Below are 56,862 nucleotides of genomic sequence, written 5' to 3'. Positions count from 1 at the left end.
GGGGGCGGCGAAGATGCCGTCGCCGTGGCACCGGCTCGGCCTGATGGTCTGGCGCTTCGGCGGCCGCTTCTACAACTTCCGCGGCTTGCGCGCTTTCAAGAGCAAGTTCGAACCGCACTGGGAGCCGCGTTATCTCGCGGCCTCGGGCTCGGTCGGCGTGTTCGTCACGCTGGCGGATCTGTCATTGCTGGCTGGAGGTCGGCGCTCATGAGTTTGAAGAAGGGAATCGCGCGGGCGGCAGCCGCCTGCGCGGGAATGATGCTGGCCGGCGCCGCGTGCGCCACGCAGCCGGCCGCCGTGAAAGCCGAAACCGTGTCGGGCGGCCGTTATGGGCCCGTTACCGTGACCAAACCGAGCGGGCCGCTGCGCGGATTCGTCGTGCTGTTCTCGCGTGAGGCCGGCTGGAATGCCGCCGATCAGCAGGCGGCCGACGCGCTCGCGAAAGCCGGTGCGATGACGGTCGGCGTCGATACCGAGCGCTACGCGATGAATCTCGCCGCGAAGCAGGAGACCTGCCACCACCTCGACGGCGACGCCGAGGCGGTCAGCCATCAGCTCGAACGTCTCGCGCAGTCGTCGCGTTATTTCACGCCGATCGTCGCGGGCGTGGGCCAGGGCGGCGCGATCGCGAAGCAGATCCTGTCGATGGCGCCGGAGAACACGATCGCCGGCGTCGTGTCGGTCGCCCCGGCCGCGAAGCTCGATCCGCGCTTCAAGCCGTGCCCGCCCGATCCGACGATCGTGCGCCGCGCGATGCCGGGCTTCGTCGAAACGGCGGCCGCGGGCGACAACACGAAGCTGGTCTCGCTCGTCACGTCGCACCTGCGCGACAGCGGCAGCGGCGATGAACTCGACGTGTCGGATCTGCCGCTCGTCGAGCTGCCGGCCAAGGGCGGCAGCGACCGGCTGGCGATCGTGATCTCGGGCGACGGCGGCTGGCGCGATCTCGACAAGACGATCGCCGAGGCGCTGCAGCGCGACGGCGTGTCGGTGGTCGGCATCGACAGCCTGCGTTATTTCTGGAGCGAGAAGCCGCCCGCGCAAGTGAGCCGCGATCTCGCACGCGTGATGCGCACGTACATGGCGCGCTGGCATGCAAGCCGCGTGGCGCTGGTCGGCTACTCGTTCGGCGCCGACGTGATGCCGTTCGCGTACAACCGGCTGCCGGCCGACCTGCGCGACAAGGTCGCGGTGATGTCGCTGCTCGGCTTTGCGCCGTCCGCCGATTTCCAGATCCGCGTGACGGGCTGGCTCGGAATGCCCGCGAGCGACAAGGCGCTGAAGGTCGCGCCGGAAATCGCGAAGGTGCCGCCGCAGCTCGTGCAGTGCTTCTACGGCGCGGAAGAGAAGGACACGATGTGCCCGGCGCTCGCGAACACGGGCGCCGACGTGATCAAGACGCAGGGCGATCACCACTTCGGCCGCGACTACATCGCGCTCGAGAAGAAGATTCTCGGCGGGTTCGGCAAGCCGGTGGCGGCGCGCTGAACGCTGGCGCCCGCGTTGCCGCGGGCACCGGCCGGAATCCTGCCGGTTCATCGTACGGGCGGCCAGCGTGCCGCCCGTTTCATTTTCCGGCCGCTGCCGCCGTCGCCGCTGTCGCCGCCGTGTCGTGCGGCGGCGTGGCCGTTCTCGCGTCGCGTTGATAGAAGCCCGGGAACCGGTCGAGTTGCCGCCGTGCGGCCGCGATTTCGGTGTCGTCGGCGAGCACCGCGCTCGAAAACCCCGTGCGTTCCATCAGCAGCAACTGGTCGACCAGCACCTCGCCGGTCGCGCGCAGGTCGCCGGCGAAGCCGAAGCGCTTGCGCAGCAGGTACGCCTGGCTGTACGCGCGTCCGTCCGTGAACGACGGAAACTGCAGGTCGATGCGGGCGGCTTGCGCGATTTGCGCGGCGAGCGGCGCCAGTTCCTCGTCGTTGCCGATCGTCAGCGTCGCGTCGTCGTGCGGCTGCGTGTCGTCGGCGTGGTCGGCCGGCGTCAGCAGGCGGATGCGTGCGTGTGCGATGGAGGTTTCCTGGTTCATGCGTGCTCCGCCCGGTGGCGCGCGTCGTTCGCGGCGGCCTTGAAGGGTTCCGCGCCGATGCGGCGCACGGTGTCGATGAATCGTTCGCTGCGGCCGTTCGTGTCGATCCGCGCGTCGAGGTACGCGCCGACGATCGCATCGACGACATCGACGATCTCGTCCGCCGAGAACGACGGGCCGATCACCTTGCCCGGCCGCGCTGGGCCGCTCGCGGCGGAGCCGTCCGACCCGCCGAGCGTCACCTGGTACCACTCCGCGCCGTCCTTGTCGACGCCAAGGATGCCGAGGTGGCCGCTGTGATGATGGCCGCACGAATTGATGCAGCCGCTGATGTGCAGGTCGAGGTCGCCGATGTCGTGCAGCAGGTCGAGATCCTGGAAGCGCTCGGTGATCGCGTCGGCGATCGGGATCGAGCGCGCGTTCGCGAGCGCGCAGAAATCGCCGCCCGGGCACGCGATCATGTCGGTCAGCAGCCCGACGTTCGCGCTTGCCAGCCCGATCGCGCGGGCGTTTTCCCACAGCAGGAACAGGTCGTCGACATGCACCCACGGCAGCACGACGTTCTGCGTGTGCGTGACGCGCGCCTCGCCGGCCGAGAAGCGGTCGGCGAGATCGGCGAGCGCGTCGAGCTGGTCCGGCGAGGCGTCGCCCGGGGCCTGCAGGCGGCGCTTGAACGACAACGTGACGATGCGCAGTGCCGGATCGCGATGCGCGGCGACATTGCGGGCGAGCCAGCGCGCGAACGCCGGATGACGGGCCGCCTGTGCGGATACGCGTGCCTGCGCGCCGGCGAGGTCGAGCGTGCGGGACTTGAGCCGCGGCGGGACGAACGACGCGGCCACGCGATCGAATTCGGCCTGCGGGATCGTGTGCGGGCCGCCGTCGAGGACGACGATCTGGCGGAACTCTTCCTCGACGTCGTCGATGTAGCGCTGCCCCTCGGTCTTCACGAGGATCTTGATGCGTGCCTTGTACTTGTTGTCGCGGCGCCCGTAGCGGTTGTACACGCGGACGATCGCCTCGATGTAGTTCATCACGTGTTGCCACGGCAGGAACGCGCGCAGCAGCGTCGCGATCATCGGCGTGCGGCCCATTCCGCCGCCGACACTGACGCGAAAGCCGAGTTCGCCCGCGTCGTCGCGCACGAGCTGCAACCCGACGTCGTGCCAGTCGGTTGCCGCGCGGTCTTCGGTCGCACCGGTGATCGCGATCTTGAACTTGCGCGGCAGGAACGCGAATTCGGGATGCAGCGTCGTCCACTGGCGCATCACTTCGGCGAACGGGCGCGGATCGGCGATCTCGTCCGGCGCGACGCCCGCGCGCTCGTCGCACGAGATGTTGCGGATGCAGTTGCCGCTCGTCTGGATGCCGTGCATGTCGACGGTCGCGAGCAGGTCCATCACGTCGGCCGCCTTCGCGAGCGGAATCCAGTTGAACTGCACGTTGGTGCGTGTCGTGAAGTGCGCGCTGCGGGTCGGCAGGCGCAACGTGCCGAGCAGCGCCTGCGCGTCGCATGCGGCGCGGTAGGTGGCGTCGTCGGGCACGTCGTAGTCGCGCGCGATTCGCGCCAGCACGCGAAGCTGCGCGCTCGACAGCTCGCCGTACGGCACGGCGACGCGCAGCATCGGCGCGTGGCGTTGCACATACCAGCCGTTCTGCAGCCGCAGCGGCCGGAACGCGTCTTCGCTCAGCGTGCCGTGCTGCCAGCGCTCGAGCTGGTCGCGGAACTGGGCGGCGCGGCTGTGCACGAGCGCCCGGTCGAAATCGGTATATCGGTACATGACGTGATACGCGAGAAGCGCCGCGGCGCGGATTGCGCGCGGCTCGGACAGGCGTTGCGACGGATGTCAGGCAACGGGAGACAGCGTAGGGAACGCGGTGCGGCGGGACAAGCAGCAGAACGGGACGAAAAAGGCGCAGCAGATGGCGGGCGACACGCAGGCGCCGGCGCGGGAGACCGGGCATGCGGCCATGCCCGCGGCGCGATCAAACGCTGGCGTCGACGACGAGCGCCGGATCGAGCGCGCGGATGCGCTGGTCGATGAAGTAGCCGCCGCCTTCCTGATAGCGCAGGAACAAGCGGCCGCACGAGCGGCAGCGGCTGACGCTGCAGCGGTTGTACGGGAAATGGCGCAGGGCGATCGGTGCGTCGTCCGACGCGTAGCGCGTGCCGGCCGGGTGATGCTCCGCATAGGTCGGCTCGGCGTCGCCGGGCGGCACGAGCGTGGCGATTTCGGTCAGTTGCGCATCCTGCAGCGACAGCGGCAGGGTCGTCCATCCGGCGAGCGACGTCTTCGTGCACGTGCACGATTGCGTGACGTGCGCCGCTTCGGCCGTCAGTTTCAACAGGGCGGCGTGATCGAGGTAAGGCAGTTGGCTCATGGGAGATCGTGAAGGTGCGGCGGGATCCGCAATGTAACCCGCGCGCGGATTGCCTGCATGGCCGCGACGTGGGCGGCACGCACCGCGCGTACCGTAACGATCAACCTGCCTTGCGGACCGGCGGCTGCGCGACCAGTTCGCCGAGCACGCGGATCGCACGCTCGATGTCGCGGCTCCACGGATGACCGAAGTTCACGCGCACGCAGCGCTCGAAGCCGTGCGCGGCCGAAAACAGCGGTCCCGGCGCGACGCTGATGCCGCGAGCGATCGCCTGGCGGTGCAACTCCATCGCGTCGATCGCGTCGGGAAACGCGAGCCACAGGAAGTATCCGCCGTCGGGCCGCACCCATTCGACGCCGGGCGGCAGCCAGCGCCGCAACGCGTCGTCCATCCGGTCGAGTTGAGCGTGCAGCGCGCCGCGCAGCTTGCGCAGGTGGCGGTCGTAGCCGCCGTGCTCGAGATAGTTCGCGATGCCGGCCTGCGCGGGAATGCTGGCCGACAGCGTCGTCATCAGCTTGAGCCGCTGCACCTTCTCGGCGAAGCGGCCGGCGGCGGCCCAGCCGATCCGGTAGCCGGGCGCGAGGGTCTTCGAGAACGAGCTGCAGTGCATCACCAGGCCGTGTCGATCGAACGCGCGCGCGGGCAGCGGATAGTCGGGGCCGAAATGCAGCTCGCCGTACACGTCGTCCTCGATCAGCGGCACCTCGCGCGCCGCGAGCAGGGCGACGAGCGCACGCTTCTTTTCGGCGGACAGCGTGACGCCGGTCGGATTCTGGAAATTGGTCATGAACCAGCACGCGCGGATGGCGTGCCGGTCGAGCGCGTTTGCCAGCGCATCGAGATCGAGGCCCGTATGCGGATCGACGGGAATCTCGACCGCGCGCAGGTCGAGCCGTTCGATCGCCTGCAGCGCCGCATAGAAACCGGGCGCTTCGACCGCCACGACGTCGCCGGGCCGCGTCACGGCCATCAGGCACAGGTTCAGCGCCTCGAGCGCGCCGTTCGTGACGACGATCTCGTCGATCGGCTGCGAGATGCCGGTGGCGAGATAGCGGCGCGCGATCTGCTGGCGCAGCGCCTCGTTGCCGGGCGGCAGGTCGACGACCGTGCTCCACGGGCTCACGAGCCGCGTGGCCTGCGCGAGCGACTTCGCCAGGCGCGGCAGCGGAAACAGCTGCGGCGCGGGGAACGCGGAACCGAGCGGCACGATGCCGGGCTGCGTGGCCGCGTCGAGGACGGAGAACACGAGGCTGCTGATGTCGACCTTGCGCGTGGCGCCGGCGCGGCTCGCGCGGCGCTTCGCGGCGGGGTTCGCCGCCGGCGTGGCGCCCGGCGCGACGTAATAGCCCGAGCGTTCGCGTGCACGGATCAAGCCCCACTGTTCGAGCAGGTAATACGCGCGAAACACCGTCGACTGGCTCACGCCGTGCTGCGCGATGATCTGCCGCAGCGACGGCAGGCGCGTGCCGACGGCAAGGTTGCCGTTGCGGATGTCGTCGGCGATCGTATGGGCGAGGGTTTCGTAGCGTTTCATCGGCGTGGGCGGGGCGCGCCGTCGCCGCGCGCGGGCCGGAGTGGCGCCGCGCCGGCGGGCGCGGGTCATTGTCCGACGGGCGGCCCGAAAAGGAAAGCGCGGGGCACCGGCCGCGCGTTCCGGCAGTGTCAGGCCGCGTTCGGCGCCGCATTTCGCCCGTTCGCACGGCCGCGCAGCGGCGGCAGCGGCTCGACCTTGCCGACGATGAACAGGTACGACAGCGCGCCGACCACGCACAGCGCGCCGGCTGCCGCGAGCGGCACGACGAACGAGCCCTTGGTGATCGACAGCATCACGCCCGTGAAGGTCGTGATGAAGATTCCCGCGAGATTGCCCGCGAAGTTCTGGATGCCGCCGATCGACGCGACGTGCGCGGGCGTCGGCGCGATTTCGCCGACGAGCGTCCACACGTTGGCGCCGGCGAACGACAGGCTGGCATACGCGAGGGCGAACAGTCCGAGGCACGCCCACGTGTTTTCGACGAGCGCGGACAGGGCGATCGACGACGATAGCAGCATCCCGAGCACGAGGCAGGTCTTGCGCGCGGCGGTGGCGCTCCAGCCGCGGCGAAACAGGCTGTCCGACACGTAGCCGCCGAGCCAGCCGCCGGGAATCGCGAGCAGCGCGGGCAGCATGCCCCACGTGCCGAGCGATGCGAGCGAGAAGCCGCGCGACTGCAGCAGGTAGCTCGGGAACCACGTGATGAAGAAGTAGATCGCGAAGTTCAGGCAGAACAGGCCGATCATCATCCCCCACACGGTGCGATAGCGGAACAGGTCGAGCCACGATACGGTCGGGCCATCGGTTGCGGCCGCAACGGCCGGTGCGCCGCGTTGCGCGAGCAGCGCATCGACGGCATCGGGTGCGATCGCGCGGTAGCGTTCGGGGTCGCGATAGACGAACCACCAGGCGAGTGCCCACACGATGCCGATGCCGCCCGTGATCACGAACGACCCGCGCCAGCCGACGATCGAGATCAGCCACGCGACGAGCGGCAGCGACAGCGCGGAGCCGACACGCGAGCCGCTGTCGAAGATGCTGCTCGCGAGCCCGCGCTCGCTGCGCGGGAACCAGTTGAACGCGACCTTCGCGAACGACGGGATCGCGGCCGCTTCGCCGACGCCGAGCATCAGCCGTACGCCCACGAGTTGCGCGAGGCCGCGCGCGGCGCCCGTCGCGACGGTGAACACCGACCACCAGCCGACGGCCAGCGCGAGGCTCACGCGCACGCCGACCTTGTCGATGAACCAGCCGGCCGGCAGTTGAAGGAACGCATAGGTCCAGAAGAACGCGCTCAGCACGAGCCCCATGCCGACCGCGTCGAGGCCGAGGTCGGCGCGGATGCTGGGCGCGGCGATCGCGAGGTTCGCGCGGTCGATGAAGTTGATGACGTTGGCCAGGAAGCACATCAGGATCATGGCCCATCGGATGCGTGGCATGCGGTGTCTCCGTGCGGAATGTCGTGACGGGCGGCCGGCGATCCGCTGCGCCGGCTGCCTCGATGGGCGGATTACCGCGACGCGTGCGGCGTGCGGTCGAACTTCGCGAGCGCTTCCCACAGGCCGTTCAGGTAGACCGCGCCGAGCGCCCGGTCGTACAGGCCGTAGCCGGGCTTGCCCGTTTCGCCCCAGATCATGCGGCCGTGGTCGGGGCGCACGTAGCCGGTGAAGCCGGTGTCGTGATACGCCTTCACGATCGCGGCGATGTCGAGCGAGCCGCAGCGCGACAGGTGCGCGGTTTCCTCGAAATCGCCGTTCGCGTCGACCTTCACGTTGCGGATGTGTGCGAAGTGGATGCGGCCCATCGCGCCGAACTCACGCACCAGCGCCTCGACGTCGTTCTGCGGGCCCGCGCCGAGCGAACCCGAGCACAGCGTCAGCCCGTTCGCGGGCGTGTCGACGATGCGCAGGATCCGCGCGAGATCGTCGCGGTGCTTCACGATGCGCGGCAGCCCGAAGATCGGGCGCGGCGGATCGTCCGGGTGGATCGCCATCTTCACGCCAGCTTCCTCGGCAACAGGGATGATCGCCTTCAGGAAGTACTCGAGGTTCGCCCACAGCGCGGCTTCGTCGACGTCGCGATAGTCGGCGAGCAGGGCCTGCAGCTGTTCGGGCCGGTAGCTCGAATCCCAGCCGGGCAGCGCGATGCCGTCGTTCGGATCGATCCGGTCGACCGCGTCGGTGCTGAATGCGAGGCAGGTCGAGCCGTCGGCGAGCGTCTTCGACAGCTCGGTGCGCGTCCAGTCGAACACGGGCATGAAGTTGTAGCAGACGACGCGGATGCCGGCCGCGCCGAGATGGCGGATCGTCTGCCGGTAGTGGTCGATCAGACGATCGCGCCCCGGCTTGCCGAGCTTGATGTCCTCGTGCACGGGCACCGATTCGACGACTTCGAACCGCAGGCCGGCGCGCTCGATCGTTGCTTTCAGCGTTTCGATCTTGTGCGCGGGCCAGACTTCGCCCACCGGTTCGTCGTAGATCGCGGACACGATATGCGTGACGCCCGGGATCTGGCGGATGTATTGCAGCGAGACCGGATCGGACTCGCCGTACCAACGGAAAGACATCTTCACTGGAGCGGCTCCTGGCTGGCGGTTCATGCACGGACGACCGGGCCGCAGCGTGCGGCCCGGTGCCGGTGAGCGGATTATGATTGGTATACCAGTTAGGCGGGATAGTGGTTTACCAGTTGTGAGGTTATCGCATGGATGACAGACAGCATCCGCGATTGCGCGGCAGGAAGGGCCGACAAGCCGAATCAGGTGCGGGTTGAAATTGGTGTACCATTTTGAGGATCCGGTGCCGCGACGGCGCCGGCCAGCCTGTTGCGAGCCTTTCGATGACCGATCTTTCCAGCCTGCCCGCCAGCCGCGACACCGATGCCGCGGACCGCTCCTATATCGGTCTTGCGCGGCAGATTCACGCGATGGTGGCCGCCGGCGCGTTCGAAGCCGGCGCGCGGTTGCCGTCGGAGCGCAGTCTGGCCGACCAGTTCGGCGTGAGTCGCACGCAGGTGCGCGAGGCGATCATCGCGCTCGAGGTGCAGGGGATCGTCGAAGTGCGGATCGGCTCCGGCATCTACGTGTCCGCGGCCGACGCCGCACGGCCGGTGACGTTCGAGGTGCCGCGCGGCCCGGGGCCGATCGAGACGCTGCGCGCGCGCGGGCTGATCGAAGCGGAAGTCGCGGCGCTCGCGGCGACCGAACGCAAGGACGCCGATCTCGACCGCCTGTTTCTCTCGCTGACGACGATGCGCGAGCAGATGGCCGACAAGGCCGCGTACGACGCGGCCGACCGCCAGTTTCATCTGCGGATTGCGGAGTCGACCGGCAATACGGTGCTGCTGCACATGGTCACGGCGATGTGGGACTGCGCGCGCAGCGATCCGCTGTGGGACAAGATCGAGGAGCACTTTCACTCGACCGCGCTGCGCGAGGCGTCGCAGGAGGATCACCAGCGGATCTTCGCGGCGATCATGGCGCGAGACGCGACAGGTGCGCGCGACGCGATGCGTGCACACCTGTCGCGCGTGATCGCGGAGTTCACGCAGGCCTGGCGCTGACGCGGGTTTCAGCGGCGCGACGCGGGCCGCTGTAGCCGCGCCGCATGCCGCATGCCGCATGTCGCCGCCGTCGCCGGTGCCGGCGAACATGCGCGCCGCGTACGGCTTCTTCCAATTGCGCGACCGTCCGATTTATGGTCTCGTTGCGGGATATCGCATCGACTCGAAAAAGGACAGTCGAATGCAGCCGGGCGATTCACGCGGGGTCCGATTGATCAGGGGAATCGGTGCACGCAAGCGTGCACGCGGCGCCGTGCGCAGCCTGCTCATCATATTGACGATAGGCTTTCTGGCACCCGTCGTGCCGGCGTTCTCCGCCTCTCCCGAAACCGTCAACGACAACGTGCTGCGCGTGCTCGCGTGGCCCGGCTATGCGGACAGCGACATCGTCGGCGCGTTCGAGGCGCAGTTTCGCGCGCGCGTCGAAGTGACGTTCGTCGACTCCGACGAAGCGTTGTGGTCGCGGATGCACAGCGCGTCGCCGCCGCCGTACGACGTGCTGGCCGCGAATACGGCCGAGATCCAGCGTTATGCGCGCGAACGCCTGCTCGCGCCGATCGACCTGCAGCGCATTCCGAACCGGCGGCGCCAGTTGCCTAACTTCCAGCAGGTCGCGACGATCGGCGGGCTCGTGCAGGACGGCACGACCTACGCGATCCCGTTCACGTATTCGTCGATGGGGCTGATCTACGACCGCAAGCAGGTGCCGGCCGCGCCGCGCTCGATGCGCGAGCTGTGGAATCCGCGCTACCGCGGCAAGGTGCTCGACTTCAACAGCGCGCAGCACAATTTCTCGTTCGCCGCGCTCGCGCTCGGCTATTCCGATCCGTTCCGGCTGTCGTCCGCGCAGACGCTCGCGGTCGCGCGCAAGCTGATCGACCTGCGCCGCAACCTGCTGACGTATTACACGCTGCCCGAGGAGGCGACCGCGCTGTTCGTCCAGCATCGCGCGGCACTGATGTTCGGCAACTACGGCACGCAGCAGGTCGAACTGCTGCGGCGCGCGGGCGCGGACGTCGGCTACGTGATCCCGGAAGAAGGCGCGCTCGCGTGGCTCGACTGCTGGGCCGTCACGCGCGGCGCGCAACGCCCCGGGCTGGCATTCGCGTGGATCAACTACATGCTCGAACCGGCGATCGGCGCGCTGCTGACCGAGCGCCAGGGGCTCGCGAATACGCTCGAGCCGCCGTCGGGGCTCGACACCGGGCACCAGCATCTCGTGTGGCTCCAGCCCGTCGAGAACATCGCCCGCCGCGAATCGTTGTGGAGCCGTATCGTGTCGGGCGACCGGCCGGAGCGGTTCGGAAAATGATCCGGCTCGGGCTCGTGTCGAAGCTGTCGGTGCTGTTCGCCTGCATCGGCGTGATCGCGTCCGGCACGACCGGCTACTACGCGTATCGCGCCAATCGCGCGATGCTCGTGCAGGAAGCGCAGCACAGCCTGCTGATGTCGACGCAACTGCTCGGGCAACGCTTCACGACCGCGCTGGCGGATGTTGCCGACGACGCGCTCGTGCTCGCGCAGTTGCCGTCGTCCGCGTTCGTCGCGGGTGACGACAAGCCGGACATCGCACGCCGCACGCGGCTCGAGCAGGTGTACCGGAGCTTCATGACAAATCATCCGGAGTACCTGCAGATCCGCCTGATCGCGAGCGGGCATTTCGGGATCGAACGTATCCGTGTCGTTCGCGATGCGAGCGGCATCGTCGTGCTGCCCGAAAGCGCCTTCCAGGAGAAAGGGCAGTTTTCCTACGTATTCGACACGCTCGCGATGGCGCCCGGTCACATCTACCTGTCACCGATCGTGATCAATCACGAGACGGGATCGCACGAGGCCGAGGGGCTGCCGATCCTGCGCGTGGGGACACCGGTGGTCGACATGTCCGGCCGCACGGTCGGCGCGCTCGTCGTCGACGTCGAATTGTCGCGCGTGTTCGACCGGCTCGAGCGCGACCTGCCGGAAGACTATGCGGTCTATCTCGCGAACGAGTGGGGTGATTTTCTCGTGCATCCCGATCCGGCGCAGACGTTCGGTTTCGACCGCGGCCGGCGCGTGCTGATGCAGGACCGTTTCACCGCCACCCGCGCGTTGTTCGACCACGCGCAAACGAACGTGACGCTCAATGGACTCGCGCAGCCCGACGAGGCGCCGGGCCAGATGTTCGCGTTCGCGCGCACGCCGTTCGGGCACGACGAGGGCAACCGCTTCGTCGTGCTCGGCATGGCGCGCCCGCTCGCGGACGTGCTGGCGCCGGCCGGCGTGCTCGGCGAGCGGATCGTCCGGATGGTGCTCGTGTCGAGCCTGCTGGCGGCGATCCTCGCGATCCTGTTCGCGCGTGCGATCACGCGGCCGCTGCAGACGCTGGCGCGTGCCGCGACCCACGTGTTCGACGATTCGGCCGCCGAGCGGCTGCCGACCGCGCGCGCCGACGAGATCGGCGTACTCGCGCGCTGTTTCGACAGCATGCGCGTCGAGATCCGCACGCAGGTCGCGATGCTGCGTGCGAAGCAGCAGGAACTCGCGCACCTCGCTGGCCACGACCCGCTGACCGCGCTGCCGAACCGTTTGCTGTTCATGGAGCATCTCGAAGCTGCGATCCGGCATGCGGCGGCGGCCCGCGAAGGGCTGGCGGTGATGTTCGTCGATCTCGACCGCTTCAAGCAGATCAACGACCAGCACGGGCACTCGGCCGGCGATCGCACGCTCGTCGCGGTCGCGAAGCGGCTGAGCCGCGCGCTGCGCAGCGGCGACATGGTCGCGCGGCTCGGCGGCGACGAATTCATCGTGCTGATCGCGGACGTGCGTTCGCCGGCGGTGATCGGCGACGTCGCGGCGCGCATCCAGATCGTGATGGCCGAGGAGCTGGAGTTCGGCGATCGGCGCGTGGCGGTCGGTGCAAGCATCGGTGTCAGCGAGTATCCGGCCGACGGCGCGTCGGCCGAGGAACTGCTCGTCAAGGCCGATGCGGCGATGTACGCGGCGAAGGCGTGCCCGCAGTGCGTGTGCGTGCGCTATCAGGATCTGGTCCGAGGCGGCGTCGCGACGGACGCAGGCGACCGGGTCGCATCGGGCGGCAGCCGCTGACGATCGGGCGGCGAAACTGGCGCTGCAAACGCGACGAGCCCGTCAGGGACGGGCTCGTCGCATGGCCGCACTGCGCGCGATGCGCGCGGCGGCAGGCTTAGTGGCCGAAGTAGACCGAGTCGTGCGCGCTTTGCGGCTTCACGGCTGGTGCGCCGCCCTGGACGGTCGCGGCCGGCTGTGCGCCGTAACCGCTGTTGTCGGCGCCGCGCACGCGGGCCTGGGCGGCCTGGATGTCGGCCGGGTAGTACGGGCTCGACAGGCCCGGCTTGTAGCCGGCTTGTTCGAGCTGGACCAGTTCGTTGCGCACCTGGGCGCGGGTCACGGTGCTTTGGGCGAATGCGCCGAACGAAGCGGACAGGGCGACAGCGGCAACGACTGCGGAAACGAGCGATTTCATGATGACCTCCGATGTTTATTGGCTTTCCGCGTTCGACACCATGTCGTAAGCGGTTGATTACATCGTAGGCGCCGGTCGATCTAGGGTAAACGTGAGTTTCAGCGAAAGATCGTTGCAGGCGAGGCAATAATTCCGCGACAAATATCTTCCGTCCCCATTGTGTATTGCCGGGTGTGCAACGGAAAGGCGACCGGGGCGCGGCGTGGATGGCGCGTACGGGCGGGCGCCCGGCGGCAGCGGGAAGCGGGAACGGTGCGGGCAGGCTGCGGGGCGGCCGGCTCAGACGTCGTCGTCGATTTCCTTGCGCTCGCGGCGTTCCTCGTTGCCGCGGCGCGCGCGCAGGCGCTGCCGCGACAGGACGGCGATCACCTGCTGGGTCGGCGCGCCGGACGGGAGTTCGTTGCGGATGCGATCGGGCACCATCGGCAGGCCCGCACGCTGCCGGCGCAGCGCCTTGGCGATTGCCCGGCGGCATTCGTCGCCGTGGCAATCCCATTCATCGCGGATTCTCTGGCAATAACGGCATTGTTCCATCCGGACAGTCTACCCGGTCTTCGGGAACCGGGCTGGGCGCCGGGCGGAACGCGTCACGCGCCGGCGGCGGCGAGCGCCTCCGCGTGAGACTGGAAGCGGCGGTGTTCTTCCGGCGGAACGAGCGAGCCGCCGGTTGCCCAAATGACGTGCGTGGACGCGCGCATGTCGATCGCGTGGCGGCGCAGGTAGTCTCTGCCGGCCGCCGACCGGGCCAGCCAGCCCGGCCCGCCGACGGCGGCCGCGGCTGACGGTTCCAGTTCCACGCCCGTGGCGCGTTGAACCGCGCGCAACTGCGCGTAGAGCTGCGCGTCGCCGACCGTGAAGACGCCCGACAGTTGCGACGCCATCAGCGGGCTGACCAGATGCGACGCTTGCGCGACCGCCAGGCCGTCGGCCTCGGTCCGGTTGTCGAGCCCGATGTCGTAGACGGACACCGGCGTGCCCGCACCGGCAGCGAGCTGGACGAGCATGCACGGCGCCGCGACGGGCTCGGCGAAAAAGCAGTGCACGTGCTCGCCGAACAGCGCCTTGAGGCCATACGTGATGCCGCCTGGCGCGCCGCCGACCCCGCACGGCAGATGGACGAAGAGCGGATGCGCGGCGTCCACGCGGCGGCCCGATTCGGCGAGCTGCGCGGCCAGATGCCGGGCGCTCGCGGCGTAGCCGAGGAACAGCATCAGCGAGCCTTCGTCGTCGACGAAGTGGCAGCGCGGTTGAGCGCGCGCCTGCGATCGACCCGCGGCGACGGCCTGCGCGTAATCGCCGTCGTGCTCGACCACGCGGACGCCGCGTTGTCGCAGGCGCGCCTTCTTCCACGGCTTTGCGTCGGTCGACATGTGGACGACCGATTCGAACCCCAGCGCGGCGGCCATCACGCCGATACTCAGGCCGAGATTGCCGGTGCTGCCCACGACGACGGTATGGGTGGCGAACAACGCGCGGGCGGCGGCCGACGCGAGGATCCGCCGGTCGCCAGTGGGGGCGATCAACCCGTGTTCGATCGCGATCGACTCGGCGAGCGCGAGCACTTCATGAAAACCGCCGCGCGCCTTGATCGAACCGGCGACCGGCAATGCATCGTCGCGCTTGATGAACCAGGCGCCGTGCGCGTCGTCCGCGTGCGACAACGCGCGCTGCAAGGTGTCCGCCGGCATCAGCGGCGATTCGATCGTTCCCGCCGTGGCCGCGAGCTCGGGAAACAGCTCGGCCATCAGCGGCGCGCAGCGCGCCAGTCTCGCTTCGGCCGCAGCGATGGCGTCGGGCGAGGGCGCGTCCTGCGGCAACGGCCGGCCGGCTTCGGGGTTCAGCCACAGCAGCGGTTGACGGGATTGCAGTCTGGCTAATAGATCGTCGGGTTGAGGTGTGGCGGTCACGGGGCGGCCTTGCGTTCGTTGAGCGAGATTCAGAGATGGAATGCTACGATTCAAGGTGACCGGGCAAAAGCGCCGATTTCTAATCAATGGATTAGCTGGACTTATACAAATGCGACTGGACGGTTCGATCCTCGGTGCGTTGCACTGCTTTGAAACGGCCGGCCGGCTGTTGAGCTTCACGAAGACGGCGCAGGCGTTCAACCTCACGCAAAGCGCCGTGAGCCAGCAGATCCGGAATCTGGAGGACCGGCTGGGTTATCCGCTGTTCGTGCGACAGGCGCGCGGGTTGAGGCTGACGGAGAAGGGCGCGATTCTGCTCGGGACGATGTCGAGTGCGTTCGGCGATATCCAGCGCACGCTTCAGGCGCTCGGCATGTCGGACGCGCCGCTGCGGGTCAGTTGCCTGCCATCGCTGGCATTGCAGTGGCTGATGCCGCGCCTGACCGCGTTTCACCGGCAACAGCCGAACGTGTCGGTGCGTGTGCAGGCCGAGTTCCAGGTGCTGGATCGCGAGGCGATGGAGACCGGCGACATCGACGTGGCCGTGCGCTACGACCCGGTGCAATACGGTCGGCTGCATGCCGAGGTGATGCTCGACGAAATCCTGTTCCCGGTCGCCACGCCGGCGTATCTGGCGCGGCATCCGGCGTTCGCCAGCGGCGAGTCGCCGGACGGCGTCGTGTTGCTGCACGATGCCGCACCGTGGGTCGGCGCTTCCGAGTTCGTCGAGTGGCGTACATGGCTGGAGGCCGTCCGGCCGGCGTGGCTCCGGCATCTGGATGGGCCGCAGTTCAATTTTTCCAGCCTGGCGATCACGGCCGCGTTGAACCATCAGGGTGTCGCGATGGGGCGCGCGGCGCTCGTGCACGACGAGCTCGCGAGCGGACGGCTCGTCGATGTGTTCGGCGTGCATGTGCGTGCGCCGGCGCGCTACATGCTGCTGTCACGCAACCCGGACGATCCGCGTACCGCCGCGTTTTCGGACTGGCTCAAGGCCGAATGCGTGCGTTTCGGCGAGGCCCGGTCGAGCGTGTCGCCGAAGACGGGGCGGCTTGCATGAACGATGCCGCCGGATAACTCGATCGGAGTACGAAGAAATCGACGGCGGTGGTATTGCTGAAAATGACGGTTTCCCGTCCGGCGGCATACGGATGGCTTGCGCATGGACGGGCCCGGTTACCTTATCCGAGCGACCAGATGCCCCAGATCGCGATCAACAGGCCGAGGCCCAACCCGCAGCCCAGCAACACATAGGTTTCCATTTCGTGCCTCTGAAAACGTGGCGGCGCGGATGTCGGCATCGGCGCGCGTACAGCACAGTCGGCAGCGTATCGTCGGCATTGACGGTGGGGGCGATACGCCGGGTCCGCGAATACTACGCCTTGCAGCTTTCAGAACGCATGCGCGATCGATGACGGCGCGCCGCCCGCTATTGCCGGACCGCGCGCGCGTGGTCGCCCTGGGCGACAGGCGAGCCGGGCCGGAACACGCCCGATTTCCAGATCATCTGCGAGGCCGCGACGAGCACGAACAGCAGGACGACCATCCGGAAGATCTTCGGCGACATCTTGTCCCGCAGCGGGCGAACCAGCCACATGCCGGCGATGGCCGGCAGGCTGGCCGCCGCCGAGATCGCCAGGTCGGCGCCGCTCGCATGCGCGGCGCCGCTGAACGTCGTGATCAGCGTGACGATCGACACCACGAGGATGATCGCGATCTGCTTCGTGAACACGCGCCCGGTCGCGCCGGCCGAGATCAGGTAGGTCGCGAGCAGCGGCCCTGGAACCGACGCGATGCTTTCCATCAGCGCGGCGCCAAAGCCGAGCGCGAACCCGACGGGTTTTTGCCACGCTTCCGGCAGGTTGAGTTTCGGCGCGGCGAGCATCAGCGCCGCGGCCACGATCAGCAGCGCACCGGATGCCGCCTGCGCGTGTCCCGGATTGAGCGACAGCAGGATCGCGACGCCGACGATATTGCCGATCACGGTGCCTGCGATCGGCGCGGCGATTTTCCTGGCCGTCGCGAGTACCTGGCCGCCTTCCAGCGCCTGCGGAATGTTGCCGAGGATGATCGGCATCGACAGCAGCAGCACCGCCTGCCGGATCGGCAGGAACTGGCTGAGGATCGGCATCGCGATCAGCGGCACGCCGATTCCCGTGATGCCCTTGGCCATCCCGCCCAGCAGCAACGCAACGGCGATGCCGGCCAGGTCGAGCACGGACAGCGCCTGCAGGCTGGAAACCAGTACACCTTCAGTCAGATTGAAATGAATCATGGCGTGGCATGTCGGGGCCGATCCGGCAGGTCGCGCCGGCGAGCATGAGCAACGCGGCGGCGTGGTTCAACCGGGCTAATCGACTGCCGGCCGGTGCGCATGCAAGGGCACGGCGAGTCGCGCGGACATCTTACCCGAGCGCTGCCGGCGATGTCCGGCTCGACCGCGGCGTGGCGCGGGCACGGTGTTCCGTACGATGGACGCGATTCAATATAATTCATGAGGAATTGCCGCTTCATGCAGCAAGTACATGTCATGGAAACAAGGAAATCCGATGACGCTAGCCCAGTTGCAGGCCCTGGCGGCCGTAGTCGAACTCGGGTCGCTCACGGCCGCTGCGGACCGGCTCAGCCGCAGCCAGTCCGCGATCAGTCATGCGCTGACCGAGCTGGAGGATCTCACGCAGGTCAAGCTGCTCTGGCGTGACCGGCAGCCGGTCGTCCTGACGGCGGCGGGCGAACGCCTGTGGCCCTACGTCCAGCGCGTCGTCCGTGAAGCGCAGGTACTGCGCCAGCAGTTCAGCCTGTCGCGCGGCAAGCTCGAGGGGCGGCTGGTGGTCGCGTCGCTGCCCAGCGTCTCGCTGGCGTTCGTCGTCCCCGCGCTCGAGGCGTTGAAGGGCCTGCACGAAGGCGTATCGGCGGTGCTGCTCGAAGGCACGGACAGCGAAGTCGAGGGATGGATCGATGACGGGACCGCCGACGTCGGCGTGGTGGCCGGCACGAAGACGTTCGCGCACAACCTGCCGCTGCTCGACGAGGATTTCGTCGCGGTGGCGGCGGACGGCATGTTCGCCGGCCGCAAGCGCGTGTCGGCCAGGCAGTTGTCCGCGGCGCCGTTCATTTTTTCGAAGGCCGGATGCGGGCCGCTGATCGCGGATTACTTCGCGCGCGGCGGCGCGCCGCTGCGGGCCGCGTTCAACGTGGTCGAGATGCGCACCATTCTGTCGATGGCGGAGGCCGGCATGGGCGTATCGATCGTGCCGCGCATCACGCTCACGTACACGCCGTTCGGCGGCCGCGTGCTGGAACTGTCGCCGCGGCTGCATCGTTCCGTGCGGCTGGCCTGGAATACGGCCGGCAACGCGGTAACCGATGAATTCGTGAAACTCGTCGACGCACAACGTGCGAAGGCAGGGAAGGCGATCCACGCACGCGCGAAAAAGGGCAGGTAGCGCGCAGCCGGTGCGATGAACGGCGCTCATGGGCGACGTGTAGTTTATTCATGCCGATGATTGCCGGAATGCAATACATTGATCGGACCTCGTCATCGTTGCGCCGAAGGAGATTGCCGTGCCGGCCTTGCCCACCCTGTTTGCATTCGGACTCGTGTCGCTCGGCATGGTGCTGACGCCCGGACCGAACATGATCTACCTGGTGTCGCGCTCGATCTGCCAGGGCCGCCGCGCCGGGCTCGTGTCGCTCGGCGGCGTCGCGCTGGGGTTCGTGTTCTACATGCTGTGCGCGGCGTTGGGCATCACCGCGCTGGTGATGACCGTGCCGTACGCATACGACGCGCTGCGCTTCGCCGGCGCGCTGTATCTGGCGTACCTGGCGTGGCAGGCACTGAAACCCGGTGGCCGCTCCGCGTTCCAGGTCCGGCAATTGCCGCACGACAGCCGCGTCAGGCTGTTCGCGATGGGTTTCGTCACGAACCTGGCGAACCCGAAGATCGCGGTGATGTATCTGTCGCTGTTGCCGCAGTTCATGTCGCCGGGCCACGGCAGCGTGCTCGCGCAATCGCTGGTGCTGGGCTGCGTGCAGATCGCGGTGAGTGTCAGCGTGAACGCGCTGATCGCGTGCATGGCCGGTTCGATCGCGGGCTTTCTCGCGGGGCGGCCGCTCTGGGCGTCGGCCCAGCGCTGGTTGATGGGTACCGTGCTGGCCGGACTCGCCGTGCGGATCGCGCTGGAGTCGCGAAGCTAGCGCGCGAAGGCGGGCGCTTGGGGAACGGCCGGCTGCCGGCCGGCCTTGCGCCGATCGCGCCGGGCAGCATCAACCGTGACAATTGCCTTCGGCCTTCTTGCCGACCCGAACGGGCATGGCCTTGTCGTTGCGTCGGCTGCGCGTCGAGAGCCAGCACAGGATCGATCCGCCGCACACCATCAACGCGCCTTGCCAGAATTCGACCGACAGCGGCGCATGCAGCAGCGTCGCGGCGAGCGCGGCGGCGAGCACCGGCGTGAAGTACGACGCGCCGACGATGACCGTCACGTTGCCATGCATGATGCCGGTGTTCCAGGCCGCATAGCCGAACCCCAGCGCCGACGCTGCCAGCACGAGATACAGGACCGCGTGAAAGCTGAACGTCATGCCGCCGCCGCCTTCGATCGCGAACTTGATCCAGAGCACCGCGGCGACCAGCATGAAGAACGGCGTGACGCCGTTCTTGCCGTCGGCGAGGCGCGCCGTCACCGTGCAATAGGCTGCCCAGATCAGCGCGCCGACGAATGCGAGGCCGTAGCTCAGCGGATTGTCCGCGACGTTGCGCAGCATGCCGGCCGGATCGAGGCCGCGGTCGCCGCCGAGCACCCAGCAGATGCCGAGCATCGACAGCAGGACACCCGGCACGACCAGCAGGTTCGCGCGCTGCTTGTTGAATACGATGGCGGCGACCAGCGTGAGGCTCGGCCACAGATAGTTGACCATCGCGACTTCGATCGCCTGCTGCCCGTTGCTGGCATAGCCGATCGACAGCGCGAGGCACAGCTCGTATGACACGAACAGCAGGCCGCCCCAGCGCAGATAGCTTTTCGGGAACCTGCTCAGGTCGGGGAAGCCGATTGAAAACACCAGTAGCACGGACGCCACCGTATAGATCATCGCGGCGCCGCCGGTCGCGCCGAGGCTTTCGCTGACGCCGCGAACGAGCGCGACCACCGAGGCCCATAACAATACCGCGCCGAGCCCGGCGAGCGTTGCCGTGTTCTTGCGTTTCATGCGTCCTACCTGTTTCAACATGCCAATTCGATTTCGGATGATACGGGGCCGCTCGCGCGCGCCGTCATCGCGCGCGGCGATGCAATGGAGTGATTTCGACGGAACCGCGCATTTTAACGGGGCGATGCCGTTGCGGCGATGCAGCCGGACTGGCGTGTACGGCTGATTCGGGTGCGCGAGTCGATCACGCGTCGTCGATACGCCATGCGGCGTCGATCGCCGACAACGCGTGCCCGATCGAGTCGAGCATCGCATCCCGTGTCGGCCCGAGCGTCGTGACGAGGAAGAATCCCTCTTCGCCGGTCGTCAGGCCGATCAGCGGCCAGCCGGCGGTGTCGCTCCGAACCTCGAGCCGTTGTCGATTGCGATCGATGTCGATGCCGCGATGCGCTTGCCGCAGCGCATTCGCGATGGCATCGAATGCGTTGGCCGACGGGATCGTGTGGATGCGGTATTCGAAACTCATCTTCGTGGGCCGGGGGGCGAGCCGCGCCGTCTAACCCGTGCCGCGGCATCCCGTCCCTCGATGGCCGTGCAACCGGCGCCCGCCGCGGCAGGCGCCCGCACGATCACCGTTCGTGCCGCTTCTTGCTCAGTTCGATCGTTTCGAACAGCTCGTACTGCGCGCTCGGGTGCTGGTCGGCGCCCGGCGCGTGGTAGTAGCGCATCGTGATCGTCGTGTGGCCGCCCGGCTTGCCCGGGTCATGGTCGAACACGGCGATCCCGTAGCCGGTGCCCGTGTCGCGGCGCGCGGACCAGATCGCATCCTCGAGCGCATCGGCCGGCTGGCGCACGAACGTGTTCGGCGCGGTGCCCGGCACCGGCCGGTTCGGCTTCGTGAACACCTTCGCACGCGCAAAGCCGGTCGACGGATTCTCGCCGTACACGTCGAGCGGCGCGCTGGTGCCGCCGCCGCCGAGGATCAGGTGGATCGTGCCGTGGCTCGTGTCGAACCGGGTGCGGTCCGGGTCGTTCGAGCCGACCGGACGCGGCTGCAGCGTCTCGACCACTTCGCCGGTGGTCGCGTCGACGCCCGCGCGGTGATTGCAGCCGCGCACCGGGTAGCTGCGCTCGTAGTCGTGATCGTGGCCGCACAGCACGAGATCGACGCCGTAGCGGTCGAACAGCGGCAGCCACGCCTCGCGAATGCCCTTGTCCGAACCGTTGCCCGTTTTCGACGAACTGAGCGCGTCCTGGTGCATCTGCACGACGATCCAGTCGATGTCGTCGTCATGCGCGGCATGACGCAGCGTGCGTTCGAGCCAGCGCGTCTGCTCGCCGTTGCTGTAGCCGCGCACGTAGAACGACGTGCCGGGTTCGATCGGCGGGCGGCCCGTGCTCGCGGCCGGCACGAGCGGCGCCGGGCCGCCGACGAATGCAGCGGCGTCCTGGTACACGACATCGTCGGCGTCGAGCGACACGAACAGCACCGAGCTCACGCGGAAGCTGTACCAGCGGCCCGGGAAGTGCGTGCCGTTCTCCGGCAGCGAATAGCGCGCGAGATACGAGTCGAGCCCCTGCGGGCCGTTGTTGAACTCGATCTCGTGATTGCCCGGGCACGGCATCCACGGGCGATTCGCGGCCGACGTCTGGTTGTTGTTGCCGAAATCGCGCCACACCTCGGGCTGGTGCGCGGGGTTCAGGTTCGCGTAGCAGAGGTCGCCGTTCAGCAGGTGGAACAGCGGCTGGAACTGCTCGACGGCCTGCACCGCGAACCGGCTTTGCGGCGACGACAGCACCCACGCGCCGTTCGGCGTCGCGAGATCGCCGTAGCTGGTGAAGCGAAACGGCGCGCGGCCGCGCGGCGCCGTCGAGAAATTGGCGGAGAACGGCTGCGCGGCGTTGCCGTCGTTGTCGGCGGTGATCTCGTAGCGGTAGCGCGTATCGGGTTTCAGCCCGTGCACGCGCGCGTGGTACGTGAACACGGTTTCGCCGTTCAGGCCGTCGGTGTACAGGCGCTGGACGCCGTGCACGGTACGCGGCGGCTCGCCGTCGGCGACGATGCGCGCACGCGGATTGACGGCCGGCGCGAGCGACGCCCACGAGATCACGACCTCGGACGCCGGGTCGTTGCCCCACGTCAGGTGGACCTGTTCGGGCGTGCCGTCCGGATTCGACGCGGCGGCGCGCGCGGCTGCGAGGCCGCCGGCGGCGGTGGCGAGGCCGGAGACGCCGGCAAGTTTCAGGAAGCCGCGACGCGATACCGAAGCGGCCGGCTCGTTCGGCTGATCAGGGAGAGTGTCCTGGTTCGACATGGTCGGTGTTTTCGTGGGTGGGGACGCGAGAGGTGGAACCGTGGGGCCGTGCGCGAGCGCGGCCGGGGCATGGGCCGGAAACGAGCGGGATCCCGGTCGCATGCATTGTCGAAGGGCAGTTTTGCCGCGTTGTGACAGCGCCGCAACCCGGCTGGGCGGCAGCCGATACGCGCGATCGCGCGGCGTGGCGTCCGACCCGCGCCGAATCCCGTTCGGTCCGTCTGGAATTTATTTGCGGATTCCGCGACGGAATCGCTTCGCCCGCGCCGTTTAACGCATGAACGGCCGCAACCGGTCGATGCCCGTTACTTCGGAGTCTTTCATGAAACTTTCCGTTCCATTGCGATTTGCCGTGGCCTGCGTGGCCGCGCTGGCGGCATCCGCGTCGTTCGCGCAGGCCGTGATCGTCGCGCCTGTCGCGCCGCCGCCGCCACGCGTCGAAGTGATGCCCGCGCCGCGTGCGGGCTACGTCTGGGACCAGGGGCACTGGCACTGGCGGCAAGGGCGCTACGTGTGGATTCCGGGCCACTGGCAAGTGGTGCGTGTCGGTTATCACTGGGTACCGGGGCATTGGGCCGCGCGCGGGCCGGCCTGGCGCTGGGTGCCCGGCCACTGGGCCTGATGCGTACGACGTCGCGCGGCACGCCGTGCCGGCGCGACGGATTCTTCATGCAACATCATGAGTCGAAGCGATGCCTTTCCGAACCATCGTGATCCTGGCGGCCGCAGCCGTGGTGCTGGCCGGCTGCGTCGTGGTGCCGGCCCGACCGGTGTATTACCGGCCCGCGCCGGTCGTCGTATATTGAGCGCGCCGGCCGCCGGTCGCGCGGCCGGCAGACAGGATCGATATGCCGCGCGAACCGGATGTCGATGAAGCGGACGTGGCCGACGTCGTGTGCGATGCGCACGGCGTCGACGGACAGTCGGCGTGGCGCCGTCCGGTGATGGCCCGACGCATGCAAGGAGAGCACGACGATGAGCTTCAGCCGGGCGGCGGGTATCCCTGCCGGCACAGGGCGGCGCCCGCGCGCCGCGAGACGGAGCGGGCGGCGTTGAACGATCGCGACGACCGCGATCCGGACGCGGAACTCGTCGCGCGCGTCGGCGCGCGCGATTCATCGGCAGTGCGCGTGCTGGTCGCGCGCAAGCTGCCGCGGCTGCTCGCATTGGCGACGCGCATGCTCGGCGACCGGAACGAAGCCGAGGACGTCGCGCAGGAGACGTTCTTGCGAATCTGGAACCATGCGCCGCGCTGGCGCGAAGGCGAGGCGCGCTTCGATACGTGGCTGCATCGCGTCGTGCTGAATCTCTGCTACGACCGGTTGCGCGGCCGCCGCGAGGAGCCCGTCGATACGCTGCCGGACGTGCCCGACACGCAACCGGAGCCGGCCGCGCATGCGGAGTTGCGTTCGCGCGACGCGCGCGTGCGGCAGGCATTGGCCGCGTTGCCGCCGAGGCAGCGGGAAGCGCTGGTGCTCCAGTACTATCAGGAAATGTCGAATGTGGAAGCGGCCAACCTGATGGGCATCACCGTCGATGCGCTGGAAAGCCTGCTTGCCCGTGCGAGGCGCAACCTGCGCGCGCAGCTGGCCGGCGACCCACCTAGCGAGGACAAGCGATGACACCCGAACGATTTCGTACCATCGTCGCCGCGTACGGCTCCGACGCGCGGCGCTGGCCGGCCGGCGAGCGAGCGGCCGCCGAAGCATGGGCGCAGGCGAACCCGCGCGAAGCGCTGCTGGCGCTGGACGACGCGGCCGACCTCGATGCGTGGCTCGCGTGCGACACGGTCGCACCGCCCGCGCCGTCGCTGGTCGAGCGTATCGTCGCGACGGCGCCCGCGCCGCGGCGCGCGCGCCGGCGTGGCAATGTGTGGTGGTCGGGCGCGGCGTTCGCGGGCGTCGGCCTGGCCGGTGCGCTCGCGGGCGCGGTGGCCGTGTCGATGCTAATGCTCGGCAGCGCGCCGCCGTCACAGCATGAATCGGGCTATCTGACGACGACGTTCGGTGGTCCGAGCATCGATTGGAGCGATGAATGACTGAACGTGGCTGGAAATTCATCCTCGTCGGCTCGGTCGTGCTGAACGTGTTCATGCTCGGCGCGATCGGCGGCGGTGCCTATCAGTGGTTCTCGACGCATCGCGACCTGCATGCGGCGGGCGCACCGGCATCGCGCACCGCGTTGCGTTTCGCGGCGGACGAATTGCCCGAGGCGCGACAGCGCGAATTCGCCGCCGCGTTGAAGGCGGCGCGCAAGACCGGCCGCGATTTTGCGCGCGAAGGGCGAGACGGCCGGATCACCGTGCTGGACCTGCTCGCCGCGCCGCAACTCGATCGCGCGGCGATCGACGCCGCGCTCGATCGCACGCGCGCGGCCGATACCGCGATGCGTGCGCAGGTCGAGCGCAGCGTCGTCGATTTCGCGGTGACGCTGACGCCCGACGAGCGTATGAAATTCGTCGACGGGTTGCAGCACAGCGGCAACTGGCGCTTGCCGCCGAAGCTGCAGAAGAAGCCTGACCCGCCGGCGAGTCAATGAGCCTTGCGTGACGGCGGCGCGCGATCCGCGTGTCGCCGTCGCGCGCGCTCGGGCACGTGCAATGCGTGCGCCTTTCCGCTGGCTTGCGTCGTCATCGTCGTTGTTCGTTCATTCGTGACGTGCGCTGCCGTGCGACGAGCCTTCCGCCGGTCACTGCGCCCGCGTTCCCCGATCGATATTTATTTGCGATTCCGGCGACGGATTTCCCGGTGCGCCCGCGTTGAACAGGGGTACGCACCGCGAGAGAGCCCGTCATGGACCACCCGAACGGCATTACGCCGGCCGCGATCGCGCTGAACCGCTTCGGTCTCGGCGCGCGCGCCGACGAAGCGCCGCCTGCCGACCCGAAGGCGGCGCTCGTCGCGCAATTCGACCGTTACGATGCGCGGCCCGCCGCGTGGGCCGGCGAGCCCGATGCGGTTGCGCTCGCGACGCGCTTCGCGAACGCGCGCAACACGATGACGGGCGACGACGCGGCTGCGAAACGCGCGACCGCGCAGTCGATCCGGCGTGACGGCTACGACGCGTATCGCAGTGCCGTCACCGCACGCATGAACAGCGCGTTGAACACGTCCACGCCATTCGTCGAACATCTCGTGCATTTCTGGGCGAACCATTTCGCGGTGTCGGTCGACAAGGGGCAGGTGGCCGCATATGCGGGCGCGTTCGAACGCGACGCGATCCGCCCGCACGTGCTCGGTCGTTTCGAGGACATGCTCGTCGCCGTCGAGCAGCATCCCGCGATGCAGGTGTTCCTCGACCAGGCGCGCTCGGTCGGCCCGGACAGCCCGGCCGCGCTGCGCGCCGAGGCACGCAACCCGTCGGCAAGGCGCGGGCTGAACGAGAACCTCGCGCGCGAAATCATGGAGCTGCATACGCTCGGCGTGCGCACGGGCTACACGCAAGCGGACGTGACGGAATTCGCGCGTGCGCTGACCGGCTGGAGCATCGCCGGCGGGCGAGGGCCGCAGCCGGGCGATGCCGCGCCCGGTGCGTTCGTGTTTCGCCCGAAGCTGCACGAGCCGGGCACGCGCACGGTGATGGGGCGCACCTACGACCAGCCGGGCGAAGCCCAGGCACGCGCGATCCTGCACGACCTCGCGCGTTCGGATGCGACGGGCCGGCACATCGCGTTCCAGCTCGCCCGTCATTTCGTGGCCGACAATCCGCCGTCCGCGCTGACCGACCGGCTGGCCCGCGCGTTCGATGCGAGCGGCGGCGACCTGCCGACCGTCTATCGCGCGCTCGTCGATGCGCCCGACGCGTGGTCGCCGGTCAATCGCAAGTTCAAGACGCCGTGGGAGTGGGCCGTGTCGTCGCTGCGCGGGCTCGGCTGGCGCGACACGGGCGACCTGAAGGCCGCGCCGCTGCTCGCGCAGCTCGGCCAGCCGGTGTGGCGGCCGGGCTCGCCGGCCGGCTACGACGACGTCGCCGCGAGCTGGGCCGCGCCCGACGCGCTCGTGCGGCGCGTCGAGATTGCACAGCGGCTGGCCGCGCGCACGGGCGACCGGCTCGATCCGCGCACGCTCGGCAACACGCTGCTCGCCGGTTCGATGAGCACGCCGACCGCGACCGCACTGTCGCGCGCGGAAAGCGCGACGACATCGCTCGCATTGCTGCTCGTCTCGCCCGATTTCCAACGGAGATGACCATGGCCCTGTCACGCCGACAATTCCTGAGCCTTGCCGCCGCCGGCGCGGGCGCGATCCTCGTCGCGCCGCGGATCGTGTTCGCGAACGTCGCGACCGACCGCCGCTTCGTGTTCGTGATCCAGCGCGGCGCGGCCGACGGCCTGAACATCGTCGTCCCGTATGCGGAGCCCGCGTATGCGTCGCTGCGCGGTCCGCTCGCGATCGACACGGCGGCAGCAACGCGGCTCGACGGCACGTTCGCGCTGCACCCGTCGCTCGCGCAGACCGCGCAGCTGTACCGCGACGGGCAGGCGCTGTTCGTTCATGCGATCGCGTCGCCGTACCGCGACCGCTCGCATTTCGACGGCCAGAACGTGCTCGAAACGGGCGGCCGTGCGCCGTACCAGGTGAAGGACGGCTGGCTGAACCGGCTTGCCGCGCTGCTGCCCGCGACGCGCGAAAGCGCGATCGCGTTCGCGCCGACCGTGCCGCTCGCGTTGCGCGGCACCGTGCAGGCCGCGTCGTATGCGCCATCCGGTTTGCCGGCCGCGCCGGACGACCTGCTCGCGCGCGTGTCGTCGCTCTACGAGGCCGATGCGCAGCTCGGCCCGCTGTGGCAGTCGGCGATGGACGCGCGCGGCCTCGCCGGTGATGCGCAGGCGCGGCAGGATCCCGCCGGCGTCGGCAAGCTCGCGGCGACGTTCCTCGCGCGCGACGACGGCCCGCGGATCGCGATGATCGAGACGGGCGGCTGGGACACGCACAGCGCGCAGAACGCGCGACTCGCGAACCAGTTGAAAGCGTTCGACACGATGCTTGCCGCGTTGCGCGACGGCCTCGGGCCCGCGTGGCAGCAGACCACGGTGCTGGTCGCGACCGAGTTCGGCCGCACGGCGGCGGTCAACGGCACGGGCGGCACCGATCACGGGCAGGCGTCGGTCGCGATGCTCGCGGGCGGTGCGGTTGCCGGCGGCCGTGTGATCGCCGACTGGCCGGGGCTGCGGCCGGGTGACCTGTACGAAGGGCGCGACCTGAAGCCGACCGCGTCGCTCGACGCGCTGATCGCCGGCGCGGCCGCCGAAAGCCTACGGCTCGATCCGCGCCGCACCGCATCCGCGCTGTTCGCGGAAAGCGGCGCGACGCGGCCGATGACCGGCCTGATTCGCGGCGCGGCATGACGCGGCCCAGGCCGCGCTCGTCCTCGCTGGACCATGACATAACAGGGAGAATTGATGATGAAGATCCGGACCGCTTCGTTGGCCATGCTGGTGAGCGCGAGTGCCGTGCTGATGTCCGCCTGCGTGGTCGAACCCGTGCGGCCGCCGCAGCCGGCGCCCGTCGTCGAAGTGGCGCCGCCGCCACCGGCGCCCGGTTATCGCTGGGCGAAGGGGCATTACCGGTGGGCCGGCAATCACTGGGCGTGGGTGCCCGGGCACTGGGTGGCCGTGTACTGACCTCGCGTGACGTGCCGAGCGACGGGGAGGCCGGGAAGCGGGGGCGCGTATTGGCGCGGCGGCACGCCGCCTAGTCCCACCCGATCCGGTGTTTCTCCTCCGTTTCGCGATGCCGCCAGTCGTCGTCCGCGTGCAGGTACTGGCTCGTCGTCGTGAGCGATGCGTGGCCGAGGTTGTCGCGCACGAGCCGCAGGTCGACGCGGCCATCGGCCATGTGCGAGCCCGCGCTGTGACGCAGCCAGTGCGCGGACGCTTGTTCGAGCACGCGCGCCTGCTGGTCGCCGGCTTCGCCGTTCGCACGCAACCGGTCGGCCGCCTGCCGGAATACCTGCTTCACGATCCGGTGCAGCGCTGCGCGCGTGAGCGGCTTGCGTACCTGGCCGGCCGGCAGCACGAGCGGCATCGGTTCGCCGTCGGACGGCAGCGCCGGCATCCCGTGGGCGCGCCGGTAGCGCGCCAGCTCGGCCATCATCTCGTCGGTGGCCGGCACGAGCCGCTGCCGGCCACCCTTGCCCGTCACGTCGAGCCACCAGCGATCGTGCCCGTTCGCGTCGCGCCGGCAGAAGAACTGGCCCATCGTCGTGTCGGCCGCTTCGGTGATGCGCAGCCCGCCGAGATACAGCAGCGTGAACAGCCAGCGCGCGCGATCCGCATGGAAGCGCGTGCGCGCATCGTCGCGCGGCATCGCGGCGATCGCCTCCTTGACCGACTGCCACAGCGGCTGCCCGAGATGGCGCGTGACGCGCGGCGCGGGACGGCGCTGGCGCTGCCGCGACAACGCGAGCGGATTGCCGGCCAGATAGCCGGCCTGCACGAGCCACGAGAACATCACGTTCAGGATCACCAGCGCTTGCCGCTGGCTGGCCGGCGACAGCGGCCCGTAGAACGGCCGCCAGCGCGGATCGTCGCGCGGATGCTTGCGGCCGCCGTTCGCGCACCACAACTCGGCAGGTGCCGGCGCTAGCAGGAACTGCTGGTAGACGACGAGATCCTCGTGCGTGAGCGACGACAGCGGCTTGCCGCATGCGATCACGGCCCACAGCAGCAGGCGTTCGGCTTCCTTGCGGTAGTTCTGGAACGTGGTCGGCGTATCGACGAAGCGCGCGAGCCACGCGCGCACGGCGTCGAGATCATGGGTTGCGGCGATCTGCGGATGCGCGTTGCCCGAGCGGTTGGTGCCCGTGCGGCCATCGAGCGCCGCCGGCACGGTCAGCGCATCGATCGGCAGCGGGCGCAACACGGCGTCGGACGGAACGGGAGAGGGCATGCGAGGGGCGGCGCGTTGCGCGAACCGCGCGGACCTGGCCGGGCGGACGATGGCAACGCGTCAAAGCGTATCGGGAAGCGCCGATGGTACCTGAACGGTGCGCGGCAAAGAAAGCGGCGAGTACCGATCGCGATGATCCCGGTCAGCCGGTCAGCCAGTCGATCGGGTGACGGGCACGGCCTACAGCTGGCGCCGTTCCCCAAACCACTTCCTGCTGTTCGGCGTCAATAGCAGCAGCGCGGCGATGACCAGCAGGCAATCCGCCAATCGAAGGGTGGAGCCGGGTGCGTGTTCAAGCATCGAGCGCGTGCTGAGTGCGAGGCTGAGCGAGATCCATCCGAGCGTCCACGTTCTGGCCCAGCGCCTTTGACGGCCCAGGTTGAAGAGCAAGATCCCGCCGATCGCGGGCGCGGCGACCATCGGCAACATCCATGCGATACCTGCCCAGAGCACGGGCTTGACGTGAATCGTAAGGAGTACTTCAGGGTGTCGAATCGTGTCGATTATCCCGCGTGCCGCATTGAAACTCGTGATGCACCACACGACGAAGAGCATCAGCCACGCGCCCAGCGTCGCGCCGGGCATCCGTTCCGCAAAGATCGAACGTCTGATCGTTCGGAGTGCCATCTCGTTTGCCCTCGAATCGGATTGGCCGGCCGATGCGGCGGCTCTTGTCGCCCGCGCCGGTTGCGGCTGTCGGGTTGGCTTGTGCCGGCCGATTATGGGGCCACGCGGAACGAGCATGCAACGTGTTTCAGGCATGCCGGTCGCGGTACAGCGGCCATCGTGAGCGTCACCCCAGCGACAGCCCGCTGTTCAACGACATCCGCACCAGCGTTGCCTGCCGCGTGATGCCCGTCTTCGAAAAGATCGCACGCAGGTACGGGCGCGCGGTGTTCTTGCTGATCGCGAGCGCCAGCACGGTCTCGGCCGGCGTGAGGTCGAACGGCTTGCGCACGACGTCGTGCGGCGTCTGCGACTTGCGCTCGGCATCGCGGATGAAGATCGCGCCGGCCCGCCCGGATCGTCCCCGGACCACTCGCTCAACCGTACCGCCCGGATCAGCACGCCGAGGCGGGGTTTGCCGGACGGGCGCGACACCGCAATCGCGTGCGCGACCGATAGCGTGATGACACCCGTGCGTTCCGCGCGCACCTGGCGGATCAGCTTCTGCCGCTTGCGGTCCTCCAGCGGATACGACGCTTCGGGCGTGCCGCCGCGCACGCGCGGGCCGTCGCATTCGGCGAAGATCTCGTCCGCGGCAAAATGCGGGTGGTCAGATGCGTTTTGTAAGCTAATTGTGAACTTTCTCGCCGCGCGGGTCGTCTAATCGGCCCTCCAATGCTCCCAGAGGAACCTCAGATGATTCACAAGACCCGAACGCTGCTCGGCGCGGCCGTCATTGCCGGCAGCACGCTCCTCGCCGGATGCCAGACCGACGCGGCCGCCACGGCATCCGGTGCTGCCCGCGCGCCCGACGCCAGGCCCGTGACCAAGACCGTCTACGTCGCGCCGCAGTCCGCGCGCTGCACGGGCGTCGCGCCGATGGAGTGCCTGCAGGTGCGCAGCAGTCCGAGCGAGCCGTGGAGCCTGTGGTACGCCGGCATCGAAGGGTTCGCGTACCAGCCCGGTTACCTGTACACGCTCGAAATCGACGAATACCGCGTCGCGCAGCCGCCGGCCGACGGCTCGTCGATCCGCTGGGTACTCAAGCGCGTCGTCGAACGCCGTCAGGCGAACTGACGGCGGCGTTCATGCCGAGGGCCGCGCCGCCGCACCGGCCGGCGGCGCGGCCGTATCGATCCGCCGGAACACGGCGGACGACAGCAGCGTCACCGCCCCCATGCACGCGAACGACAGCATGAACCCGTGCGCCATCGAGCCCCAACCGGCGGCGAACAGGTTCACGAGCCCGCCGCCGATCGACACGCCCAGGCCCATCGCGAGCATCTGCATCATCGTGAACAGGCTGTTGCCGCTGCCGGCGTCGGCATGCGACAGCCCCTTGAGCGTCACGCCGTTCATCGCCGCGAACTGCATCGAGTTCGCCGTGCCGAACACGATCAGCAGCACGCCTTCCAGCACCGGCGCGGGCCGTGCCGATACCAGCGCGAATCCGGCGATCGCGCAGCCGACGATCGCCGTGTTCACGACCAGAAACGCCGCATAGCCGAACCGCTTCACGAGCGGCGCGATCCAGCGTTTCGCGATCACGCCCGCGATCGCGGCCGGCAGCATCATCAACCCCGACTGCAGCGGCGTATAGCCGAGCTGCACCTGCATCAGCAGCGGCAGCAGGAACGGCACCGAACTCGTGCCGATCCGGCACAGCAGGTTGCCGAGCAGCCCGGACCCGAAATTCGGCTCGCGGAACAGTCCGAGCCGGAACAGCGGCTGCGCGCGCCGCCGCGCATGCGGCAGGTACGCGAGCGCGCTCGCGAGGCCGACCACGGCGAGCCCGGCCGCCCACGCGGCACGATGTGCAGGCATCGGCGGGTCGATCGCGAGCGACAGCGCGATCATCGCGGCCGACAGCAGCGCGCAGCCGACGAAGTCGAACGGCGGCTGCTGCGTCGCCTGGTCGTGCGGCAGGTAGCGCTGTACCGCGATGAAGCCGACCACGCCGACCGGCACGTTGACGATGAACACCCAGTGCCATGAAATCGCCTGTGTGAGCCAGCCGCCGAGCGTCGGCCCGACGATCGGGCCGAGCTGGCCGGCGATCGACACGAACGCGATCGCCGCGACGTACTGTTCGCCCGGCACGCGACGCAGCACGGCGAGCCGCCCGATCGGCAGCAGCATCGAGCCGCCGATGCCCTGCACGGCGCGCGCGACGACGAGCTGGCCGAGCGTATGGGACGCCGCGCAGCCGATCGACGCGAGCACGAACACGAGGATCGCGACCGAAAACACGCGGCGCGTGCCGAACCGGTCGGCGAGCCAGCCGGACGCCGGCGTGAGCATCGCCATCATCAGCGTGTAGGCGACCACGACGGGCTGCATCGCGAGCGGCGACGCATGCAGGCTTTGGGCGATCGAAGGCAGCGCGGTGTTGACGATCGTCGTGTCGAGCGACTGCATGAAGAACGCAGCGGCGACGATCCAGAGCAGCGCGGAGTGTGTGGGTTCCCGGGACATGGCGAAAGGCAGGGTACGACGGCCGGGCCGGCGTCGTGCCGGCCTTCAGGCGTTCGATGGTACCGATTCCGGCGGCTGTCGGGAAGCCGTCCGCGCGTGCCCGGCCCGATGGCCGCGTCCGTCTCCACGGACAAGATGCATGCGCACGCATCGGTATTCACCCTGCCTCGCCATGTGCGGAGTGGCATCGGCGTCGTTTGCGCCCGTTTCGAGGGCACACTTTTGCAACGTTTTTCCAGCGCATTCCTCTGCACACGATTGATCGCCATGGCGACGCGCGTGCGCTGACGGCCGTCCGGCCTCGTTTCACAGGCATCGCGCGATCGGCGTGCAAGACCGTCAATCGCGTCTTTCGGCCTGGCGCTCCGAATACGGATACGTTCCTGAAACATTTTCCCGTCATCGCGACCCGCGTTGCCGCCCGTGCGCGCCGGTCACGCTTTCCCCGCTTCGATTTGCGCCGCATGGCACGTGGCTTGCGGTTGACCCGGTGCCGCCGGTGCAGACGGATTCGCCAGAACGATTGCACATCGGCGGCATGTAACGACATCGAAACAAACCGGGGATCGGATCGGGGCGCGGGGCGTCGTGTGCCGCGACGCAGGCGCCGCGCATGTCGTATCGGTCATGCGCACGGGGCAACGCGTTCCCGATCCGTCGAACAGCAAGCTTGCTTGCAGGGTGTCGTGCCGGGGTTCGCACCGCGCATCGCGACGAAGGCCGCGTGCGGCGGGGCGTCGCGCCCGGCACATGTCGGGGGAGGCGCCCATGAAAACGACAGTGAACCAATGGGCATTCATCGCGGTGGTGTTTGCCGCGAGTGCGCACGCGCAGGAAATCTACCTGCAGGGCGGTACGCAGGGCGTCGGCATCGGTGCGGCCGTCAGCTTCAATTCGATGCTGGGCGCGCATGCGGATTTCAATGCGATCGATCTTTCGCATGACTTCACGGTGGCCGGCAATCGCTATCAGGACGACCTGAAGCTGCGTCAGGGCGGTTTGTACGCGGACATCTTTCCGTGGCGCGGCAGCGGCTTCCGCGCGACGCTCGGGTTGCGCTTCAACGACGACGAGCTTCGCGGCGTGTCGGTACCGACCAACGGCACGTACGTGTTCGGCGGCAAGCGCTATCCGGCGTTGCCGGGGATGTATGCGGTCGCGCAAGCGCGTTATCCGACCGTGATGCCGTACGTAGGAATCGGCTACGGGCACCGGCCGGCGTCGAAAGGGCTCGGATTCGTCGCCGATATCGGCGTCGCGTACGGGATTCCGAAATGTTCGTACTCGCTGTCGCCGGAACTGGCCGCCGCGGCCGGACCGGCGAAGAGCCAGATCCTGGTCGCGAGCGGGCTTGATCAACTGCGACAGGTGATGTCGCGATACCGGTGGTATCCGGTCTTGCAGATCGGGATTTCGTACCGGTTTTAGCGACTTGTTTTGAGAAATCGTAACTAGTGGAAAAGAACCCTTGTGGTTACGGGTTTTTTGCTATTTGCGTTTTATATGCTGATTGCGAGTCAGCCGCCCATGTCGACGTAACTGCGCGCGCCCTGAGCGTGAATCACGGTCGGACATACGCGCCTGCCCCGCGCCTTGCATATCGCGCAGCGGCCGCATGCCACGTTGAACTGCACGGACACCAAGCCGCCCTTCTACAGGTTCGTGACGTCGGAACCGATCTCGACGGCTTCAACGGTGACTTCATGGCGAGGACGAGCGGACTGTCGCGCTGCGATTCCTGCCGTGGGCACCACAGGTTCACGTGGCACGATGAACAGGCTGGCAAAGCGAAAGTCGTTGTCGCCGAGATCAGCATTGCGTGCGATCCGCACGTAGTTGACGCCGGGCGCGAACGGAAAGACGTCGTTTGTCTCGTAATAGTGAAAGGCTCGACCATCCTCGCCGAGCAGCGCGGGGCTGCCTTCGCGCGAGGCCAATGCGGTGGTGGCGAGCACGCGTTGCCCAATATGCGCCGTGAGCGTCAGATTGACGAACGTGTCCGAGGTCGTCCTCACGTCTGCCAGCAACGGGACAAGGCGGCAGGCGATCGGTGCCGCGGTGCGGTTCGTCACGACGAAGGTCAAATGCTTGCCGACCAGGATCGACTTGCCGATCATCACGTCCGGATAAGCGGCCGGCGAGCCGAGTGTCGACGAATCCGCCAGGCTGAAACCGCAGGTCAAGTCGAGTTCGAGCCCGACGTCGGTGCCATGCAATTCCGCGAGTTGCGACGCGGACGAGTAGTGTCGCAGTGCCATGCCGGCATATGGAACGCTGCGGCCCGAATCCTCGCGACACGTCTTGTCGGAATAGGTGCCCGGTGCGGTCAGGAACGCCGAAACGAAATAACCTGGCTCGAGTTTCGCCGCGTTGCCGGGTGTATACGACTGGATGTAATCCGGGTTGTCGACCAGATCGAGGACGTTGCCGTATCCGTCGGTTGCCGCCGAATAGCGCGTGCCGGTGCCGTCCTGCACCTGCAGCGCATAGAGAAACTGGTTTTCGTTACGGAAGAAGTTCGCCCCCCGCACGGACGCTTTCCAGATGCAGCCGAGACCATCCGTCAACTCGCCCGCCGACTGATTCGCGGCGAACGAGTGCCGAATCGCGAGCAGGCTGCCCGACACGCCGTCGAAGCCGCCGGTGCAACCTTGCGCGTCGATGTGTGTCGATCGGCCTGCGCCGTCGACGAATGTCTGATTCATGCGGACGACGCACGGATCGCCGCCGTAACCGCAATGGCAGATTGCGAGCAGATCCGTCACGTACGACGTGCGAGACGGCAGCGTTGCGTCAGCCGTGCTGCGTACGACGTCGTGGGTGTAGATCTCCATCGAGTTGCGGAAGTCGATCTTCTTCCGGTGCGTAGCCGTGAAGTAGCTCTTCGCCGATTCGAGAAACCTCGCATGACCGAGCGTATAGAAGTTGCGGACGTAGTCGTTCTTTTTGTCCGGATCGGAAAGCGAGTTCAGGTGCCCGGCGAGCACTTTCTGCATGGCATTCTGGTACTGGTAGATCTTCTCGCGCATCTCGCCCAGTGTCGCGGCGACCGTGTCGGGCGCAAGAGAGAGCTGGTCGCGCATCGACAGGTACACGCCGTACATCGAAACCTGCGCGCCGCAGGCGAGTGCGTGCATCGTCAACCCCTGATATTCGGAACCCTTGATCAGGAACATCGGCGTGAGCATCGTGCAACCGCTCCAGAACGCGGCGAACTTCGCGGTGATGGCGTCCACCATCGACGCCGAATAGGGCGGCGAGTTTCTTCGCACGAATTCGACGAGGAAGTGCAAGTCGTCGTTGATGCCCGCCAGCGTTTGACGCATGATCTCGACGTTGTTTTTCGAAATCTCGTCCGTCGCGATGCGACGGATTATCGTTTCCTCATCCGGCCCGCGCTCGAATAGCGTATTCAGGTGGTTGAACAACAGGTTCAACACTTCGCCGACGAGCGGCCCGGCGGCCGGAATGAACGATGCGAGCGCCTTGATCGTGACTTCGCCGAATGCGATGAGCCCCGGCAGGGTATTGGTCGACAACGCTGCATTGACGATATCCACGATTGCGATTGTCGCCGGCTGGTATTGCTCGATCTGGGTCTTGATTTCGCCGAGCTTCATTTTGAAGCCGGGAACCAGCAAGTCGTTTTCATCGAAAGCATGGACGGGCGGGGCGGCATTTCCCTCGAGCCCCGAGGCGATCGCGCGCGATCGGGCCGATGGCGTGCCGTCATCGCCGCCGCACGCGGCGAGCAGCGGCAGCACTGCACTGCATGCGCTGTACATCAGGAAGGCTCGTCGGTCGATTCGAGGTGTCATCGCGTCTCCGTAGGACAGTAACGGTGTCACGTGCGGCCAGTGCAATCGGCGACGAACTGGCGGACGTACGGGTACCCGGCGTACCGGGTAACGGGAGCGGATGCGGGGAGCGGCGGTTCGGTTGCCGCCTGCGTGCAGAGAGAGGACGTCGTGATTCTCGACCTCGTGAAGTAGGGGAACGGTAGCATATTCATTGACGAATCGTCAACGAATGTGACCATTTAAAGTATTTAGTTTAACGAAATGACTGTTGACTACATGGTCGCCAGTTTGTATCCCGCATATTTGACTTATTGAAATTTGTGTAGTGGGTAGTTAAACCTGGCTATGCGATGAGTCGAGCTGTCATCGGTAAAGGCTCGCCACAACAGGGAACAGGGTTGTGCAGTGAGCAACTGGAACGGATGAGCGGCTTCGATTGCATGGCCGATTGCGATGCATGATCAAACGCAGTTCGCGATCTCCGCTGGACTGCGGCGGAGCGCGCTTCGTTCGCAGCGATTTACATGATGAAGTTCCTGCAGCCTGTACGAGGGAACACACATTCGTATCGGCAAGCGAGGCGACCGACATCTCCGTACCTTGTTCATACGCGGTGCTCGCGCGGTACTCCGAACCGCACCAACCAGACATGACAAGAAGCACGCCTGGGCTCTCGCATCGTAATGCCAGACGACGCGCCAATCGGGCCATGGTTGCGATCGCGAACAAGATTGCATGTGTGATCTGGTCGATGCTCGCAACCGGCCGGTCGTATCGGAAATCAGTGTGGCAACGTCACCGGCGATGCGTTGACGAATTGACGAGTGGCACTCCGGTCAATCCGGGCGAGCAGGGAACCAGGCTTTTATAACGGTCCCTGAGGGCTTCCAGTTGTCGAGGCCCGCACGCGTGGAATTCCGGTTGGGCGCTGGGCGATGCCCTGACGCCGGATGGAGGGACGCAATCGACTTCCGTGTCTGTCAACTTCCGTTTGCTGTTGGGAGCAGTCCATGGATGTAGAAAATCGCGTCGCTGATCCCCGTCTTGCGGCAGACCTCCGCGACAGGCGTTCCCCGCGCGGCCTGCCTCGACGCGTATGTGGTCTGCTCTTCGGTGAACTTGCTCTTCTTCACGGCATGACCTCCTGGTCTGAATGACAACGTCATGCCGGAATTTTCCACTTTCAACTGGGACAGTGTTGTGGGCTCGCCTCACTCACCGAAGCTGTCTCGTCGGCGCGTTTGCGTTGGTGTCGTCATCACGGAGCCGCGGCGCAGGCGGCTGGCGCGCCGCGCTACGGGATATCGCCGCACGTACCGTTCGCCAGGGCGAGAGGCACGGTATCGGTGTAGACGAAGGACGAGTCCGGAATTGACGCTCTTCAGGCACGTTCGAGCATTTTGATCGCTGCGGCGGCTGCGCCTGCGCGGGTCTCGACATGTAGCTTGCGGAACAGGTGTTCAAGATGCTTGTTCACCGTGCGCGGGGCTATGCCGAGAATGTCGCCGATATCGCGGTTTGTCTTGCCGTGCGACACCCACAGCAGCACTTCGGCTTCCCGTATGGTCAGGCCGAAGCGTTCGGCGAGCGCATTGCAATGCGCCGTGTCGTCTCTTTCCTTGAGGATCACGATCCATTCGCCCGGTTCCGGACCGAGCGTCGCACTGGCCGAGCGACGTATCTGGCCCGTGCTGACTTCGTGCACGGCGTCCCCTTGGGCGCCGCGCGCGAGCCAGTCGATGAACCACATGCGCAGCGGGGCAGGCAGAGTCGGTGGCGCATCGGACCCGCGTGCGTTCTTGGTTTGCCCGGCATCGGCGGGGCCGTCATGCGTAGTCGCGTATGCGGCGATATGATGCGCAGCCTGCGGACTCTGCCAGCGAATCGTGCCGTCCGCGCCGACGATCAGCGCCGCGCGTGTGTCGAGCGACAGTGCCGCCTCCGCGTACAACTGCGCACGTGAACGTCGTACGTGGGCGCCGATGCGCGCGCACAACTCCTCGGGCTGCACCGGTTTGGTCACGTAGTCGATGCCGCCCACGCGAAAGCCGCGTACGACGTGCTCACTCTCCGTCAATGCGGTCATGAAGATGACGGGAAGATGCTCGTGCCGTCCGTGCTGCTTGATACGCAGGCATGTTTCGAAGCCGTCCATGTCGGGCATCATTGCATCAAGCAATACCACGTCGGGCGTCACGCGCGCGAGGCGTTTAAGCGCATCCTCGCCGGACAGGGCAACGATAACCGTGTAGCCGTGCGCCTGCAGCGTATCGGAAAGAAAAGCGAGGTTCTCCGGCGTGTCGTCGACGATCAGTATCATGGGCCGTTCGTGCAGCCACGCGGCCGGGTTGTCGGCGAGCGGGGAGGCCGCGATGGTGGTGCGTGCGTCACGCGTTCGAGCCGCGCGCGAGTCGGTCAAGTTCATGCTCGAGTTCCCTTAGCTGAAAACGTTCCGCCAACGAGCGCAACGCGTCGATTTGATGCCGCAACTCGGGCCAGGTCTCGCGCGCGGCGTCGAGCTGTTCGATCACGCCCTGTACGTAGCCGACTTCGAGATGCGCATGCAGGTGTTCGATGAGTTCGCGCGGCCACACGGCGAGCGCGAGCGGCTGCGTCGCGGCCGGTGCGTTTGCCGCCGGAAGTGAGCTCGCTTCGGTATCGGACGCAATCCAGTCGAGTGCAAGCAGTTGCGCAAGCTTGTCGAGCAGCAGATTCACCTGCAGCGGCTTGACCAGATAATCCTTGCATCCGGTCGCGCTTGCGCGATCGCGGTCATCGGCGAACGCGTTGGCGGAGAGCAGAACGATGGGCGCGTTCGACAACTGATTCTCGGAGATCAGGCGACTGGTTTCGTAGCCGTCCATCAACGGCATCGAAATGTCCATGATGATGGCGTCCGCCGTGTGCATCGCAAGCCAGCGCAGCGCATCGGTGCCGCTGGCCGCTTCAGCGACATCGAAGCCAAGCGGCGTGAGCAACTGCACGACGATGTCGCGCTGGTCGTCGAGGTCGTCGACGACGAGAATGGTGCGGCGCGCCCCCGTATAGCCGCGAATCGACGCGAGTTCGGTGCGTGTTTCGGCTGCCGTGTCAACGGCGGGGGCGAACAGGCGGACCACAAAGCGCGTGCCATGCCCGACTTCACTGTCCACCTCCAGGCTGCCGCCGAGCGCTTGCGTGAGCAGGCGGCAGATCGTGAGCCCGAGACCGGCGCCGTGATCGTACGCATGGGCTGCTTCGCCGCGTTCGAACGGCAGGAACAGGCGCTCCAGTTCGCTGGGCGGGATGCCGGGGCCGGTATCGATCACCTCGAATTTGAGTGTATCGAGCACATGACTTACGCGCAGCGTGATCGTGCCGCTCGACGTGAAGCGGATCGCATTGCCGATTAGGTTGGTGAGGATCTGACTCATGCACTTCTGGTCCGTGCGCACGGTGGCGGGAAGCCGACCGACCGTCTGCACGTCGAATGCGAGTGCCTTTTCGAGCGCCTGTGGCCGCAGCATCGACGTAAGGTGGGCGACGAAATCGGCGAGGGATACCTTGGCGATGTTCAACTGAAGCTTGCCTGCCTCGATGCGCGCGATGTCGAGCAGCCCGTCGACGAGCGCGAGCAAATGCTCGCCGCTGCGATGGATCGTGCGCACGGCGTTGTAGCGCATCGGCGTGAGTTCTTCCTTCGCCTGCAGCAGCAATTGTGCGTAGCCGAGAATGCTGTTCAACGGAGTGCGCAACTCGTGGCTCAAACCGGAGACGTAACGGCTTTTGGCCTGATTGGCCGATTCCGCGGCGGCGGTCGCACGCTTGAGCGCCGCGTCGGTCTTCTGATGCGCGTCGATTTCAAGCATCAGCAATTCGTTTTGCCGCTGCGACTCTTCCTGCGTGACGCGGCGGTTTTCGCGCTCCAGCACGAACCACCAGGCCGCGATGCAGCCCACCAGCGAGAGCGCGAGAAAAATATTCAGGAAGCTACCCGAGAGCGCGCGGCCGATCGATGGTCCGGCGGCGATCATCGAAGTCGCGCTCTGCGACCAGATCAGATAGAGCACGCTGCCCAGCACCGCGAGCATGGCGAGCACGAGGCTCGCATAGTGAATGAGGCGCAGCGCGGCGGGGCCGAGTCGCGCGCCCGGCAGCACGCGGTGCAGCGCGCGGTCGGCCTGCGCGGCGAAGCGCGCGTGCGGTTTGCAGCGGTCGTGGCAGCGCGAGTCGAGCGAGCAGCACAGCGAGCAGATCGTGCCTCCATAGGCCGGGCAGTACGCCGTATCGTCCGGCTCGAAGGTGTTTTCGCAGATCGCGCAGCGCAGCGAGGTGGCGTCGCCGGTCGGTTGCGCGGCACGGGCAATGTAATAGCGCCCGCGCGTGAGTACCGCGAGTACGGGCGCGCACGCGAACGCCGCACCGAACGCGATGAACGACGACATCGCCTTGGCGAGCACGCCGAACAGGCCGCTATGCGCGAGCATCGCGACGGCGGCTGCGATCAGCATCGCACCGACGCCCACGGGATTCACATCGTAGAGATGCGCGCGCTTGAACTCGATATGTCGCGGGCTATAGCCAAGCGGCTTGTTGATGACGAGATCGGCGAACAACGCGCCGATCCACGCAATCGCGATGTTCGCGTAGAGCGACAGCACCTTGGCGATCGCATCGAACACGCCCATTTCCACGAGAAGCAACGCGATCATGACGTTGAACACGAGCCATACCACGCGGCCCGGATGGCTGTGCGTGAGCCGCGCGAAAAAATTGGACCAGGCGAGCGAGCCCGCATAGGCATTGGTCACGTTGATCTTCAACTGCGAGACGATCACGAACAGCGTCATCGCGGGCAGCGCCCAACTCGCGAGCCCCAACGGATCGAGCAGCAGATGATAGGCGACGAGGTACATCTGCGTAGGCTGGGTTGCGTGGCTCGCATCGACCTCGTACTGGAGCGCAATGAAGGCGAGGAATGCACCGCCCAGCATCTTGAGCGCGCCGGGTACGATCCAGCCCGGCCCCGTCGAGAGCAGCGCGAACCACCAGCGCGTGCGGTTCTTCGCGGTGAGCGGCGGCAGGAAGCGCAGATAGTCCACCTGTTCGCCCACCTGTACGATCAGCGCGAACACGACCGTCGATGCTTGACCGAAGGCAATCAGGCTGAAAGCGCGGCCCTGCGGCGCGAAACCCGCGAAGGTGGTCCACTGCGCGACCAGGTCGGGATGGTGCCACAGCACGGCTGCGTAGGGCAGCACGAACAAGACGAGCCACAGCGGCTGCGTCCAGCTTTGCAGGCGGTTGATCAGCGTGATGCCGAACATGACGATCGGAATCACCACGAGCGAACTCACGACGTAGGCGATCGCCAGGGAAATGTGGAAATACAGCTGGAGCGCAAGCGACATGATGGCCGCTTCGAGCGCAAAAAAAATAAACGTGAACACCGCGTACAGCAGCGAGGTGACCGTCGAGCCGATATAGCCAAAGCCCGCGCCGCGCGTGAGCAGATCCATGTCCACGCCGTAGCGCGCCGCGTAATAGCTGATGGGCAAACTGGTGAGCCAGATCAGCACGGACACGGCCGCGATGGCCCAGAGCGTGTTCGTGAAGCCGTAGTTGACGACGAGACTGCCGCCTATCGCCTCCAGCACCAGAAACGACACCGCGCCAATCGCCGTATTGGCCACCCGCAGCTCCGACCAGCGCCGGAACGAGCGCGGTGTGAAGCGCAGCGCGTAGTCCTCGAGGGTTTCGTCGCCAACCCAGGCGTTGTAGTCGCGGCGCACCTTGACGATGCGTTGCGTACCGGGCGCGCCCACTGACGGGTGACTCTGGGACATGAAGATGATCCGAAATGGTGCGAAAGCGGCACGAGCGGGGCGCGAACGGCGTCACGGCGGACCACACCGCTCAGGATCGCCCTGCAATGCAAATTACATTCCAGCACGCGCGCCGGGAATACGTCGATTGACGTATTTCGATCGTCAAATTGGCTTTCTACATTGCGTCCAACCTCGACCCAGCCCGCAGCGACCCGCATCGGGCACCCGATAAGGAGAACGTGATGTCCGCAGACGATCGACTCGATGACGATGCCCGGATGCCTTCGCCACTGCGCCGGAAAATGCTCGGCGGCCTGGCCGCCGCGCCGCTGATGGCGCTGGGCCTGCCGCGCGGCGCGTTTGCGCAAACGCCGCCCACGGCGAAGGTCAATACCACGGGCCTCGCGGTCACGGACACGACGGTGACGGTCGGCCAGCTTCATTCGGCCACCGGCACGATGGCGATTTCCGAAACCGGCTCGATCCAGGCCGAACGCCTCGCCATCGAGCAGATCAACGCGATGGGCGGCGTGCTCGGCCGCAAGGTGCAGATCATTCAGGAAGACGGCGCCTCCGACTGGCCGACCTTCGCCGAAAAATCGAAGAAGCTGCTGGAGAACGACCACGTCGCGGCGGTGTTCGGCTGCTGGACCTCGGCCTCGCGCAAGGCGGTGCTGCCGGTGTTCGAGAAGGATAACGGCCTGCTCTATTACCCGACCTTCTACGAAGGCCTCGAACAGTCGAAGAACGTGTTCTACACGGGCCAGGAAGCGACCCAGCAGATTCTCTGGGCGCTCGACTGGGCCTCGAACACCAAGAAGGCCAAGACGTTCTTTCTGATCGGCTCCGACTACATCTGGCCGCGCACCTCGAACAAGATCGCGCGCCGTCATATCGAACAGCATCTGCATGCGAAGGTGGCGGGCGAGGAGTATTACCCGCTCGGCACCACCGAGTTCGCGTCGTTGATGAACAAGATCAAGCTCGCGCGTCCGGACTGCATCTTCGCGACCGTGGTGGGCGGCTCGAACGTGGCGTTCTACAAGCAGCTCAAGGCCGCGGGCATCACGCCGCAGAAGCAGTTCCTGCTGACGCTGTCGGTGACCGAAGACGAAGTGCTCGGCATCGGCGGCGACAACTTCGCGGGTTTCTATTCGTCGATGAAGTATTTCCAGTCGCTCGATAACGAGAACAACAAGAAGTTCGTCGCGGCGTTCAAGGCGCGCTACGGGCAGAAGTCGGTGATCGGCGACGTGACGCAGGCCGCCTATCTCGGCCCGTGGATCTGGAAGGCGGCGTGCGAGCGCGCGGGCAGCTTCGACGTGGACAAGGTGGTCGCGCATTCGGCCGGCATCGAGGTGGCGAACGCGCCGCAAGGTTACGCGAAGGTCGATGCGAACCACCACCTGTGGAGCCGCTCGCTGATCGGAGAAGGGCAGGCGAACGGCCAGTTCAAGGTCGTCGCGCAGTCGGAGCAGCCGATCCAGCCGAATCCGTTCCCGAAGGGCTACATGTAATCCGTCAACCGCAGCGGCGCGGCGGGCCATGATGCCGCCGCGCGAGGAGCGTTCGATGTCCGCTACCGATATTTTCAACATCACGCTGATGCAGGGCTTCGCCGGTCTGAGCCTCTTCAGCGTCCTGCTCCTGATGGGGCTCGGGCTCGCCGTGATCTTCGGCCAGATGGGCGTGATCAACATGGCGCACGGCGAATTCATGACGATCGGCGCCTATACGGTCTACATGTTTTCGTGGTTGTCGCAGAACGTCTGGCACGCGCTCACGCCCGTGTATTTCTTCTTCGCGATTCTCGCGGCGTTCGCGCTGGCCTTCGCGGCGGGCTGGCTCGCCGAATGGGCGCTGATTCGCCATCTGTACAAGCGCCCGCTCGACACGCTGCTCGCCACCTGGGGCCTGAGCCTCGGCATGCAGCAGGTGTTCCGGTCGACCTTCGGGCCGAAGGAGGTGAGTCCGGCGCTGCCCGACTGGCTGATGGGTTCGTGGGAGCCCACGCCCGGCCTCGACATTCCGGTGAGCGGCATGTTCGTGATGGGCCTCGCGCTGCTGATGACGGGCGGGCTGCTGCTCGCGCTTTATCGCTCGCGCTGGGGCTTGCGCGTGCGCGCCACGGTCGCGAACCGGCCGATGGCGAACGCGGCAGGCATCAACACGCAGCGCACCGACCGCATGACTTTCGCGATTGGCTGCGGTATCGCGGGCGTGGCGGGCGCGGCTTTCACGGCCATCGGCTCGACGGGGCCGACGAGCGGCTCGCTCTATATCGTCGATTCGTTTCTCGTCGTGACGTTTGGCGGCGCGGCGAGCCTGCTCGGTACCGTGGCGTCGGCATTCGGCATCGCGCAGATGCAGTCGATCAGCGAGTTCTTTCTCTCGGGCTCGATTGCGCGCGTGCTCACGCTGCTCACCGTCGTGGTGATTCTCATGCTGCGTCCGCAGGGCCTGTTCGCCTCGAAGGTGAGGCGAGTCTAAACACTGCGGCTCACGTCAGCGCGCGTTCATGCGCAAGCCTCATTCACAGCTTCATTCGTATGGAGAGTTGGACATGGAACCCATCCAACCCACGGCGGGCGGCGTATCGCCGCGATCCGGCCCGGGCGCGCCGCCGGCCGGCTGGCGGGCTCGCGCGGCGCGGCTCGACGCGTCGGGCTACGCGGGCATCGTGCTGCTTGCGCTGCTCATCGTGGTCGTGTTTCCGCTCGTGCTCGACACGTTCCGTCTGAACCTGATGGGCAAGTACCTGACCTACGCGTTCGTGGCGATCGGCCTCGTGATCGCGTGGGGCTACGGCGGCGTGCTCAGTCTCGGCCAGGGCGTGTTCTTCGGCCTCGGCGGTTACGCGATGGCGATGTTTCTCAAGCTCGAAGCGTCCGATCCGGCCGCCACACGCACGCAGACCACGCCGGGCATTCCCGACTTCATGGACTGGAACCAGCTCACCGCGCTGCCCGCATGGTGGAAGCCGTTTCATGGATTGCCGTTCTCGATACTCGCGGTGCTCGTCGTGCCGACGGCGCTCGCGTTCGTGATCGGCTACGCGATGTTCAAGCGGCGCGTGGGCGGCGTCTACTTCGCGATCATCACGCAGGCGGTTGCGCTGATCCTCTCGGTGCTCATCATCGGTCAGCAAGGCTATACGGGCGGCGTGAACGGCATCACCGACCTGCGCACGCTGCTCGGCTGGGACATCCGCACCGATCACGCGAAGCTGATCCTGTACTTCGTGAACGCCGCGCTGCTGATCGGCGCGCTGCTCGCCTGCCGTTACGTTCAGCGCAGCAAGCTCGGCACGCTGCTGCTCGCGATGCGCGACAAGGAAGACCGCGTGCGCTTCTCGGGCTACGACGTCGCCATGTTCAAGGTGTTCGCGTTCTGTCTCGCGGCGATGCTCGCGGCCGTCGGCGGCGCGATGTTCACGCTGCAGGTGGGCTTCATGTCGCCGTCGTTCGTCGGCATCGTGCCGTCGATCGAAATGGTGATCTACGCGGCCATCGGCGGGCGCATGTCGCTGGTCGGCGCGGTGTACGGCGCGATTCTCGTCAATCTCGGCAAGAGCTGGTTCTCGGAGAGCTTTCCGAACCTCTGGCTCTATCTGATGGCGGCGATGTTCATCGGCGTGGTGATGGTGTTTCCGAACGGGCTGGCGGGTCTGTACGAAGAGCATGTGCGCCCGCGCGTGAGACGTCTGCTCGGCGCGGCGAACAAGGAGGCGTGAAGCATGAGCAATACCGACTTTCTGCTCGCGATCGAAGACCTGACCGTGTCGTTCGACGGCTTCAAGGCGATCGATTCGCTCAATCTCTATCTCGAACGCGGCGAGTTGCGCGTGGTGATCGGCCCGAACGGCGCGGGCAAGACCACGCTGCTCGATCTCATCTGCGGCAAGACCAGGGAAACGGCGGGCAGCATCAAGTTCCGCAACGAGGAAATCACGAAGCTCGCGGAATTCCGCCGCGTGCGTCAAGGGATCGGCCGCAAGTTCCAGACGCCGTCGATTTACGAAAACCTGAGCGTGGCGCAGAACCTCGAAGTGTCGTTTCCGCGCGGTCGCAGCGTGTTTGGCGCGCTCGCCTATCGGGAGGATACCGAAGTGGCCGATCGCGTGCGCGACGTGGCCAGTGAAATCGGCCTCGCCGGCGCGCTCGATCTGGAAGCGGGGCTGCTTTCGCATGGCCAGAAACAGTGGCTCGAAATCGGCATGCTGCTGATGCAGGATCCGGAACTGTTGATGCTCGACGAGCCGATTGCCGGCATGAGCGTGCGCGAGCGCGAACTGACCGCCGACCTGCTCGACCGCATTTGCCGCAACCGCTCGATGATCGTGATCGAACACGACATGGCGTTTGTGGAGCGCATCGCGCACAAGGTCACGGTCATGCATCAGGGGAAGATCCTCGCGGAAGGGCCGATGGCACAGGTGCAGGCCGATCCGCGCGTGATCGACGTCTACCTCGGCCACTGAGTCGGCAACCGAACGACAACACGGAGAACACATCATGCTGGAAGTCGACGATCTCGTCGTCAGCTACGGCCAGAGCGAAGTGCTGCACGGCATCGGCTTTTCCGTTGCGCAAGGCGAAAGCGTGGCCGTGATGGGCCGCAACGGCATGGGCAAGACCACGTTGTTCAAGGCGCTGATCGGCATGCTGCCCGCCAATCGCGGCACGGTGCGCGTGGCTGGCGCCGACGTTTCGAAGGACGAGAGCTACCGCCGCGTGTCGAAGGGCATTGGCTACGTGCCGCAAGGCCGGCAGATCTTCGCGTCGCTGAGCGTCGAGGAAAACATTCGGACGGGCCTCGAAAACGCGCAGAGCCAGCAGGTGCCCGACGAACTTTACGCGTTGTTTCCCGTGCTGTTCGACATGAGAAAGCGCAAGGGCGGCAATCTCTCGGGCGGTCAGCAACAGCAACTCGCGATTGCGCGCGCGCTTGCAACCGACCCGAAAGTGCTGCTGCTCGACGAGCCGACCGAAGGCATCCAGCCGTCCGTCATCAAGGACATCGCCAGGGCGCTCAACCAGATTCGCACGAGCCGCAATATCGCCATCGTCGTCTCGGAGCAGGTGTTGAGCTTCGCGCTCGACGTGGCCGACCGCCTGTTCGTGATCGAGGGCGGCCGCTTCGTGCACCAAAGCACGCGTGACGCGGGCGACACCGACCGCATCCGCGAATACCTCTCCGTCTGAGCGCGGCGCGGCGTTCGCGCGCCGCGCCGTATGTCAATCCGCGAACCCAGGAGCCAATGCCATGCCCGAGACTCTCATCAAGGTCGATCTGAACCAGTCGGCCTACGAAAACGAACAGGTACACAACCGCTGGCACCCCGACATTCCGATGGCCTGCTGGGTGAAGCCCGGCGACGACTTCATTCTCGAAACCTACGACTGGACCGGCGGTTTCATCAAGAACGACGACAGCGCCGACGACGTGCGCGACATCGACCTGTCGATCGTGCACTTTCTCTCCGGCCCGGTGGGCGTGCAAGGCGCCGAGCCCGGCGACCTGCTGGTGGTCGACCTGCTCGACATCGGCGCGAAGGCCGACAGTCAGTGGGGCTTCAACGGCTTCTTTTCGAAGACCAACGGCGGCGGCTTTCTGACCGATCATTTCCCCAGCGCGCAAAAATCGATCTGGGATTTTCACGGTGTCTATACGCGTTCGCGCCATATTCCGGGCGTGAATTTCGCGGGCCTGATTCACCCGGGCCTGATCGGCTGCCTGCCCGATCCGAAATTGCTGGAGACCTGGAATGCGCGTGAAACCGGCCTGATCGCCACCGCGCCCGATCGCGTGCCGCCGCTCGCGAATCCGCCGTTCGCGGCCACCGCCCACATGGGCAAGCTCGCGGGCGAGGCGCGCGACAAGGCCGCCGCGCAGGGCGCACGCACGGTGCCGCCGCGCGAGCATGGCGGCAATTGCGACATCAAGGATTTGTCGCGCGGCTCGAAGGTGTTTTTCCCGGTCTACGTGGATGGCGCGGGCCTTTCGGTCGGCGACCTGCACTTCAGCCAGGGGGACGGCGAGATCACGTTCTGCGGCGCGATCGAAATGGCCGGCTGGGTGCACATGCGCGTGAATCTCATCAAGGGCGGCATGGCGAAATACGGGATTCGCAATCCCGTCTTTCAGCCCAGCCCGATCACGCCGACCTATAACGATTACCTCATTTTCGAAGGTATTTCCGTCGACGAGCAGGGTGGCCAGCATTATCTCGACGTCACCACCGCGTATCGCCAGGCGTGCCTGAACGCGATCGAGTATCTGAAGAAATTCGGTTATTCGGGCGCGCAAGCGTATTCGCTGCTCGGCTGCGCGCCGGTGCAGGGGCATATCAGCGGCGTGGTGGATATTCCGAACGCGTGCGCGACCTTGTGGCTGCCCACGCAGATCTTCGATTTCGACATTCGCCCGAATGCCGACGGCCCGATCCGGCACATCCAGGGCGGCGTGGATCTGCCGTGTTCGCCGGATCTCGCGAAGGCGTGAGCGGCACACTGAAATGACGCAGGAAAAGGAGGCTGTCATGCCCATCTACGACTTCGAGTGCGCAAGCTGCGGGCCGTTCTCGGTCATGCGCCGCATCGCGGATCGCGAAAAACCGTGCCGTTGTCCCGAGTGCGGCGCGCAAGGCGGGCGCGTGATCGGCGCGCCATCGCTGGCGCTGATGACGGGGGCGCGCCGCGCCGCGCACGCGACCAACGAGCGTGCCGCGCACGCGCCGCGTCAGTCCGACGACGGGCCGCCGCTGCACCATCGCGCCGGCTGCAGTTGCTGCTCGGGCGGCGCGGCGAAGCTTGCCGGCACGGCGTCGGACGGCCTCAAGCGGCCGGCGGGACGGCCCTGGATGATCAGCCACTAAGGTGTGCCGCGCGCGAGCCGATGCCCGGAAGCAGCGGCCGTCGCGCGCGGCGTCAACGTGTTCGAGGAGGAAGCGTCATGCGACATGGTGATATTTCGAGCAGCCGCGATTGTGTGGGTGTCGCGGTAGTCAACTACAAGATGCCGCGTCTGCACACGAAGGCGGAGGTGCTCGACAACGCGCGCCGCATCGCCGACATGGTGGTCGGCATGAAACAGGGTTTGCCAGGCATGGATCTCGTGGTGTTCCCCGAGTATTCGACCCACGGCATCATGTACGACCGCCAGGAGATGTTCGATACGGCGTCGACGATCCCCGGCGAGGAGACCGACATCTTCGCGGCGGCGTGCCGCAAGGCCAACGTGTGGGGCGTGTTCTCGATCACGGGCGAGCGCCACGAGGCGCATCCGCGCAAGGTACCGTACAACACGCTCGTGTTGATCGACAATCGCGGCGAGATCGTGCAGAAGTATCGCAAGATCATGCCGTGGACGCCGATCGAAGGCTGGTACCCGGGCGACCGGACCTATGTGACGGACGGGCCGAAGGGTCTCAAGATCAGCCTGATCATCTGCGATGACGGAAATTATCCGGAGATCTGGCGCGACTGCGCGATGAACGGCGCGGAGCTGATCGTGCGCTGCCAGGGCTATATGTATCCGGCGAAAGAACAGCAGGTGATGGTCGCGAAGGCCATGGCGTGGATGAACAATACCTACGTGGCAGTGGCCAACGCCACGGGCTGGGACGGTGTGTATTCGTACTTCGGCCATTCCGCGATCGTGGGGTTCGACGGGCGCACGCTCGGCGAATGCGGCGAGGAGGAAATGGGCGTGCAGTATGCGGAGCTGTCGCTCGGGATGATTCGCGACGCGCGGCGTAACATGCAGTCGCAGAATCATCTGTACAAGCTGCTGCATCGCGGCTATACCGGCACGATCAATTCCGGCGATGGCGCGAATGGCGTCGCGGACTGTCCATTCGGGTTCTATCGCGACTGGATCGCGGATCCCGACGCCACGCGTCGCCGCGTCGAAGCGCTTACGCGCGCAACGCCCGGCACGCCGGAGTGCCCGATCGAAGGTATTCCGCATCAAGACTGAGCGCGTGCGTTCCCGGCTTCGTGCGCGCACTTTGCGACCGTGCACCGTGCGCCGATCGACTGTTTCGGGAACCTGTTCGAGGACCACCAGGCGACGCAGCTGACGGGGCAGGGCAACGGGCAGCCGATTCGCCGTTCTACCTGGACATGGCCGACGTGCGGCCGGCGAGCGTCGCGCGCAAGGCGTTCGAGACGCGGATTCGCGACGGGGGCGAGCCGCCGGCGCCGCATCACGTGTTCGAGCCGCGGTAAAAAGACGGGCAGGCCGCCCGAAAACGGGGGCGTATCGGAATGTGCGCCGTCGGCCGGTCATGCCCGCCACGCAAGGCGCACGCGGCGATCGCATGCTGCACTGCATCGAAATGGCTTGACGAAATGGCCGCTACGGCGTAGTGTCCATGGTCGAAGTGTTCAAGAAGTTCGATTGCTCATCATTGGCCGCGCTCCGTGCGGCAGTCGTTGGTCTCTCCCTCTTTGATTCTTTCTGTGCCCGTCGCGGGCGCATGTTCAATTATTTGTATTAAGGAAGTATTTGTGGATACCGGTACCGTCAAGTGGTTCAACGAAACCAAGGGCTTTGGTTTCATCTCCCCGGACAACGGCGGCGACGATCTGTTCGCCCATTTCTCGGAAATTCGCGGCACGGGTTTCAAGACCCTGGCCGAAGGCCAGAAGGTCAGCTTCGAAGTGAAGCGCGGCCCGAAGGGTCTGCAAGCGTCGAACATCACGCCGCAGTAAGCCGCAACGGCAGCGGCCGCCAGTCGGTGGCCGTTGCCGGATGGAGTTTCGCGCGAGGCGCCGCCCTGGCGGCGGTGGCGCGTTCCGATGCGCACGACCGATGCATCGCGACATTCACGATGCATCGGTCGTGACGCCTCCCTCCTCGCATGCCTGAACGGCGTGCGACGTAACGCCCTCGCAAAGCGCTCGCCGCTTCGCGAGCGCATCACCGCTTCAACGCATCAACCTGAGCAGACCGCCGCCATGTCGTAGCCGGCGCGGTCCCGACTTGCGCGGCGCTCATCCCGCCGCCGCCACCGACCGCCCGAACGCCGCAACGCGCCGGGCTCCGATCGCAAGACAGGCCTGTGGCCCGTCTGAACGAACCGATCCCCGGCAGCCTGCCGGCGGCCGTCCCGTTACGGGATGCCGCGCCGGGCAGATCGCCGCGGCCGCGGTCTATCACCTTGTCTGGAGGAATTGGTTTGGCAAAAGAAGAACTGCTGGAACTCGACGGAATCGTCGACGAAGTGCTGCCGGACAGCAAATACCGTGTGACGCTGGAAAACGGCGTCGTGGTTGGCGCGTACGCGTCGGGCCGCATGCGCAAGAACCACATCCGGATTCTCGCGGGCGACCGCGTGACGCTGGAACTGTCGGTCTACGACCTCACGAAGGGCCGCATCAACTTCCGTCACAAGGACGCGAATTCCCCGCGTCCGCCGCGAAGCGGCCAGCCGCGTCGTTAAGCGGCCTCGACCGGTGCGCGGCCACTCGCGCACCGGGTCGAAACCCGTCCGGCCACGCGGCCGGACGCACCGGATGAACGGCGCGTTGCATGCCGTTCGTCGGTCGCCGGCGGCGCCGTCATGCCGCGGCGGCCCCCACCGCCTTCACCGGCCGCCGCGCGTGCGCAACGCTCAGGCGGCCGCGTCCCGCAGGAAATCCTCGACGATCATCGCGAAGTACGGCGGACATTCCTGCATCGGGTAATGCCCGCAATTCGGTATCGTCACGAGCCGCGCGACCGGGTGCCACGCGAGAAAGGTCGCCTGCATCGCCGCTGCGTCGATTCCCGGATCCTTGTCGCCGACGATTACCAGAAAGCGCGTGTCGAGCCCGCGGATGTCGTCGACGAAATCCGCGCCCGTCAGCATGTCGAGATACGCGAGTCGGCAACCCGGCGCCACGCGTTCGCGGTTCTGCCGCAACTTCAGGTCGGCCCAGCGCGCCGACAATCCACCCGTCACGAATCGCACGAGCCGCCGAAACGCATCGTCGTCGACCGTCGTGCTCGCGAAGAATGCGCGCGCGTCGGCGCCCAGGCGGTTGCCGGCCGCCGACACCGGACACACGGCGATCGCGCTCTTGATGCGTGACGGCGCATCGGCTGCGAGCCGCTGCGTCGCCATGCCGGTCATCGAATGGCCGATCACGTGAAAGCGCTGCCAGCCGAGACGATCCGCGAGCGCGAGGCAATCGGCGGAAATCTCGTCGACGGTGCATGCGCCGGTCAGGTGGCGGGATGCGCCGTAGCCGCGCAGGTCGACGAACACGTACGTGAAGGCTGTTTCGTCGAGATACGGCAGCGTTGCCGTGTAGTTCGTGTGGTCGCCGAGCCAGTCGTGCAGGACCATCACGCATTCGGGGCCGGCGCCATGCCGCAGGTAGCCGAGCCCGTCGTGGTTGCCGGTCGGGCGGGCGGAGGAGGTGTCGATGGGGTTCATTTCAAGTCGTTTCCGTCTGGTTGGGGAACCAAAACGAAACGCCCTCCCGGCGGACCGGGAGGGCGTCTTGAAAGTGCATCGATCGTATCGGGCCGATCGGCGAAAGTCAACGCCCGACGTGCCTTTCCGCCCGACACCTCGATGCGCTGCGCATCGGCCCGGCGGTTGTCGTCCGACGGCAGCGACGCGATCACTGACCGATATCGTCGGGCTCGCCTATGCGGCCGGGGGCCGTCCATGCCGCGACGCGGTGCGCACGATGCTTTACGCCCGGGGCGGCGGGGCCGTACACTCGTCGGCAATTCGCGGCCCGCGCGCGTGGCTTGCCATTCCTTCGGTGGCTTTCAGCGGGCCGACGATCGTGCCAGCCGGACATTCGTCGCGCGACGCCAGGAGGCGCCATGAGTGCAGACGCAGCCCCCGCATCCCCGTCCGTTCAGGACCGCATCCGGCACGTGTTCGTGCTGATGCTCGAGAACCGTTCCTTCGATCACCTGTTTGCACTGTCGGGCATTGCCGGCATCGTCGCCGCGTCGCCGGGCAACAGCAACGCGTACGGCGGCGCGGTCTATCCGTTCGGCGGCGGCGCGCCCGACCGGATGCCGACCGATCCGTGCCACGAATTCACCGACGTGCTCGAACAGCTGTGCGGCGCGGGCGTACCGTTCGTGAAAGGGCAGGCCTATCCGTCCATCACCAATTCGGGTTTCGTGTCGAACTACGCGACGTCGCATTCCGAAGGCACGCCGCCGCGGCCGGTCGATGCGGGCAAGATCATGCAGGGTGTCGACGTCGCGACGCAGGCGCCGTCGCTTTACGCGCTCGCGAACGCGTTCGTGCTGTGTGATGCGTGGCATGCATCGATGCCGGGGCCGACCTGGCCGAACCGCTTCTTCCTGCATGGCGCGTCGTCGGCCGGGCTCGACCATTCGCCGACCAAGCAGGAAATGCTGGGATGGGACGGGTTCGACGGTTTTCCGTATCCGAAGGGTTCGATCTTCGGCGCGCTCGGCGACGACAACTGGCGCATCTACCAGGACCAGACGGGCGACCCGCTCGGCCACGTGCCGCAGGTCGCGTCGTTGAAGGGCATCAGCTTCTTCGACATCGACGATCTCGCGCATTTCGACGCCGATCTCGCGGCCGGCTACACGGCGCGCTATACGTTCATCGAGCCCGGTTACGGCGACATCGTGCACGGTACCTATCAGAACGGCAGCTCGCAGCATCCGATGGACGGTCTCGCCGGCGGCGACCGGCTCGCCGCGCGCGTGTACAACGCGATCCGCAATTCGCCGGTGTGGAACAGCAGCCTGTTCGTGATCGTCTACGACGAGCATGGCGGCTTTTACGATTCTGTCGGGCCGGGCGCCGCGCCGCCGCCGAACGACGGCGCGCCCGCGACGCTGAACGCGAGCGGCTTCGGCTTCGACGTGTACGGCGTGCGCGTGCCGGCGATCGTGATTTCGCCGTGGGTCGCGGCCGGGCACGTCGATCACACGCCGTATGACCATGCATCGGTCGCCGCGACGCTCGAGCGGCTGTTCGGCCTCGCGCCGCTGACCGATCGCGACCGCCTCGCCAACGACCTGCTGGCGCTCGTGACGCCTACGTGCCGGACGGATTGTCCGCAAAGGATCGGAACATGAGTACCACCACCCCGACTCCGGACCCGCGCGATGCGCTGCCCGTGCGCGACGGCACGAGCCTGATCGCGTATCTGCACATCCTGAGGAAAGCGCATGCGGCGCTCGTCGGACAGGAGCAGGCGCATCAACGCTTCAGCGAGATCGTCACGCGCGGGCAGGCGCGGCGGTACATCGAGGAACTGATGCCGGTGCTGCTGCACAAGCGTGCCGAGCATCGGGCGCGCAAGCATGGCGGGAAGCATCGTTGAGCGGGGGAAGCGGGACGTACGGAGAGGCAGAAGGGTCACGCTGCGGCGCTCGATGAGTGCGGCCAGTTCGAACGGCCCGAATCGGGCACGACACTTTTCCCCGCCACATGTTGGTTCGGCGAGCCTGCGCCGACCGGCTGACAGCGTACTGGCGGTAACCGTTGGGTCGTGTCACGTTGCCATTGTCTGCTTGACGTGTTGCGGCCTTGTCCTCCGCCCGGCCACTACCCGTGCCAAGGACATCCGTCGAATGGGCGGATTTTCCCCCTCTTGGCACAGTGGTGTCGCGGTCGGCAATGCGGATTTCCCTTAGCCACAATATTGGTTGGCGCTGCTCATGCAGCGTATCGGGGCATTTCCGGTATTTGCATTCCTGCTTAGTACTGGTACTAGCATTTTGTTTGTTTCGAATTGAAAAATAACGATCCAATATCAAAATTAAAAATTAAAGCGATGAATTTGGCGTTGACGAATCGGATGGCAAAAAAATAGAATTCATCGCCGTATCGATTCTTTCGTGAAAATAATTTGACTAAATTCGTGTGGAGCGCTCTCCGTATTAAAAGTTAATGTCGAAAGACGCTGTTGTCGGTATTTCGTCAAGCTGACGTTGTTCGCCGACGGAGACCATTGCTGTACGCAATACGTGACCGAAATCCGGCGTGCGGCGGCCGCCGAGTTTCTCGACGCGTATACGAAGCGGATCGGCGGCCGATGCCAGTCGGACCGTCGCTTGCCGACCGTCTGACGGTCGTCGCATACAACCACGCCATATTCGGCTTCTTCCCTATGGAACGCATCACGCTCATGCCCAGGTGGGCCGGGTACGGCTTCGTTTGCGCGAGCTTCGTCGCCGCGGGCTGTACAAAGTCGCCGGAAACGTATCACGGTTATGTCGAAGGGCAGTTTTCCTATCTGTCGGCACCGTATTCGGGAAATCTGAAGACTTTGCGCGCGACACGCGGCGATCGTGTCGAAGCGGGCACGGTCGTTTTCGAAATCGGTGCGCCGGACCTGGAACAGGCAATCAAGCGTCAGTATCACCAGTGGCAATCGTCGCTGGACGTGCTCGGCGACCTGGAGCAGGGCAAGCGTTCATCGGAAATCGATACGGTGAACGCACAGCTCGAACAGACCCGGGCGAACGCCGCGCTTTCCGCGCAACGGCTCGCCCGCGCGGAAGCCGACTACGCGATACAGGCAATCTCGCTCGATCAGCTCGAACGCGAACGTGCGGCGGCCCGGGTGGACAAAGCACGAGTCAGCGAACTCGCCAGTCAACTGAAGACGGCGCGCCTGCCGGCACGCGACGGTCAACTGCAATCGCAACGACAGAGCGCCGACGCGCAGCAGGCCGAATACGAACGGCTGCAGACGCAATTGCGGCAACTGTCGGTGCAGGCTCCCGGCAAGGGCGTCGTCGTCGATACGTTCTTCACGCCGGGCGAGTGGGTCGTCGCCGGCACCCCGGTGGTGAAGATCCTGGTCGATCTCAATACGAAGGTTCGCTTCTTCGTGCCCGAGGCCGCCCTGGCCAATTTCCGCGTCGGTCGTGTCGTGCGGATCGCATGCGACGGTTGCGACCGCGGCTACACGGCGACGATCAGTCATATCGCGTCGGACGCAGAATATACGCCGCCCGTCATCTACAGCAACGACGCACGCTCGAAGCTGGTGTTTCTCGTCGAAGCGCGGCCCGATACCGTTGCCGCGCGTGGCCTGCACCCCGGCCTGCCGATCGAGGTGACGCGATGAGTCATGCGATGCCGCTGATCGATGTGCGCGATCTGAACAAGCATTTCGGCACACGGCACGTCGTCAAAAACCTGAGCCTGCAGGTTGGTCGGGGCGAGATATTCGGCTTTCTCGGACCGAACGGCAGCGGCAAGACGACCTCGTTGCGCATGATGTGCGGACTGCTGACACCGGATTCAGGCAGCGGGACCTGCCTTGGATTCGACATCCTGAAGGAATGCCGGGAGATCAAGCGCCGAGTCGGCTACATGACACAGCGTTTTTCGTACTGGGAAGACTTGACGGTGCGGGAGAACCTCGATTTCGTCGCGCGACTGTATGAGATCGACGCGCGAAAGGAACGCGTCGCGCGGATCCTCGCCGAGATGGGCCTGGAGTCGCGCTCGAACCAGCTGACCGGCTCATTGTCGGGCGGCTGGAAGCAACGGGTGGCGCTTGCCGCTGCGCTGTTGCAGTCGCCCGAGCTGCTGCTGCTCGACGAACCGACGGCTGGCGTCGACCCGGGCGTGCGCCGGGTGTTCTGGGAGGAATTGCACCGTCTGGCAGCCCGCGGTATTTCCGTGCTTGTCAGCACGCACTATATGGACGAGGCCGAACGTTGCCACAAGCTGGCCTACATCTCGTACGGCACGCTGCTGGCCCACGGCGAGGCCGGTGATCTCGTGCGACGGCATGCGCTCCACACCTGGTCGGTGTCCGGTGGCGACCTCGTCCGGCTGAACGACCGGCTCAAGGGCCGGCCGGGCGTCGAGCAGGTGATTGCATTCGGTCGTGCACTGCACGTATCGGGAC

Annotated in this window: 53 protein-coding genes and 1 pseudogene (2 of these 54 cut by a window edge); 32 read left to right on the top strand and 22 right to left on the bottom strand. The window is 66.6% G+C overall.

Annotation, left to right across the window (positions count from 1 at the left end; translation table 11 throughout):
• Together mprF and AC1VVG_RS27885 are read left to right on the top strand one after the other, a co-directional pair.
• Positions 1-211, top strand: partial view of a bifunctional lysylphosphatidylglycerol flippase/synthetase MprF gene (gene mprF, locus AC1VVG_RS27890; protein WP_482836895.1) — the end only. The gene continues 2,384 nt to the left of window position 1, outside the view; the window shows 211 of its 2,595 coding nt (coding positions 2,385-2,595); its start codon lies beyond the left edge, outside the window; the stop codon is at positions 209-211.
• Complete coding sequence (locus tag AC1VVG_RS27885) at positions 208-1,488, top strand: virulence factor family protein (RefSeq protein WP_059556607.1); 1,281 nt, start codon at positions 208-210, stop codon at positions 1,486-1,488. The genes mprF and AC1VVG_RS27885 overlap by 4 nt, the downstream gene beginning before the upstream one ends.
• A gap of 79 nt (positions 1,489-1,567) precedes the next feature.
• Here AC1VVG_RS27885 and AC1VVG_RS27880 read toward each other — a convergent pair whose 3' ends face one another.
• The 6 genes from AC1VVG_RS27880 to uxuA form a co-directional block, all read right to left on the bottom strand.
• A complete protein-coding gene (locus AC1VVG_RS27880; protein WP_124669931.1) occupies positions 1,568-2,023 on the bottom strand; it encodes a DUF934 domain-containing protein in 456 nt (151 codons plus the stop codon).
• Positions 2,020-3,804 carry a nitrite/sulfite reductase gene (locus AC1VVG_RS27875; RefSeq protein WP_059556605.1) on the bottom strand — a complete coding sequence of 595 codons (1,785 nt, stop codon included), beginning with the start codon at positions 3,802-3,804 and terminating at the stop codon, positions 2,020-2,022. Before AC1VVG_RS27875 ends, AC1VVG_RS27880 begins: the two co-directional genes overlap by 4 nt.
• A 205-nt stretch (positions 3,805-4,009) precedes the next feature.
• Entirely contained in the window at positions 4,010-4,405 is a 396-nt protein-coding gene (locus tag AC1VVG_RS27870) for a hypothetical protein (RefSeq protein WP_034191259.1), read from the bottom strand.
• A 100-nt stretch (positions 4,406-4,505) separates the two neighbouring features.
• Positions 4,506-5,939 carry an aminotransferase-like domain-containing protein gene (locus AC1VVG_RS27865; RefSeq protein ID WP_482836892.1) on the bottom strand — a complete coding sequence of 478 codons (1,434 nt, stop codon included), beginning with the start codon at positions 5,937-5,939 and terminating at the stop codon, positions 4,506-4,508.
• Between the two features lie 128 nt (positions 5,940-6,067).
• On the bottom strand, positions 6,068-7,378 hold the full coding sequence (locus tag AC1VVG_RS27860) for an MFS transporter (protein WP_124608845.1): 1,311 nt from the start codon (positions 7,376-7,378) through the stop codon (positions 6,068-6,070).
• Between the two features lie 71 nt (positions 7,379-7,449).
• On the bottom strand, positions 7,450-8,511 hold the full coding sequence (uxuA, locus tag AC1VVG_RS27855; RefSeq protein WP_176730020.1) for a mannonate dehydratase: 1,062 nt from the start codon (positions 8,509-8,511) through the stop codon (positions 7,450-7,452).
• A gap of 266 nt (positions 8,512-8,777) precedes the next feature.
• Here uxuA and AC1VVG_RS27850 point away from each other — a divergent pair, with 266 nt between their 5' ends.
• The 3 genes from AC1VVG_RS27850 (at position 8,778) to AC1VVG_RS27840 (ending at position 12,584) form a co-directional block, all read left to right on the top strand.
• Positions 8,778-9,500, top strand: coding sequence for a FadR/GntR family transcriptional regulator (locus AC1VVG_RS27850; protein ID WP_069704699.1), 723 nt, complete (start codon positions 8,778-8,780; stop codon positions 9,498-9,500).
• Positions 9,501-9,681: 181 nt separating this feature from the next.
• Positions 9,682-10,812, top strand: coding sequence for an extracellular solute-binding protein (locus AC1VVG_RS27845; protein ID WP_034191651.1), 1,131 nt, complete (start codon positions 9,682-9,684; stop codon positions 10,810-10,812).
• Complete coding sequence (locus AC1VVG_RS27840) at positions 10,809-12,584, top strand: GGDEF domain-containing protein (RefSeq protein WP_069704700.1); 1,776 nt, start codon at positions 10,809-10,811, stop codon at positions 12,582-12,584. The genes AC1VVG_RS27845 and AC1VVG_RS27840 overlap by 4 nt, the downstream gene beginning before the upstream one ends.
• Positions 12,585-12,681: 97 nt before the next feature.
• On the opposite strand, the gene AC1VVG_RS27835 is transcribed toward AC1VVG_RS27840, so the two are convergent.
• From AC1VVG_RS27835 to AC1VVG_RS27825, 3 genes are all read right to left on the bottom strand, one after another.
• Positions 12,682-12,981, bottom strand: coding sequence for a DUF4148 domain-containing protein (locus AC1VVG_RS27835; protein WP_069704701.1), 300 nt, complete (start codon positions 12,979-12,981; stop codon positions 12,682-12,684).
• Between the two features lie 279 nt (positions 12,982-13,260).
• Positions 13,261-13,515, bottom strand: coding sequence for a hypothetical protein (locus tag AC1VVG_RS27830; protein WP_027791787.1), 255 nt, complete (start codon positions 13,513-13,515; stop codon positions 13,261-13,263).
• Positions 13,516-13,568: 53 nt separating this feature from the next.
• Complete coding sequence (locus AC1VVG_RS27825) at positions 13,569-14,921, bottom strand: D-serine ammonia-lyase (RefSeq protein ID WP_473376149.1); 1,353 nt, start codon at positions 14,919-14,921, stop codon at positions 13,569-13,571.
• 76 nt (positions 14,922-14,997) lie between these two features.
• On the opposite strand from AC1VVG_RS27825, the gene AC1VVG_RS27820 reads away from it, so the two are divergent.
• Positions 14,998-15,948, top strand: a complete 951-nt coding sequence (locus AC1VVG_RS27820) for a LysR substrate-binding domain-containing protein (RefSeq protein WP_049031192.1) — start codon at positions 14,998-15,000, stop codon at positions 15,946-15,948.
• A 369-nt stretch (positions 15,949-16,317) separates the two neighbouring features.
• Here AC1VVG_RS27820 and AC1VVG_RS27815 read toward each other — a convergent pair whose 3' ends face one another.
• A complete protein-coding gene (locus AC1VVG_RS27815; RefSeq protein ID WP_034191266.1) occupies positions 16,318-17,163 on the bottom strand; it encodes a sulfite exporter TauE/SafE family protein in 846 nt (281 codons plus the stop codon).
• A gap of 274 nt (positions 17,164-17,437) precedes the next feature.
• Here AC1VVG_RS27815 and AC1VVG_RS27810 point away from each other — a divergent pair, with 274 nt between their 5' ends.
• Entirely contained in the window at positions 17,438-18,334 is an 897-nt protein-coding gene (locus tag AC1VVG_RS27810) for a LysR family transcriptional regulator (protein WP_034191267.1), read from the top strand.
• Positions 18,335-18,452: 118 nt separating this feature from the next.
• Positions 18,453-19,085, top strand: a complete 633-nt coding sequence (locus AC1VVG_RS27805) for a LysE family translocator (protein ID WP_034191268.1) — start codon at positions 18,453-18,455, stop codon at positions 19,083-19,085.
• Between the two features lie 69 nt (positions 19,086-19,154).
• Here AC1VVG_RS27805 and yddG read toward each other — a convergent pair whose 3' ends face one another.
• From yddG to AC1VVG_RS27790, 3 genes are all read right to left on the bottom strand, one after another.
• Positions 19,155-20,099, bottom strand: a complete 945-nt coding sequence (gene yddG / locus AC1VVG_RS27800; protein ID WP_473376092.1) for an aromatic amino acid DMT transporter YddG — start codon at positions 20,097-20,099, stop codon at positions 19,155-19,157.
• A 184-nt stretch (positions 20,100-20,283) separates the two neighbouring features.
• A complete protein-coding gene (locus tag AC1VVG_RS27795; protein ID WP_034191270.1) occupies positions 20,284-20,565 on the bottom strand; it encodes a hypothetical protein in 282 nt (93 codons plus the stop codon).
• 103 nt (positions 20,566-20,668) lie between these two features.
• A complete protein-coding gene (locus AC1VVG_RS27790; protein WP_034191271.1) occupies positions 20,669-22,354 on the bottom strand; it encodes a purple acid phosphatase family protein in 1,686 nt (561 codons plus the stop codon).
• Between the two features lie 322 nt (positions 22,355-22,676).
• Between AC1VVG_RS27790 and AC1VVG_RS27785 the strand changes: the two genes are divergently transcribed.
• From AC1VVG_RS27785 to AC1VVG_RS27755, 7 genes are all read left to right on the top strand, one after another.
• A complete protein-coding gene (locus tag AC1VVG_RS27785; RefSeq protein ID WP_034191652.1) occupies positions 22,677-22,976 on the top strand; it encodes a YXWGXW repeat-containing protein in 300 nt (99 codons plus the stop codon).
• A 226-nt stretch (positions 22,977-23,202) separates the two neighbouring features.
• Positions 23,203-23,976: an RNA polymerase sigma factor gene (locus AC1VVG_RS27780; protein WP_482836888.1), complete on the top strand. Its 774-nt coding sequence runs from the start codon at positions 23,203-23,205 to the stop codon at positions 23,974-23,976.
• Positions 23,973-24,392 carry a hypothetical protein gene (locus tag AC1VVG_RS27775; RefSeq protein WP_034191273.1) on the top strand — a complete coding sequence of 140 codons (420 nt, stop codon included), beginning with the start codon at positions 23,973-23,975 and terminating at the stop codon, positions 24,390-24,392. The genes AC1VVG_RS27780 and AC1VVG_RS27775 overlap by 4 nt, the downstream gene beginning before the upstream one ends.
• On the top strand, positions 24,389-24,892 hold the full coding sequence (locus AC1VVG_RS27770; protein WP_034191274.1) for a periplasmic heavy metal sensor: 504 nt from the start codon (positions 24,389-24,391) through the stop codon (positions 24,890-24,892). The genes AC1VVG_RS27775 and AC1VVG_RS27770 overlap by 4 nt, the downstream gene beginning before the upstream one ends.
• 254 nt (positions 24,893-25,146) lie before the next feature.
• A complete protein-coding gene (locus tag AC1VVG_RS27765) occupies positions 25,147-26,541 on the top strand; it encodes a DUF1800 domain-containing protein (RefSeq protein WP_482836886.1) in 1,395 nt (464 codons plus the stop codon).
• 2 nt (positions 26,542-26,543) lie between these two features.
• Positions 26,544-27,701, top strand: coding sequence for a DUF1501 domain-containing protein (locus tag AC1VVG_RS27760; protein ID WP_482836885.1), 1,158 nt, complete (start codon positions 26,544-26,546; stop codon positions 27,699-27,701).
• A gap of 57 nt (positions 27,702-27,758) precedes the next feature.
• Positions 27,759-27,977 (top strand): YXWGXW repeat-containing protein, encoded by a 219-nt coding sequence (locus AC1VVG_RS27755; RefSeq protein ID WP_034191277.1) that lies wholly within the window; start codon positions 27,759-27,761, stop codon positions 27,975-27,977.
• Positions 27,978-28,047: 70 nt separating this feature from the next.
• Here the strand turns inward: AC1VVG_RS27755 and AC1VVG_RS27750 are convergent, their stop codons facing one another.
• The 3 genes from AC1VVG_RS27750 to AC1VVG_RS27740 form a co-directional block, all read right to left on the bottom strand.
• A complete protein-coding gene (locus AC1VVG_RS27750; protein ID WP_482836884.1) occupies positions 28,048-29,244 on the bottom strand; it encodes a tyrosine-type recombinase/integrase in 1,197 nt (398 codons plus the stop codon).
• Between the two features lie 180 nt (positions 29,245-29,424).
• A complete protein-coding gene (locus AC1VVG_RS27745; protein WP_482836883.1) occupies positions 29,425-29,871 on the bottom strand; it encodes a hypothetical protein in 447 nt (148 codons plus the stop codon).
• Positions 29,872-30,037: 166 nt separating this feature from the next.
• Positions 30,038-30,283, bottom strand: a complete 246-nt coding sequence (locus AC1VVG_RS27740) for a hypothetical protein (protein WP_482836882.1) — start codon at positions 30,281-30,283, stop codon at positions 30,038-30,040.
• Positions 30,284-30,606: 323 nt separating this feature from the next.
• Between AC1VVG_RS27740 and AC1VVG_RS27735 the strand changes: the two genes are divergently transcribed.
• A complete protein-coding gene (locus AC1VVG_RS27735) occupies positions 30,607-30,987 on the top strand; it encodes a DUF4377 domain-containing protein (protein WP_059556593.1) in 381 nt (126 codons plus the stop codon).
• Between the two features lie 9 nt (positions 30,988-30,996).
• Here AC1VVG_RS27735 and AC1VVG_RS27730 read toward each other — a convergent pair whose 3' ends face one another.
• Entirely contained in the window at positions 30,997-32,385 is a 1,389-nt protein-coding gene (locus tag AC1VVG_RS27730) for a DHA2 family efflux MFS transporter permease subunit (RefSeq protein WP_482836880.1), read from the bottom strand.
• Positions 32,386-33,135: 750 nt separating this feature from the next.
• On the opposite strand from AC1VVG_RS27730, the gene AC1VVG_RS27725 reads away from it, so the two are divergent.
• Positions 33,136-33,813, top strand: a complete 678-nt coding sequence (locus AC1VVG_RS27725; RefSeq protein WP_080287996.1) for a hypothetical protein — start codon at positions 33,136-33,138, stop codon at positions 33,811-33,813.
• A 224-nt stretch (positions 33,814-34,037) separates the two neighbouring features.
• Here the strand turns inward: AC1VVG_RS27725 and AC1VVG_RS27720 are convergent, their stop codons facing one another.
• Positions 34,038-36,203, bottom strand: coding sequence for a hypothetical protein (locus tag AC1VVG_RS27720; RefSeq protein ID WP_482836878.1), 2,166 nt, complete (start codon positions 36,201-36,203; stop codon positions 34,038-34,040).
• A 582-nt stretch (positions 36,204-36,785) separates the two neighbouring features.
• Between AC1VVG_RS27720 and AC1VVG_RS27715 the strand changes: the two genes are divergently transcribed.
• Positions 36,786-36,869 carry a hypothetical protein gene (locus tag AC1VVG_RS27715; RefSeq protein ID WP_482837226.1) on the top strand — a complete coding sequence of 28 codons (84 nt, stop codon included), beginning with the start codon at positions 36,786-36,788 and terminating at the stop codon, positions 36,867-36,869.
• Between the two features lie 332 nt (positions 36,870-37,201).
• On the opposite strand, the pseudogene AC1VVG_RS27710 reads toward AC1VVG_RS27715, so the two are convergent.
• From AC1VVG_RS27710 to AC1VVG_RS27700, 3 genes and pseudogenes are all read right to left on the bottom strand, one after another.
• Positions 37,202-37,318: pseudogene (locus AC1VVG_RS27710) on the bottom strand (transposase); the annotation flags it as partial.
• 248 nt (positions 37,319-37,566) lie between these two features.
• Positions 37,567-38,505, bottom strand: coding sequence for a response regulator (locus AC1VVG_RS27705; protein ID WP_482837225.1), 939 nt, complete (start codon positions 38,503-38,505; stop codon positions 37,567-37,569).
• A 67-nt stretch (positions 38,506-38,572) separates the two neighbouring features.
• Positions 38,573-42,010, bottom strand: a complete 3,438-nt coding sequence (locus AC1VVG_RS27700; protein ID WP_034191284.1) for a hybrid sensor histidine kinase/response regulator — start codon at positions 42,008-42,010, stop codon at positions 38,573-38,575.
• A gap of 224 nt (positions 42,011-42,234) precedes the next feature.
• On the opposite strand from AC1VVG_RS27700, the gene urtA reads away from it, so the two are divergent.
• From urtA to infA, 10 genes are all read left to right on the top strand, one after another.
• On the top strand, positions 42,235-43,509 hold the full coding sequence (gene urtA / locus AC1VVG_RS27695; protein WP_034191285.1) for an urea ABC transporter substrate-binding protein: 1,275 nt from the start codon (positions 42,235-42,237) through the stop codon (positions 43,507-43,509).
• Positions 43,510-43,564: 55 nt separating this feature from the next.
• Positions 43,565-44,482, top strand: coding sequence for an urea ABC transporter permease subunit UrtB (gene urtB / locus AC1VVG_RS27690; protein ID WP_034191655.1), 918 nt, complete (start codon positions 43,565-43,567; stop codon positions 44,480-44,482).
• A gap of 73 nt (positions 44,483-44,555) precedes the next feature.
• Entirely contained in the window at positions 44,556-45,725 is a 1,170-nt protein-coding gene (gene urtC / locus AC1VVG_RS27685; RefSeq protein ID WP_069704714.1) for an urea ABC transporter permease subunit UrtC, read from the top strand.
• Between the two features lie 3 nt (positions 45,726-45,728).
• Positions 45,729-46,472 (top strand): urea ABC transporter ATP-binding protein UrtD, encoded by a 744-nt coding sequence (gene urtD / locus AC1VVG_RS27680; RefSeq protein WP_034191287.1) that lies wholly within the window; start codon positions 45,729-45,731, stop codon positions 46,470-46,472.
• Positions 46,473-46,506: 34 nt separating this feature from the next.
• Positions 46,507-47,196, top strand: coding sequence for an urea ABC transporter ATP-binding subunit UrtE (gene urtE, locus AC1VVG_RS27675; protein ID WP_059556590.1), 690 nt, complete (start codon positions 46,507-46,509; stop codon positions 47,194-47,196).
• 61 nt (positions 47,197-47,257) lie between these two features.
• The gene (gene fmdA / locus AC1VVG_RS27670; RefSeq protein WP_049036105.1) at positions 47,258-48,496 is read left to right on the top strand and encodes a formamidase; all 1,239 of its coding nucleotides are present in this window, start codon (positions 47,258-47,260) and stop codon (positions 48,494-48,496) included.
• A 37-nt stretch (positions 48,497-48,533) separates the two neighbouring features.
• On the top strand, positions 48,534-48,869 hold the full coding sequence (locus AC1VVG_RS27665) for an FmdB family zinc ribbon protein (RefSeq protein WP_069704717.1): 336 nt from the start codon (positions 48,534-48,536) through the stop codon (positions 48,867-48,869).
• 77 nt (positions 48,870-48,946) lie between these two features.
• Positions 48,947-49,972: an aliphatic amidase gene (locus tag AC1VVG_RS27660; RefSeq protein WP_069704718.1), complete on the top strand. Its 1,026-nt coding sequence runs from the start codon at positions 48,947-48,949 to the stop codon at positions 49,970-49,972.
• A 533-nt stretch (positions 49,973-50,505) separates the two neighbouring features.
• Positions 50,506-50,709: a cold-shock protein gene (locus AC1VVG_RS27655; protein WP_006483056.1), complete on the top strand. Its 204-nt coding sequence runs from the start codon at positions 50,506-50,508 to the stop codon at positions 50,707-50,709.
• Between the two features lie 467 nt (positions 50,710-51,176).
• Positions 51,177-51,440, top strand: coding sequence for a translation initiation factor IF-1 (gene infA, locus AC1VVG_RS27650; protein WP_006483034.1), 264 nt, complete (start codon positions 51,177-51,179; stop codon positions 51,438-51,440).
• A 171-nt stretch (positions 51,441-51,611) separates the two neighbouring features.
• On the opposite strand, the gene AC1VVG_RS27645 is transcribed toward infA, so the two are convergent.
• Entirely contained in the window at positions 51,612-52,418 is an 807-nt protein-coding gene (locus tag AC1VVG_RS27645; RefSeq protein WP_482836875.1) for an alpha/beta fold hydrolase, read from the bottom strand.
• 401 nt (positions 52,419-52,819) lie between these two features.
• Here AC1VVG_RS27645 and AC1VVG_RS27640 point away from each other — a divergent pair, with 401 nt between their 5' ends.
• The 4 genes from AC1VVG_RS27640 to AC1VVG_RS27625 form a co-directional block, all read left to right on the top strand.
• The gene (locus tag AC1VVG_RS27640) at positions 52,820-54,067 is read left to right on the top strand and encodes an alkaline phosphatase family protein (RefSeq protein WP_124669950.1); all 1,248 of its coding nucleotides are present in this window, start codon (positions 52,820-52,822) and stop codon (positions 54,065-54,067) included.
• Positions 54,064-54,315, top strand: coding sequence for a hypothetical protein (locus AC1VVG_RS27635; RefSeq protein WP_059556586.1), 252 nt, complete (start codon positions 54,064-54,066; stop codon positions 54,313-54,315). The genes AC1VVG_RS27640 and AC1VVG_RS27635 overlap by 4 nt, the downstream gene beginning before the upstream one ends.
• Before the next feature lie 630 nt (positions 54,316-54,945).
• The gene (locus tag AC1VVG_RS27630) at positions 54,946-56,070 is read left to right on the top strand and encodes an HlyD family secretion protein (protein WP_482836874.1); all 1,125 of its coding nucleotides are present in this window, start codon (positions 54,946-54,948) and stop codon (positions 56,068-56,070) included.
• 8 nt (positions 56,071-56,078) lie between these two features.
• Positions 56,079-56,862, top strand: the 5' portion of a protein-coding gene (locus AC1VVG_RS27625) for an ABC transporter ATP-binding protein (RefSeq protein ID WP_226227475.1). 131 nt of this gene lie beyond the right edge of the window; the window shows 784 of its 915 coding nt (coding positions 1-784); the start codon lies at positions 56,079-56,081; its stop codon lies off the right edge, out of view.

Source organism: Burkholderia sp. L-4 (assembly GCF_056856535.1).
Note: the sequence above shows the minus strand (reverse complement) of the source record. Positions and strands in the feature narration are given on the sequence as shown.

Coding starts and splice junctions, on each gene's coding strand:
- AC1VVG_RS27885 (WP_059556607.1), top strand. CDS start 208: ATGAGTTTGAAGAAGGGAATCGCGCGGGCGGCAGCCGCCTGCGCGGGA.
- AC1VVG_RS27880 (WP_124669931.1), bottom strand. CDS start 2,023: ATGAACCAGGAAACCTCCATCGCACACGCACGCATCCGCCTGCTGACG.
- AC1VVG_RS27875 (WP_059556605.1), bottom strand. CDS start 3,804: ATGTACCGATATACCGATTTCGACCGGGCGCTCGTGCACAGCCGCGCC.
- AC1VVG_RS27870 (WP_034191259.1), bottom strand. CDS start 4,405: ATGAGCCAACTGCCTTACCTCGATCACGCCGCCCTGTTGAAACTGACG.
- AC1VVG_RS27865 (WP_482836892.1), bottom strand. CDS start 5,939: ATGAAACGCTACGAAACCCTCGCCCATACGATCGCCGACGACATCCGC.
- AC1VVG_RS27860 (WP_124608845.1), bottom strand. CDS start 7,378: ATGCCACGCATCCGATGGGCCATGATCCTGATGTGCTTCCTGGCCAAC.
- AC1VVG_RS27850 (WP_069704699.1), top strand. CDS start 8,778: ATGACCGATCTTTCCAGCCTGCCCGCCAGCCGCGACACCGATGCCGCG.
- AC1VVG_RS27845 (WP_034191651.1), top strand. CDS start 9,682: ATGCAGCCGGGCGATTCACGCGGGGTCCGATTGATCAGGGGAATCGGT.
- AC1VVG_RS27840 (WP_069704700.1), top strand. CDS start 10,809: ATGATCCGGCTCGGGCTCGTGTCGAAGCTGTCGGTGCTGTTCGCCTGC.
- AC1VVG_RS27835 (WP_069704701.1), bottom strand. CDS start 12,981: ATGAAATCGCTCGTTTCCGCAGTCGTTGCCGCTGTCGCCCTGTCCGCT.
- AC1VVG_RS27830 (WP_027791787.1), bottom strand. CDS start 13,515: ATGGAACAATGCCGTTATTGCCAGAGAATCCGCGATGAATGGGATTGC.
- AC1VVG_RS27820 (WP_049031192.1), top strand. CDS start 14,998: ATGCGACTGGACGGTTCGATCCTCGGTGCGTTGCACTGCTTTGAAACG.
- AC1VVG_RS27815 (WP_034191266.1), bottom strand. CDS start 17,163: ATGATTCATTTCAATCTGACTGAAGGTGTACTGGTTTCCAGCCTGCAG.
- AC1VVG_RS27810 (WP_034191267.1), top strand. CDS start 17,438: ATGACGCTAGCCCAGTTGCAGGCCCTGGCGGCCGTAGTCGAACTCGGG.
- yddG (WP_473376092.1), bottom strand. CDS start 20,099: ATGAAACGCAAGAACACGGCAACGCTCGCCGGGCTCGGCGCGGTATTG.
- AC1VVG_RS27795 (WP_034191270.1), bottom strand. CDS start 20,565: ATGAGTTTCGAATACCGCATCCACACGATCCCGTCGGCCAACGCATTC.
- AC1VVG_RS27790 (WP_034191271.1), bottom strand. CDS start 22,354: ATGTCGAACCAGGACACTCTCCCTGATCAGCCGAACGAGCCGGCCGCT.
- AC1VVG_RS27785 (WP_034191652.1), top strand. CDS start 22,677: ATGAAACTTTCCGTTCCATTGCGATTTGCCGTGGCCTGCGTGGCCGCG.
- AC1VVG_RS27780 (WP_482836888.1), top strand. CDS start 23,203: ATGCCGCGCGAACCGGATGTCGATGAAGCGGACGTGGCCGACGTCGTG.
- AC1VVG_RS27775 (WP_034191273.1), top strand. CDS start 23,973: ATGACACCCGAACGATTTCGTACCATCGTCGCCGCGTACGGCTCCGAC.
- AC1VVG_RS27770 (WP_034191274.1), top strand. CDS start 24,389: ATGACTGAACGTGGCTGGAAATTCATCCTCGTCGGCTCGGTCGTGCTG.
- AC1VVG_RS27765 (WP_482836886.1), top strand. CDS start 25,147: ATGGACCACCCGAACGGCATTACGCCGGCCGCGATCGCGCTGAACCGC.
- AC1VVG_RS27760 (WP_482836885.1), top strand. CDS start 26,544: ATGGCCCTGTCACGCCGACAATTCCTGAGCCTTGCCGCCGCCGGCGCG.
- AC1VVG_RS27755 (WP_034191277.1), top strand. CDS start 27,759: ATGAAGATCCGGACCGCTTCGTTGGCCATGCTGGTGAGCGCGAGTGCC.
- AC1VVG_RS27750 (WP_482836884.1), bottom strand. CDS start 29,244: ATGCCCTCTCCCGTTCCGTCCGACGCCGTGTTGCGCCCGCTGCCGATC.
- AC1VVG_RS27745 (WP_482836883.1), bottom strand. CDS start 29,871: ATGGCACTCCGAACGATCAGACGTTCGATCTTTGCGGAACGGATGCCC.
- AC1VVG_RS27735 (WP_059556593.1), top strand. CDS start 30,607: ATGATTCACAAGACCCGAACGCTGCTCGGCGCGGCCGTCATTGCCGGC.
- AC1VVG_RS27730 (WP_482836880.1), bottom strand. CDS start 32,385: ATGTCCCGGGAACCCACACACTCCGCGCTGCTCTGGATCGTCGCCGCT.
- AC1VVG_RS27725 (WP_080287996.1), top strand. CDS start 33,136: ATGTCGGGGGAGGCGCCCATGAAAACGACAGTGAACCAATGGGCATTC.
- AC1VVG_RS27720 (WP_482836878.1), bottom strand. CDS start 36,203: ATGACACCTCGAATCGACCGACGAGCCTTCCTGATGTACAGCGCATGC.
- AC1VVG_RS27705 (WP_482837225.1), bottom strand. CDS start 38,505: ATGATACTGATCGTCGACGACACGCCGGAGAACCTCGCTTTTCTTTCC.
- AC1VVG_RS27700 (WP_034191284.1), bottom strand. CDS start 42,010: ATGTCCCAGAGTCACCCGTCAGTGGGCGCGCCCGGTACGCAACGCATC.
- urtA (WP_034191285.1), top strand. CDS start 42,235: ATGTCCGCAGACGATCGACTCGATGACGATGCCCGGATGCCTTCGCCA.
- urtB (WP_034191655.1), top strand. CDS start 43,565: ATGTCCGCTACCGATATTTTCAACATCACGCTGATGCAGGGCTTCGCC.
- urtC (WP_069704714.1), top strand. CDS start 44,556: ATGGAACCCATCCAACCCACGGCGGGCGGCGTATCGCCGCGATCCGGC.
- urtD (WP_034191287.1), top strand. CDS start 45,729: ATGAGCAATACCGACTTTCTGCTCGCGATCGAAGACCTGACCGTGTCG.
- urtE (WP_059556590.1), top strand. CDS start 46,507: ATGCTGGAAGTCGACGATCTCGTCGTCAGCTACGGCCAGAGCGAAGTG.
- fmdA (WP_049036105.1), top strand. CDS start 47,258: ATGCCCGAGACTCTCATCAAGGTCGATCTGAACCAGTCGGCCTACGAA.
- AC1VVG_RS27665 (WP_069704717.1), top strand. CDS start 48,534: ATGCCCATCTACGACTTCGAGTGCGCAAGCTGCGGGCCGTTCTCGGTC.
- AC1VVG_RS27660 (WP_069704718.1), top strand. CDS start 48,947: ATGCGACATGGTGATATTTCGAGCAGCCGCGATTGTGTGGGTGTCGCG.
- AC1VVG_RS27645 (WP_482836875.1), bottom strand. CDS start 52,418: ATGAACCCCATCGACACCTCCTCCGCCCGCCCGACCGGCAACCACGAC.
- AC1VVG_RS27640 (WP_124669950.1), top strand. CDS start 52,820: ATGAGTGCAGACGCAGCCCCCGCATCCCCGTCCGTTCAGGACCGCATC.
- AC1VVG_RS27635 (WP_059556586.1), top strand. CDS start 54,064: ATGAGTACCACCACCCCGACTCCGGACCCGCGCGATGCGCTGCCCGTG.